Annotated in this window: 58 protein-coding genes and 1 pseudogene (2 of these 59 only partly in view); 27 read left to right on the forward strand and 32 right to left on the reverse strand. The window is 65.5% G+C overall.

The annotated features are described in order from the left end of the window. Both ACIPY3_RS15905 and ACIPY3_RS15910 read right to left on the reverse strand, forming a co-directional pair. On the reverse strand, positions 1–669 hold the 5' portion of the coding sequence (locus tag ACIPY3_RS15905) for a 3-hydroxybutyrate dehydrogenase (RefSeq protein ID WP_400335601.1). The gene continues 81 nt to the left of window position 1, outside the view; 669 of the gene's 750 nt are visible here — the first part of the coding sequence; its start codon is at positions 667–669; its stop codon lies off the left edge, out of view. A 4-nt stretch (positions 670–673) separates the two neighbouring features. Continuing rightward, on the reverse strand, positions 674–2,062 hold the full coding sequence (locus ACIPY3_RS15910) for an MFS transporter (protein ID WP_400335604.1): 1,389 nt from the start codon (positions 2,060–2,062) through the stop codon (positions 674–676). A gap of 144 nt (positions 2,063–2,206) precedes the next feature. Here ACIPY3_RS15910 and ACIPY3_RS15915 point away from each other — a divergent pair, with 144 nt between their 5' ends. Beyond that, complete coding sequence (locus ACIPY3_RS15915) at positions 2,207–3,097, forward strand: LysR family transcriptional regulator (protein WP_400335606.1); 891 nt, start codon at positions 2,207–2,209, stop codon at positions 3,095–3,097. Positions 3,098–3,124: 27 nt separating this feature from the next. Here ACIPY3_RS15915 and ACIPY3_RS15920 read toward each other — a convergent pair whose 3' ends face one another. From ACIPY3_RS15920 to ACIPY3_RS15945, 6 genes are all read right to left on the reverse strand, one after another. Then, a complete protein-coding gene (locus ACIPY3_RS15920) occupies positions 3,125–3,961 on the reverse strand; it encodes an ABC transporter ATP-binding protein (protein ID WP_400335608.1) in 837 nt (278 codons plus the stop codon). After that, a complete protein-coding gene (locus ACIPY3_RS15925) occupies positions 3,958–5,010 on the reverse strand; it encodes a FecCD family ABC transporter permease (RefSeq protein ID WP_400335610.1) in 1,053 nt (350 codons plus the stop codon). The genes ACIPY3_RS15920 and ACIPY3_RS15925 overlap by 4 nt, the downstream gene beginning before the upstream one ends. Then, positions 5,007–6,155 (reverse strand): iron chelate uptake ABC transporter family permease subunit, encoded by a 1,149-nt coding sequence (locus ACIPY3_RS15930; protein WP_400335611.1) that lies wholly within the window; start codon positions 6,153–6,155, stop codon positions 5,007–5,009. Before ACIPY3_RS15930 ends, ACIPY3_RS15925 begins: the two co-directional genes overlap by 4 nt. Further along, a complete protein-coding gene (locus ACIPY3_RS15935) occupies positions 6,155–7,036 on the reverse strand; it encodes a siderophore-interacting protein (RefSeq protein WP_400335612.1) in 882 nt (293 codons plus the stop codon). Before ACIPY3_RS15935 ends, ACIPY3_RS15930 begins: the two co-directional genes overlap by 1 nt. Beyond that, complete coding sequence (locus tag ACIPY3_RS15940; protein ID WP_400335614.1) at positions 7,033–7,971, reverse strand: ABC transporter substrate-binding protein; 939 nt, start codon at positions 7,969–7,971, stop codon at positions 7,033–7,035. Before ACIPY3_RS15940 ends, ACIPY3_RS15935 begins: the two co-directional genes overlap by 4 nt. A gap of 157 nt (positions 7,972–8,128) precedes the next feature. Further along, positions 8,129–8,929, reverse strand: coding sequence for an AraC family transcriptional regulator (locus ACIPY3_RS15945; RefSeq protein ID WP_400335615.1), 801 nt, complete (start codon positions 8,927–8,929; stop codon positions 8,129–8,131). A gap of 31 nt (positions 8,930–8,960) precedes the next feature. Here ACIPY3_RS15945 and ACIPY3_RS15950 point away from each other — a divergent pair, with 31 nt between their 5' ends. Together ACIPY3_RS15950 and ACIPY3_RS15955 are read left to right on the forward strand one after the other, a co-directional pair. Further along, a complete protein-coding gene (locus tag ACIPY3_RS15950; RefSeq protein WP_400335616.1) occupies positions 8,961–10,745 on the forward strand; it encodes an ABC transporter transmembrane domain-containing protein in 1,785 nt (594 codons plus the stop codon). Positions 10,746–10,759: 14 nt separating this feature from the next. Beyond that, a complete protein-coding gene (locus ACIPY3_RS15955) occupies positions 10,760–12,532 on the forward strand; it encodes an ABC transporter ATP-binding protein (RefSeq protein ID WP_400335751.1) in 1,773 nt (590 codons plus the stop codon). Positions 12,533–12,583: 51 nt separating this feature from the next. Here the strand turns inward: ACIPY3_RS15955 and ACIPY3_RS15960 are convergent, their stop codons facing one another. From ACIPY3_RS15960 to ACIPY3_RS15975, 4 genes are all read right to left on the reverse strand, one after another. Continuing rightward, the gene (locus tag ACIPY3_RS15960; RefSeq protein WP_400335753.1) at positions 12,584–13,498 is read right to left on the reverse strand and encodes a fused MFS/spermidine synthase; all 915 of its coding nucleotides are present in this window, start codon (positions 13,496–13,498) and stop codon (positions 12,584–12,586) included. A 136-nt stretch (positions 13,499–13,634) separates the two neighbouring features. After that, entirely contained in the window at positions 13,635–14,126 is a 492-nt protein-coding gene (locus tag ACIPY3_RS15965) for a GNAT family N-acetyltransferase (protein WP_400335618.1), read from the reverse strand. Next, complete coding sequence (locus tag ACIPY3_RS15970; RefSeq protein ID WP_400335620.1) at positions 14,126–14,797, reverse strand: O-methyltransferase; 672 nt, start codon at positions 14,795–14,797, stop codon at positions 14,126–14,128. Before ACIPY3_RS15970 ends, ACIPY3_RS15965 begins: the two co-directional genes overlap by 1 nt. 40 nt (positions 14,798–14,837) lie before the next feature. Further along, positions 14,838–15,170, reverse strand: coding sequence for an MTH1187 family thiamine-binding protein (locus ACIPY3_RS15975; RefSeq protein ID WP_397324961.1), 333 nt, complete (start codon positions 15,168–15,170; stop codon positions 14,838–14,840). Positions 15,171–15,262: 92 nt separating this feature from the next. Between ACIPY3_RS15975 and ACIPY3_RS15980 the strand changes: the two genes are divergently transcribed. Next, entirely contained in the window at positions 15,263–15,889 is a 627-nt protein-coding gene (locus ACIPY3_RS15980; RefSeq protein WP_400335623.1) for a TetR/AcrR family transcriptional regulator, read from the forward strand. Positions 15,890–15,901: 12 nt separating this feature from the next. Here ACIPY3_RS15980 and ACIPY3_RS15985 read toward each other — a convergent pair whose 3' ends face one another. The 4 genes from ACIPY3_RS15985 to ACIPY3_RS16000 are packed head-to-tail and all read right to left on the reverse strand — an operon-like array spanning position 15,902 to position 18,341. Further along, complete coding sequence (locus ACIPY3_RS15985; protein WP_397324958.1) at positions 15,902–16,213, reverse strand: AzlD domain-containing protein; 312 nt, start codon at positions 16,211–16,213, stop codon at positions 15,902–15,904. Then, on the reverse strand, positions 16,210–16,974 hold the full coding sequence (locus ACIPY3_RS15990; protein WP_400335755.1) for an AzlC family ABC transporter permease: 765 nt from the start codon (positions 16,972–16,974) through the stop codon (positions 16,210–16,212). Before ACIPY3_RS15990 ends, ACIPY3_RS15985 begins: the two co-directional genes overlap by 4 nt. Continuing rightward, the gene (locus ACIPY3_RS15995; RefSeq protein ID WP_400335625.1) at positions 16,971–17,405 is read right to left on the reverse strand and encodes a hypothetical protein; all 435 of its coding nucleotides are present in this window, start codon (positions 17,403–17,405) and stop codon (positions 16,971–16,973) included. Before ACIPY3_RS15995 ends, ACIPY3_RS15990 begins: the two co-directional genes overlap by 4 nt. A 45-nt stretch (positions 17,406–17,450) precedes the next feature. Continuing rightward, the gene (locus ACIPY3_RS16000) at positions 17,451–18,341 is read right to left on the reverse strand and encodes a glycerophosphodiester phosphodiesterase (protein ID WP_400335627.1); all 891 of its coding nucleotides are present in this window, start codon (positions 18,339–18,341) and stop codon (positions 17,451–17,453) included. A gap of 49 nt (positions 18,342–18,390) precedes the next feature. On the opposite strand from ACIPY3_RS16000, the gene ACIPY3_RS16005 reads away from it, so the two are divergent. Further along, a complete protein-coding gene (locus tag ACIPY3_RS16005) occupies positions 18,391–19,746 on the forward strand; it encodes a DUF445 domain-containing protein (protein ID WP_400335629.1) in 1,356 nt (451 codons plus the stop codon). Positions 19,747–19,767: 21 nt separating this feature from the next. On the opposite strand, the gene ACIPY3_RS16010 is transcribed toward ACIPY3_RS16005, so the two are convergent. From ACIPY3_RS16010 to ACIPY3_RS16025, 4 genes are all read right to left on the reverse strand, one after another. Next, positions 19,768–20,943: a Fic family protein gene (locus ACIPY3_RS16010; RefSeq protein WP_400335630.1), complete on the reverse strand. Its 1,176-nt coding sequence runs from the start codon at positions 20,941–20,943 to the stop codon at positions 19,768–19,770. Between the two features lie 117 nt (positions 20,944–21,060). Beyond that, positions 21,061–21,837 (reverse strand): biotin-dependent carboxyltransferase family protein, encoded by a 777-nt coding sequence (locus tag ACIPY3_RS16015; protein WP_400335632.1) that lies wholly within the window; start codon positions 21,835–21,837, stop codon positions 21,061–21,063. A 33-nt stretch (positions 21,838–21,870) separates the two neighbouring features. Further along, complete coding sequence (locus tag ACIPY3_RS16020) at positions 21,871–22,620, reverse strand: LamB/YcsF family protein (protein WP_400335634.1); 750 nt, start codon at positions 22,618–22,620, stop codon at positions 21,871–21,873. After that, positions 22,604–23,410, reverse strand: a complete 807-nt coding sequence (locus ACIPY3_RS16025) for a hypothetical protein (protein ID WP_400335636.1) — start codon at positions 23,408–23,410, stop codon at positions 22,604–22,606. Before ACIPY3_RS16025 ends, ACIPY3_RS16020 begins: the two co-directional genes overlap by 17 nt. Before the next feature lie 89 nt (positions 23,411–23,499). Between ACIPY3_RS16025 and ACIPY3_RS16030 the strand changes: the two genes are divergently transcribed. Both ACIPY3_RS16030 and ACIPY3_RS16035 read left to right on the forward strand, forming a co-directional pair. Continuing rightward, positions 23,500–23,667: a hypothetical protein gene (locus ACIPY3_RS16030; RefSeq protein ID WP_397324939.1), complete on the forward strand. Its 168-nt coding sequence runs from the start codon at positions 23,500–23,502 to the stop codon at positions 23,665–23,667. Positions 23,668–23,735: 68 nt separating this feature from the next. Beyond that, positions 23,736–25,040: an MFS transporter gene (locus tag ACIPY3_RS16035; protein WP_400335637.1), complete on the forward strand. Its 1,305-nt coding sequence runs from the start codon at positions 23,736–23,738 to the stop codon at positions 25,038–25,040. 423 nt (positions 25,041–25,463) lie between these two features. Here ACIPY3_RS16035 and ACIPY3_RS16040 read toward each other — a convergent pair whose 3' ends face one another. Together ACIPY3_RS16040 and ACIPY3_RS16045 are read right to left on the reverse strand one after the other, a co-directional pair. Continuing rightward, positions 25,464–26,450 carry a LacI family DNA-binding transcriptional regulator gene (locus ACIPY3_RS16040; RefSeq protein WP_400335638.1) on the reverse strand — a complete coding sequence of 329 codons (987 nt, stop codon included), beginning with the start codon at positions 26,448–26,450 and terminating at the stop codon, positions 25,464–25,466. A 306-nt stretch (positions 26,451–26,756) separates the two neighbouring features. Further along, positions 26,757–27,812: an NAD(P)-dependent alcohol dehydrogenase gene (locus ACIPY3_RS16045; protein WP_400335639.1), complete on the reverse strand. Its 1,056-nt coding sequence runs from the start codon at positions 27,810–27,812 to the stop codon at positions 26,757–26,759. A gap of 117 nt (positions 27,813–27,929) precedes the next feature. Here ACIPY3_RS16045 and ACIPY3_RS16050 point away from each other — a divergent pair, with 117 nt between their 5' ends. The 4 genes from ACIPY3_RS16050 (at position 27,930) to ACIPY3_RS16065 (ending at position 31,435) form a co-directional block, all read left to right on the forward strand. Further along, positions 27,930–28,838 carry an AraC family transcriptional regulator gene (locus tag ACIPY3_RS16050; protein ID WP_400335641.1) on the forward strand — a complete coding sequence of 303 codons (909 nt, stop codon included), beginning with the start codon at positions 27,930–27,932 and terminating at the stop codon, positions 28,836–28,838. Beyond that, a complete protein-coding gene (locus tag ACIPY3_RS16055; RefSeq protein ID WP_400335757.1) occupies positions 28,814–29,155 on the forward strand; it encodes a LysR substrate-binding domain-containing protein in 342 nt (113 codons plus the stop codon). Before ACIPY3_RS16050 ends, ACIPY3_RS16055 begins: the two co-directional genes overlap by 25 nt. A 328-nt stretch (positions 29,156–29,483) precedes the next feature. After that, entirely contained in the window at positions 29,484–30,644 is a 1,161-nt protein-coding gene (locus tag ACIPY3_RS16060) for a Gfo/Idh/MocA family oxidoreductase (protein WP_400335643.1), read from the forward strand. Then, positions 30,641–31,435 carry a TIM barrel protein gene (locus ACIPY3_RS16065; RefSeq protein WP_400335644.1) on the forward strand — a complete coding sequence of 265 codons (795 nt, stop codon included), beginning with the start codon at positions 30,641–30,643 and terminating at the stop codon, positions 31,433–31,435. The genes ACIPY3_RS16060 and ACIPY3_RS16065 overlap by 4 nt, the downstream gene beginning before the upstream one ends. A 58-nt stretch (positions 31,436–31,493) precedes the next feature. Here the strand turns inward: ACIPY3_RS16065 and ACIPY3_RS16070 are convergent, their stop codons facing one another. The 3 genes and pseudogenes from ACIPY3_RS16070 to ACIPY3_RS16080 all read right to left on the reverse strand — a co-directional run bounded on the left by ACIPY3_RS16070 (position 31,494) and on the right by ACIPY3_RS16080 (position 33,674). Next, positions 31,494–31,655 carry a Gfo/Idh/MocA family oxidoreductase gene (locus ACIPY3_RS16070; RefSeq protein ID WP_400335645.1) on the reverse strand — a complete coding sequence of 54 codons (162 nt, stop codon included), beginning with the start codon at positions 31,653–31,655 and terminating at the stop codon, positions 31,494–31,496. Between the two features lie 86 nt (positions 31,656–31,741). Next, positions 31,742–32,488: pseudogene (locus ACIPY3_RS16075) on the reverse strand (Gfo/Idh/MocA family oxidoreductase); the annotation flags it as partial. Position 32,489: 1 nt separating this feature from the next. Then, a complete protein-coding gene (locus tag ACIPY3_RS16080; RefSeq protein ID WP_400335647.1) occupies positions 32,490–33,674 on the reverse strand; it encodes a Gfo/Idh/MocA family protein in 1,185 nt (394 codons plus the stop codon). A gap of 117 nt (positions 33,675–33,791) precedes the next feature. Between ACIPY3_RS16080 and ACIPY3_RS16085 the strand changes: the two genes are divergently transcribed. After that, the gene (locus ACIPY3_RS16085; RefSeq protein WP_400335648.1) at positions 33,792–34,796 is read left to right on the forward strand and encodes a LacI family DNA-binding transcriptional regulator; all 1,005 of its coding nucleotides are present in this window, start codon (positions 33,792–33,794) and stop codon (positions 34,794–34,796) included. A gap of 1 nt (position 34,797) precedes the next feature. On the opposite strand, the gene ACIPY3_RS16090 is transcribed toward ACIPY3_RS16085, so the two are convergent. Beyond that, positions 34,798–35,667, reverse strand: coding sequence for an EamA family transporter (locus ACIPY3_RS16090; protein WP_400335649.1), 870 nt, complete (start codon positions 35,665–35,667; stop codon positions 34,798–34,800). 86 nt (positions 35,668–35,753) lie between these two features. Here ACIPY3_RS16090 and ACIPY3_RS16095 point away from each other — a divergent pair, with 86 nt between their 5' ends. After that, positions 35,754–36,605: a LysR family transcriptional regulator gene (locus ACIPY3_RS16095; RefSeq protein WP_400335651.1), complete on the forward strand. Its 852-nt coding sequence runs from the start codon at positions 35,754–35,756 to the stop codon at positions 36,603–36,605. 51 nt (positions 36,606–36,656) lie between these two features. Here ACIPY3_RS16095 and ACIPY3_RS16100 read toward each other — a convergent pair whose 3' ends face one another. From ACIPY3_RS16100 to ACIPY3_RS16110, 3 genes are all read right to left on the reverse strand, one after another. Further along, positions 36,657–36,878, reverse strand: a complete 222-nt coding sequence (locus ACIPY3_RS16100) for a hypothetical protein (RefSeq protein WP_400335653.1) — start codon at positions 36,876–36,878, stop codon at positions 36,657–36,659. Between the two features lie 169 nt (positions 36,879–37,047). Beyond that, positions 37,048–38,304, reverse strand: coding sequence for an FAD-dependent oxidoreductase (locus ACIPY3_RS16105; protein WP_400335655.1), 1,257 nt, complete (start codon positions 38,302–38,304; stop codon positions 37,048–37,050). Then, a complete protein-coding gene (locus ACIPY3_RS16110) occupies positions 38,297–39,562 on the reverse strand; it encodes an MFS transporter (RefSeq protein ID WP_400335657.1) in 1,266 nt (421 codons plus the stop codon). Before ACIPY3_RS16110 ends, ACIPY3_RS16105 begins: the two co-directional genes overlap by 8 nt. 49 nt (positions 39,563–39,611) lie before the next feature. Between ACIPY3_RS16110 and ACIPY3_RS16115 the strand changes: the two genes are divergently transcribed. The 6 genes from ACIPY3_RS16115 to ACIPY3_RS16140 all read left to right on the forward strand — a co-directional run bounded on the left by ACIPY3_RS16115 (position 39,612) and on the right by ACIPY3_RS16140 (position 45,461). Then, positions 39,612–40,433, forward strand: a complete 822-nt coding sequence (locus ACIPY3_RS16115) for an IclR family transcriptional regulator (RefSeq protein ID WP_400335658.1) — start codon at positions 39,612–39,614, stop codon at positions 40,431–40,433. Between the two features lie 109 nt (positions 40,434–40,542). Next, complete coding sequence (locus tag ACIPY3_RS16120) at positions 40,543–41,694, forward strand: cupin domain-containing protein (protein ID WP_400335659.1); 1,152 nt, start codon at positions 40,543–40,545, stop codon at positions 41,692–41,694. After that, entirely contained in the window at positions 41,694–42,518 is an 825-nt protein-coding gene (locus tag ACIPY3_RS16125; protein ID WP_400335661.1) for a fumarylacetoacetate hydrolase family protein, read from the forward strand. Before ACIPY3_RS16120 ends, ACIPY3_RS16125 begins: the two co-directional genes overlap by 1 nt. Then, entirely contained in the window at positions 42,518–43,267 is a 750-nt protein-coding gene (locus ACIPY3_RS16130; protein ID WP_400335662.1) for a maleylpyruvate isomerase family mycothiol-dependent enzyme, read from the forward strand. Before ACIPY3_RS16125 ends, ACIPY3_RS16130 begins: the two co-directional genes overlap by 1 nt. A gap of 38 nt (positions 43,268–43,305) precedes the next feature. Then, on the forward strand, positions 43,306–44,109 hold the full coding sequence (locus ACIPY3_RS16135; protein WP_400335759.1) for a CPBP family intramembrane glutamic endopeptidase: 804 nt from the start codon (positions 43,306–43,308) through the stop codon (positions 44,107–44,109). Positions 44,110–44,210: 101 nt separating this feature from the next. Next, positions 44,211–45,461: an Nramp family divalent metal transporter gene (locus ACIPY3_RS16140; protein WP_400335665.1), complete on the forward strand. Its 1,251-nt coding sequence runs from the start codon at positions 44,211–44,213 to the stop codon at positions 45,459–45,461. 6 nt (positions 45,462–45,467) lie between these two features. Here ACIPY3_RS16140 and ACIPY3_RS16145 read toward each other — a convergent pair whose 3' ends face one another. Continuing rightward, positions 45,468–45,935, reverse strand: coding sequence for a hypothetical protein (locus ACIPY3_RS16145; protein ID WP_400335668.1), 468 nt, complete (start codon positions 45,933–45,935; stop codon positions 45,468–45,470). A gap of 482 nt (positions 45,936–46,417) precedes the next feature. After that, complete coding sequence (locus ACIPY3_RS16150) at positions 46,418–46,981, reverse strand: MarR family winged helix-turn-helix transcriptional regulator (protein WP_400335675.1); 564 nt, start codon at positions 46,979–46,981, stop codon at positions 46,418–46,420. Positions 46,982–47,064: 83 nt separating this feature from the next. Here ACIPY3_RS16150 and idi point away from each other — a divergent pair, with 83 nt between their 5' ends. Genes idi through ACIPY3_RS16180 form a run of 6 tightly spaced genes read left to right on the forward strand, consistent with a single transcriptional unit; the run spans position 47,065 to position 52,963 of the window. Continuing rightward, positions 47,065–47,613 carry an isopentenyl-diphosphate Delta-isomerase gene (gene idi / locus ACIPY3_RS16155; RefSeq protein WP_400335678.1) on the forward strand — a complete coding sequence of 183 codons (549 nt, stop codon included), beginning with the start codon at positions 47,065–47,067 and terminating at the stop codon, positions 47,611–47,613. Continuing rightward, positions 47,610–48,716, forward strand: a complete 1,107-nt coding sequence (locus ACIPY3_RS16160; protein WP_400335679.1) for a polyprenyl synthetase family protein — start codon at positions 47,610–47,612, stop codon at positions 48,714–48,716. The genes idi and ACIPY3_RS16160 overlap by 4 nt, the downstream gene beginning before the upstream one ends. Further along, the gene (locus ACIPY3_RS16165; protein ID WP_400335680.1) at positions 48,713–49,618 is read left to right on the forward strand and encodes a phytoene/squalene synthase family protein; all 906 of its coding nucleotides are present in this window, start codon (positions 48,713–48,715) and stop codon (positions 49,616–49,618) included. The genes ACIPY3_RS16160 and ACIPY3_RS16165 overlap by 4 nt, the downstream gene beginning before the upstream one ends. Continuing rightward, positions 49,615–51,282: a phytoene desaturase family protein gene (gene crtI / locus ACIPY3_RS16170; RefSeq protein WP_400335682.1), complete on the forward strand. Its 1,668-nt coding sequence runs from the start codon at positions 49,615–49,617 to the stop codon at positions 51,280–51,282. The genes ACIPY3_RS16165 and crtI overlap by 4 nt, the downstream gene beginning before the upstream one ends. Further along, positions 51,282–51,647, forward strand: a complete 366-nt coding sequence (locus tag ACIPY3_RS16175; RefSeq protein WP_400335684.1) for a lycopene cyclase domain-containing protein — start codon at positions 51,282–51,284, stop codon at positions 51,645–51,647. Before crtI ends, ACIPY3_RS16175 begins: the two co-directional genes overlap by 1 nt. Next, the gene (locus ACIPY3_RS16180; protein ID WP_400335685.1) at positions 51,644–52,963 is read left to right on the forward strand and encodes a prenyltransferase; all 1,320 of its coding nucleotides are present in this window, start codon (positions 51,644–51,646) and stop codon (positions 52,961–52,963) included. The genes ACIPY3_RS16175 and ACIPY3_RS16180 overlap by 4 nt, the downstream gene beginning before the upstream one ends. Here ACIPY3_RS16180 and ACIPY3_RS16185 read toward each other — a convergent pair. After that, the gene (locus ACIPY3_RS16185; protein ID WP_400335687.1) at positions 52,958–53,482 is read right to left on the reverse strand and encodes a MarR family winged helix-turn-helix transcriptional regulator; all 525 of its coding nucleotides are present in this window, start codon (positions 53,480–53,482) and stop codon (positions 52,958–52,960) included. The two genes, ACIPY3_RS16180 and ACIPY3_RS16185, sit on opposite strands and share 6 nt — an antisense overlap. An 88-nt stretch (positions 53,483–53,570) precedes the next feature. Between ACIPY3_RS16185 and ACIPY3_RS16190 the strand changes: the two genes are divergently transcribed. Further along, complete coding sequence (locus tag ACIPY3_RS16190) at positions 53,571–54,383, forward strand: tryptophan-rich sensory protein (protein ID WP_400335689.1); 813 nt, start codon at positions 53,571–53,573, stop codon at positions 54,381–54,383. A 45-nt stretch (positions 54,384–54,428) separates the two neighbouring features. Continuing rightward, positions 54,429–54,798, forward strand: partial view of an ANTAR domain-containing protein gene (locus tag ACIPY3_RS16195; RefSeq protein ID WP_400335691.1) — the start only. The gene runs 371 nt beyond the window's last position; 370 of the gene's 741 nt are visible here — the first part of the coding sequence; it begins with the start codon at positions 54,429–54,431; the stop codon falls past the right edge of the window.

Here is a 54,798-nt window from a genome sequence, read left to right on the forward strand (position 1 = left end):
CAGGGACGCCACCTCGGACGGCTCCACAAGACGCTTGACCGCAGACTCAGTCAGCATCACCTTGGCGAGCACCTCGGCCTCGGGGATACCGTGGAGCCGGGCTTGGTCGGCGATCTGGCGCTCCACCAAGGGGGTACGGACATAGCCGGGGTTGATGCAGTTGGAAGTGACGCCATGCTCGCCACCCTCCAAAGCCGTGACTTTGCTGAGTCCTTCAAGGCCGTGCTTCGCGGACACATAAGCACTCTTGTATGCCGAGGCCCGCAGCCCATGCACCGACGAGACGTTGATGATCCGGCCAAAGCCGTTGGCGTACATGTGCGGGAGTGCAGCGCGAACCAGCAGGAACGGCGCCTCAAGCATCAACGCCAGGATCCGCCGGAACTCAGCGGGTTCGAACTCCTCAATGGGCGCAACCTTCTGGATGCCGGCGTTGTTGACCAAGATGTCGCAATCCAGGCTCAAAGCAGCGAGGGAATCCACGTCCAGCAGGTCCACGGTCCAGGCAGTACCACCCAGTTCGTCGGCGAGGGCCGCGGCTCCGGAGGCGTCGACGTCGGCCACTACTACTTTCGCGCCACGGGCCGCGAGCGCCCGCGCACAGGCCGCCCCGATTCCGCTGGCACCTCCGGTCACCAGGGCTTTGCGCCCATTCAAGGAGTTGTCCATCAAATCAGCCCTTCGAAGTAACGGAAGCGGTAGTCAGTCCGTGCCGCTCGGCGTCGGCGGCGTCGACGTCTTGCAGCGCGATGCCCTTGGTCTCCTTCAGGGAAACGACGGCGACGGCGGTAATGGCGCACGCGACGACGAGGTAGATCGCCGTCGGCACCCACGAACCGGTGTCCTTCAGCCACTGAGTGGCCAGCAGGGGTGCCAGGGAGCCGGCGAAAATCGAGGTGACCTGCGAGCCGAGCGAAACACCGGAGTACCGCATGCGGGTGGGGAAGAGTTCGGACATGATGGCCGGCTGTCCTGCGTACATGAACGCGTGCAGGCAGAGGCCGATGGTCACGGCGAGCACAATGATCACGGCGTTCTTGGTGTCGAACATGGGGAAGGCGAAGAACGGCCATACCGCGCCGGTGACAGCGCCCACCAGGTACACGGGCTTTCGTCCCCAGGAATCCACCAAGCGGCCCACCTGCGGAATGACCAGGAAGTGGATCACGTGGGCGATCAGGAGTGCCAGGAGGAGCGAGGACGTGTCGTACTTGTGGACGCTCTTGAGGTAGACGATCGCAAAGCTGACCACCAGGTAGTACATGATGTTCTCGGCGAAGCGGAGGCCCATGGCCTGCAGGATGCCCTTGGGGTACTTGCGGATGACCTCGCCGACGCCGTAGCTGATGGCTTTGGACTCCTCCACCTGGGCTTTGGCTTCGAGGAAGATCGGGGCTTCGCTGACGTGGGTGCGGATGTAGTAGCCGACGAAGACGATCACGGCGGACAGCCAGAATGCGACCCGCCAACCCCAGCCGAGGAAGGCTTCGCTGCTCAGGGTGGTGGACATGACGAACAGGACCAAGGTGGCCAGGAGGTTGCCCACGGGAACAGCAGCCTGCGGCCAGGATGACCAGAACGCACGCGACTTGTTGGGGCTGTGCTCGGCGACCAGCAGCACTGCGCCACCCCATTCACCACCGAGCGCGAAGCCCTGGATGAAGCGGAGGGCAACCAACATTGCGGGCGCCCAGTAGCCAATGTCCATGAAGCCGGGGAGGCAGCCCATAAGGAACGTGGAGACACCGACGATCACGATGGTCAGCTGCAGCGTAGGCTTGCGGCCGAGCTTGTCGCCGATCTGGCCGAACACTATACCGCCCAGGGGCCGGGCGATGAAGCCGACGGCATAGGTGATGAAGGCCTGGATGATTCCGTCGAGTTCATTACCGGTGCTCGGGAAGAAGTACTTGCCGAATACCAATGTGGCGGCCGTTGCGTACAGGAAGAACTCGTACCACTCCACCACGGTTCCCACCATGGACGCGGCGACGATCTTCTTCAGGCCTGATCCCTTGCCGGTGTTTCCGGCAGCGGGTGTGGAGCGTTGCTCTACGCTCATATCCATCTCCTCAGTGTCTTCTTTGACAATGCCCTTTTTCATGCGCGTTGTGATCCACAACACGAATAGCTTCACTGAGTATTGCTGCAGATTCGGCGTGCCTCAATAACCAAAGAGGCACCCCCTATGTGCAGAATTGCAGATATGAACCCAAACCCAGACGACCTCCTCATCCTCCTCGCCGTCTCACGGTCGGGTAAATTCACGACGGCGGCACAAGCCTTGGGACTGAACCACACCACCGTTTCGCGCAGGATCGCCGCGCTGGAAAAGGCGCTTGGTGGCCGCGCCCTTGCGCGTGCGGCAGGCGGCTGGGAACTGACCGAACTGGGGGCGGCCGCCGTCCAGGTAGCCGAGCGGGTGGAAGCGGCGGTGGGTTCGCTGGGACCCAGCGACCGCGCACCCGACCCCATTACCGGCGTCGTACGCATGACGGCTACCGACGGCTTCAGTGCCTATATCGCGGCACCGGCCGCCGCGCGCATCAGGAGGGACCACCCGGGCCTCAGCCTGGAGATCGTTACCGTGACCCGCCGGGCACTGCAGCAACGCTCGGGCCTGGACATCGAAGTGGTGGTGGGGACGCCACAGGTGCACCGGGCCGAAGCCATCAAACTGGGCGAGTACCGGCTGGGGATGTACGCCTCACGCAGCTACCTCGAGGACAACGGAACTCCCGCCAACGCAGAAGAACTGACCCAGCACCAGTTGGTGTACTTCGTGGATTCCATGCTGCAGGTGGACGACCTGGACGCGCCCCGCAGGCTGGTTCCGAGCATGCGGGACGGCCTCACCTCTACCAACGTGTTCGTCCATGTGGAAGCGACGCGGGCCGGCGCAGGGGTGGGATTCCTGCCGTGCTTCATGGCGGATCGCCACCCGGACCTGGTTCGGCTGCTGCCCGAAGACTTCGCCGAACTGCTCCCCTATTGGCTGGTCCTCCGCCCCGACTCGATGCGCCGCCCCGCGGTAGCCGCCGTCGTGCATGCCTTACGGGAGGAGACGGAGAACCGTCGGGCTGAGCTGCTGGGCTGAGGCGGTCGCCGGGGAGTTCCCGGGAGCCTAGAGCGGAATGACCAAAGGCGTGTGGCTCACGGGATCGTCGATCACCATGCAGGGCAGGCCGAACACGTGCTCCACCAACTCCGCGGTGATGACGTCCGCAGGCCGCCCCTCGGCCACCACCGCACCATCCTTCATGGCGATCAGGTGCGAGGCGTAGCGGCAAGCATGGTTGAGGTCATGAAGCACGGCCACCAAAGTGTTGCCCTCGCCGTTCAGGCGCTTGAACAGCTCCAGCAATTCGATCTGGTGGGCGATGTCCAGGAACGTCGTGGGCTCGTCCAGCAGCAACAACGGCGTCTGCTGCGCGAGGACCATGGCCACCCAGACGCGCTGCCGCTGGCCTCCGGAGAGTTCGTCCACCAGCCGTCCGGACAGCCCGGTCACGTTGGTCGCCTCCAAGGCGCTGACGACGGCGGCCTCGTCCTCCTCCGACCATTGGCGCAGCAACTTCTGGTGCGGGTAGCGGCCACGGGCCACGAGGTCCGCAACAGTGATGCCGTCGGGGGCAAGGGAGGTCTGCGGCAACAGGCCCAGCCTCCGGGCCACGTCCTTGGCGCCGTAGGAGGAGATGTCCTTCCCGTCCAGGAAGACCGTGCCGGACGTCGGCTGCAGCAGGCGCGACAAGGCCCGGAGCAACGTGGACTTTCCGCAGGCATTCGGACCCACGATCACCGTGAATTCGCCATCGGGAATCCGGACGTCCAAGGCGGAAGACACCGTCCGGCCCGCATAGCCCAGGCTCACGCCGTCAGCTCGCAACCGGGCATCCGTGGACACGAGCGGCACCGCCGGGGCAGCCAGCACGTCAGTCAAAGCAGTCTCCTTCACAGTCATTGCCGCCGCACCTCGCGCGCCAGCAGCCAGACGAGGTAGCAGCCACCGATGCTCACGGTCACCACTCCCACCGGCAATTGAATCGGCGCGAAGAGGTTCTGCGCCACGATGTCGCTGGCCACGAGCAAAAGAGCACCCATGGCAGCGGAGGGGACCAAGCCCACTGACGCCGAGCGGGTCAGCCTGCGGGCGAGTTGCGGAGCAGCGAGCGAAACAAACGCGATGGGTCCCGCAGCCGCAGTGACCATCGCCGTCAACGCCACGCCAACGGCTGCGAGGACCACCCGCGAACCCTCCAGCCGAACGCCCAAGGCGCGGGCGGCGTCGTCGCCCATCTCCAAAAGCCCCAACCGGCGACCAAAAAAGGCCAGCACCCCCAGCAGCCCGGCGAAGATCAGCACCACTGGCAGCACCTGCTCCCAAGACACCTTGTTCAGCGATCCGGCACCCCATACAGCGGCGGACATGGCCTGCTCGAGGGACGCCTTGAGGATCATGTAGGTGTTCACTGACGCCAGCATGGCGCTCACCGCGATGCCCGCGATAATGAGCCGGAAGCCTTGGATGCCCTTCTTGTAGGCAAACAGGTACACCAGGACCGCGGTCACCAAACCACCCACCAGCGCCCCCGCGGACACGGCGTAGTATCCGCCACCCATCAACAGGATCACCACCAAGGCACCCGAGTAGGCGCCGGTGTTGAAACCGATCACGTCGGGGCTGCCCAGCGCGTTGCGGGTCAGCGATTGGAAGATGGCCCCGCTGCCCCCCATGGCCGCCCCCAACAACAGGGCCAGGAGGACGCGGGGCAACCTCCACTCCACTACCACCATGTGGATGGCGCCGGTGGAGCGACCGAACAGCGCCGAGACCACGTCCGGCACCGGAATACTGAACTCGCCCAGGCCAAGGGCGACGACGGCGAGCGCAAGGGCGGCGCCGACGAGGACGGCGGTGACAATCATCGAGCGAACGTCGAGGCGGGCCGAAACCCGGCCGCCCAGCGGACGGACCGCGAGTGTTCGCCGGCCAAAATCAAGGGTGCTCACAGGGTGCTCACTTTCCGGCGGCGGATCAGCCAGATCAGTACTGGTGCCCCGACGAACGCGGTGATGATGCCTACCTGCATTTCGCCGGGCCTGAGCACCAGCCTGCCGAGGACATCTGACACCAGCAGCAAGACCGGTGACAGCACCAGCGTGTAGGCCAGGATCCATCGCTGGTCCGGCCCGACGATCCAGCGGGCCACGTGCGGAATCATGAGGCCCACGAAGCCGATGGGACCTGCCGCTGCAGTAGCGGCGCCACACAGCAGGGTGACGGCGATGATGGTCCACGTGCGGGTGCGGAAGATGTTGGCGCCGAGTGACGTGGCGGTGTCGTCACCCATGGCCACAGCGTTGAGTGGCCGCGCCAGGGCCAGGGCGATGATGGTGCCCACCACGATGAACGGTGCGACGGTGGCCACGATGTCCCACGAACGGTTGCTGAGCGTACCGGCGGTCCAGTTGCGCATGCTGTCGAACACGGCGGGCCGGAGGAGCGTGATCCCGGAAGAGACCCCGCCGAGGACCGCCCCCAGGGCAACCCCTGCCAAGGTCAGACGCAGCGGGGTTGCCCCTCCCCTGCCCATGGAACCGATCAGGTAAACGATCACGGTGGCGATCACGGCCCCGGCAAAGGAGAACCAGATGTATTCCTGGATGCTGGTTACCCCGAACAGCGCGACGCCGAGGACCACGAAGAAGCCAGCACCCGCGTTGACGCCCAGGATGCCTGGGTCCGCCAAGGGGTTGCGGGTCATGGCTTGGATGAGGGCTCCGGAGAGTCCCAGTGCAACGCCCACGAGCACGCCGACGACGGTCCGCGGAAAGCGCAGGTCATGGATGATCACATGTTCCGGCGAGCCGTCGTAGGCCGTGATCGCGGGCCAAAGTGAGGCCGGGTCCACGTCCTTGGAGCCGATGACCATGCTGAGCAGAAGGGCCAAAGCCAAGGCCGCGATGGACGCGATCAGTCCGAGCAGGCGGTAGCGGTTGACGGTGGCAAGGCCGGCGCTGCCCTGGCGTGCGGTTGCGGAGGGCGCTGCGGGGGCGGAGGGCGCCGCGGATGCGGGGGCCGGGGCAGTTGTGGAGGCCGGCGCAGTCGCCTGCCCAGCCCCGGCCTCCGTCCCCGCCATGGTTCCGCTGGCCATTACAGTCCCAGCAGTTCGAACTTGGCGTCCTGCAGGTCCTCGAGTTCTTCGCGGTCGCGCTTCCCGTCGGACCACAGTTCGTCGAACCAGCGGCGGGTTTCGGCGTCGAGGTTCTCCCAACGCTCCGTCCACGCCTCGCTCTTGTCCGTCCAGTAGCCGATCAGCTTGTAGGACTCAGGGGTGAGCTTCTTCTCGTGGCGCAGGTACTTGCGGATCCCGCGCAGTACCTTTGCTTCCCCGGCCACCCAGATGTAGCCCGTTCCGCCGGGGAGTTCCATGCTTTTCAAAGCCTCGTCCAACCGCGATTGGCTGTGCCCGTTGCCGCCGTGGATCCAAGCGACTTCAGTGCCCGCGCCGATGACCAGGTCCTGCTGGTGCGAGGGGTCTTCCACCTCGATCAGGACGCGGGTCCGGACACCCGGCGGAGTCTTTTCCAGCAAGCGGGCGACGGCGGGAAGTCCCGTCGCGTCGGCCAGCAGGATCTGCCATTGCAGCTCTGCCGGCGGTTCGTACAGCCCGGTGGGCGAGTTGAGTCCGACGACGTCACCCACCTCGGCGCGCTGCGCCCAGGCTGCTGCCACACCGCCGTCGTGAACGACGAAGTCGATGTCCACGGTGCCCGCGGCCGGGTCCACGGAGCGGACCGTGTAGGTCCGCATGGCGGAAGGCTTGACGCCGGGTTCCCAGTCCCAGGAGTCGCCCGTGGAAATGGGCAGCCGGGCCTCGTGTTCACCGAAGTCCGGCAGGAAAACGCGGAGATACTCGTCGCCTACGCCGGTGGATTCGAATCCGGCCAGGCCGGGTCCGCCGAAGGTGATGCGGACCATCCCAGGCGTCAAAGCCCGGGTAGCCAGCACCTCCGCGCGGTAGATGCTCATCATGGCAGGAGCGCCTTCTCGATCTTCTCCAGCAGTGCGTACTGGCCGCTCGGGGAGCCGTAGATCATCTCAAGGTCGTAGGTGAAGATCTGCTTGTTGGCTACGAACGGCAGCGAGGTCCAGAGCTTGTTGTTGGCCAGCGGAGCGAACGCGTCCGGGTTGGCACCGTCCTTTTCGGGGACTTCGGTGGTGATGACGGCGTCAATGCCCTTCAACTGCTCAAGCTGCTCGGCGCTGAGCTTGGCACCTTCGCCGTCTGCCAGAGGTGAAATCTTCAAGCCCAGGTCCTTGATCACCAGGCAGGGGGTTCCGTAGCAGCTGACAGAGACCTGGTCCTCGTAGTAGTCAACCGGGCCGATCACCAGATCGCTCTTACCGGCCTCGGCCAGGCGCTTCTTCACGTCGTCCACTTTGGCCTGGTACTTGTCCATCCAGGCCTGGTACTGCCCGGTCTTGCCGAAGGCCTCGGCGACGGTCTTGAACTTGGTGCGCCAGTCGCTGCCGTCAAAACCGTTGAAGGTGTAGGTGGGGGCGATGTCGGAGAGCTTGCCGTCCAGCTCCTTCTCGTAGCCGAGGCCGTTCAGGATGACGTCCGGCTGGGCCTTGAGGATGGCCTCGAAGTTGAACTCCGGGTAGTTGGTGAAGGGGGTGATCCCCTCCAGTGCCTTCTGGTCGAAGAAGTACGGGAAGCCCTTGTAGCCACTGTCACGGATGGGCTGCTGGCTGGCCAACGGGATGCCGAGCGTGATGAGCATGTCCAGGTCCGTGGTGTACATGCCCAGGGCCTTCTTCGGCTCCGCCGGAATGGTCAGCTCCTTGACCTCGCTGGTAACCGTGCGGGTTTGCGCAGCAGCTGAGTCATTGGCGTTCGCCACCGGGCTCGCGCAGCTGCTCAGCAGAAGGGCCGCCGAGGCAAGCGCCGCGAGGGCAGCGGACATGGTTCTAGGGCGTGAAATCACTGTGGTCCTCTTGATGCTCAGGGGAGGTTGGAGGTCTCCCGTTGGCAGTCGAGACGCAATGAGGGTGCTGTCATCGGACTGTCGAAGTTAGGTATACCTACCCTAACAACGGCTTTCCGCATTGGACCCGCGATTTCTATTCGGAACCGGCCAAGGACTGATGGTTTCCGGCCTTAAGCGAGGCCACGTACCACCCTGGAGTGTGCCCCATCACTTTCCGGAACACCTGCACGAAGGCGCTCGGGTTGTTGTAGCCCACGCGCCGGCTGACCGAGGAAACGGGGTACCCGGCAGCCAACAGACCCAAAGCCACGCGGACGCGCGCGTGGATCCGCCACTGGGCAAACGTCATGCCGGTCTCCTTGTGGAACAGCCGGGACAGGTTGCGGACACTGATGGCCACTTCGGCGCCCCACTCCTCAAGGGAACGGTCCAGCGCGGGATCATCCAGGAGGGCCCGCGCAATCCGTTCCAACCGGGGGTCCGAGGGCATGGGCAGCAGCATGGGCCGGGCGTCCACCACAGCCAACAGCGCTATGGCCAACTGCTCCGAACGTTCGCGCAACTCCGGCTCCATATCGAAAGTCCGCATGTGGCGCAAAAGTTCCTGGGCCGCCGTCGGGACCGTAACTGCCACAGTCCGGCTGTCCAGCGGCGCCGCGACGTCCGCGTCTACATGCGAACAGAAGAAGCCCGTACCTTCGGTCGATTTCACCGCGTGCGGGACTCCCGCCGGAATCCACAGGCCCAGCGTGGCAGGGACCGCAAAGAACGCCGCGTCAGCTTCGACCGTGAGTACGCCACGGGCACCCCACAACAGTTCATGGGTGGGGTGCACGTGTTCCGTCCACGTGGCCGGTGTGGCGCATTCAAAGTACGCGGTGTACACACCACGGACCGTGGGCTGTCCGGAATGCGATAGAGCTTGGCGGGTCATGGGGCCTTCTTGAAGTTAGGTGAGCCTTACCATGGTAAGCATGCCTTCCAGTACCGCCATGCCGTCCTGCCCACCCGGGCGTAACAAGCAAACTCCATGGAAGGCCTCACGCCTCTTCAGCTACTCCCTCTTCGGAAACCGCCGCTGGAAGTATGTGGTGGTTGGTTGCGCAGGCCTGACTCTGCACCAAATCAGCGAGGCTCTGGTGCCAACCACCATCGGCGCCGTGGTGGACAACGCGATTACACCGCACGACGGCGGCGCCCTCCTGTGGTGGCTCGGTGCACTGGCCGCGGTGTTCATCGTGCTGGCCCTGTCCTGGCGCATCGGAACGCTCGCCACCATGCGCTCCTTCTCCTACGGCTCGCACGACCTCCGCCAACTCGTGGTGGAACGGACGCTGCATCCGCGGGGAATGGCGGCTCGTCGTGCGCCGGGTGAAATCGTGGCCATTGCCTCTTCGGATGCGGACAGGGTTGCTGGATTGGCCTGGCTCATCGGCGGCGGCCTCGCGTCCACCGCGGGCGTGATCACCTCGGCAGTGACCCTCTTGCTCATTTCCGTGCCCCTGGGATTGGCCGTGCTGCTGGCCACGCCCCTGATGCTGTTGGTCATGCACCGGCTCACCAAGCCTCTGGAAGACCGCAGCGACGTGGAACAGTCGACGGCGGCCCGCGCCGGAGCCTTGGCGACAGACTTCATCACGGGGTCGCGTCCGCTGAAGGGACTGGGGGCCGAAGATGCTGCCATTGCCAGGTACCGAGCGGCGAGCCAGAGCTCGTTGGTATCGGCGTTGAAGGCCATCCGCGCGAAGAGTGCGTTCACTGGGGCGAGCACGGCCATGTCGGCGGCCTTCCTGGCGGGCATCGCGTTCTTTGCCGCATGGTTCGCCGTGCAGGGCAGCATTACGGTGGGGCAACTGGTGGCCGTGGTGGGCGTGGCCCAGTTCGTCCAGGGTCCCATGGCGGCCCTCGGGTTCCTGAGCGTGGAACTGGCCCGGAAGCGGGCGTCGGCGGCGCGTATTGCTGTGCTGCTTGGCGAGGCTGAGGCGGTGCCGGAAGTGGGCGCTGCGTTGGGTGTGGCGGTGGCGCCGGATGTCGCGGCTGCGCCGGTTGCTGGCGCAACCGGGCGCGGAGCTACTCCCCTGCTCGAGGTTCGTCCTTCGCCCGGGTCACACTTTCCCGCGTTCTCCGCGTCCGCGGGGGATGTTGTGGGTGTTGTCCTTCCCGATGGCGTGCAGGCCAGGCTGCTGGTGGACACCCTCGGCTTCCGGGTTCCCGCGCCCACGGGCCTGGTGACGATAGACGGCTCTGACGCTGCGGACCTTGACCCTTCGCACGCGCGGTCGCGGGTGTTTGCCGACAGCCATGAGGGTGTCCTGTTCCGCGGCACAGTGCGGCAGAACGTCGCGGTTGCCGACGCTGAACTGGACGATCGCGCCTTCGCGGCTGCCGCCGTCGTCGATTTCGTCTCCCAACTGCCGGAAGGAACCGAAACCATGCTGACCGGACACGGGCAAAGCCTCTCCGGCGGGCAACGGCAGCGCTTGGTGCTGGGCCGTTCGCTGCATCAGCCGCAACCGGTGCTGGTGCTCCATGACCCCACCACCGCCGTCGATACCGCTACCGAAGCCGTCATTGCGGATGGCCTGCGGAACTTTCCGGATAAGGCGCTGGTCCTCGTGACCACGAGTCCTACGCTGCTTGCCGCATGCCACCGGGTGGTGCTGGGCACCGCGGACGGGCCGCCCGAGACGGGGTCCCACCGTGAACTGCTGGCGACGTCGGCAAGCTACCGTGCGGTGGTGGGTTCATGAGCACGGACGCATCCATGAATGCAGGCATCCTGCCCATCGCGACACCGCGTGAAACCCGCCGGGCCATGTGGAAGTTGCTGGCCCAGCGGCCCGGCCGGCTGGCGCTTACCGTGCTGGTATTGTTGGCCGCTTCCTGCTGTGGGCTGGCCGCACCGGCGATCCTTGGCATCATGGTCAACATCGCCGCCAGCGGCGGCGAGGTGGTGTCCCTGTTGTGGCTCGCCATCGGACTCCTGGCGGCCGGTGGCGCGGGTGCGCTGCTCGGCATCCTGGGCCAGAACCTGTTGGCCAGGATCTGCGAGGAAGCCTTGGCCGGACTACGGGAGGAGGTGTTCGCCGCAGCCGTGCGCAAGCCGCTCGCGCAACTGGAGAAGGCAGGAATCGGGGATGTCGTGGCCCGTGTATCCGGTGACGTTGAGGCCGTCAGTGAAGCAATTTCCGGCGTGCTTCCGGCTTTCACCAGCGCCGCGTTCACCATCGTGGTCACGCTGCTGGGCCTGGGCGTGATCGATTGGCGCTTCGCCGTGGCCGTCCTGATCGCCGCCCCGCTGCAGATCTTCACGCTCCGTTGGTTCCTGAAGCGGACTGCGCCCATTTACCGGACCGTCCGGATCACTGAAGCCAACCGGACCGAACAGATCATTGAGACTGTCCACGGCTCGCAGTCTGTCCTGGCACTCGGCCTGGGTGGCAAACATGCGGACTTGGTGGCGTCGGCTTCGCGGGAAACCATCGGCCACTCCCTGCGCGGTATCGGGTACCTTACCCGGTTCTACAACCGCCTCAACCTCGCCGAACTCCTTGGCCTGTCCGCCGTGCTGGTGGTCGGCTTCTGGCTCCATGCCGAAGGTGTGGTGACCATCGGGGCGGCCACGGCGGCAGCCCTCTACTTCTACCGCCTGTTCGATCCGATCGGACTGGTGCTGGGACAGTTCGATGAACTGCAAAAGGCCGCTGCCGGACTCGGGCGGATGTTCGGGCTGACGCGGGGCACCGCCTCCGGGGAAGCCGAGCGGACCGCCGTCGAACGTCCGGCGCGCGGACCGGCGTCGGACGCCGTGGTCCTGGACAAGCTGACGTTCAGCTACCCCGGACAGCGGCCGGCGCTGAACGCCGTGTCCCTGCGGGTCGCGGCGGGTGAAAGGGTGGCGATCGTAGGGACATCCGGTGCCGGCAAGACCACGCTCGCCAAGGTCGTCATGGGACTCGAAAAGCCCGACGACGGGCGGGTGCTGGTGGGCGGACTCGATGCGGCCGCTGCTTCCGCGGCGGAACTGCACCAGCGGATCGCCATGGTCAGCCAGGAAGTCCACGTGTTCTCCGGAACGCTCGCGGAGGACCTTCGGCTTGCCAAGCCCGGCGCCACTTCTGACGAGTTGCGGCGCGTCCTGCGGGACGTCGGCGCCGCCTGGCATGAAATGCTCGACGACGGGTTGGAGACTTTCGTAGGTGCCGGCGGCCACCAACTCACGCCGGAACAGGCCCAGCAACTGGCCCTGGCGCGGCTGATGCTCAAGGATCCGCCCATCGCGGTCCTCGATGAAGCCACGGCGGAAGCGGGCACCGGCTCGGCAACCATGTTGGACCAGGCCGCCGACGCCGCACTGGCCGGGCGCACGTCGGTGGTGATCGCACACAGGCTCTCCCAGGCGGCAACGGCCCACACGGTGGTGGTCATGGACCAGGGGCGGATCGTCGAATCGGGCTCGCACCAGGAACTGCTGGCCAACGGCGGCAGGTACGCCCGGCTTTGGGAAGCCTGGAACACGTCATTGAGCCGGGCCTAGGGCTCGGGGGCAGTACAGGTCAGCGCAGCGCTGGGAAGCCCAGCGCTGCGTTTACGTTTCGGGCGCCGCGGCGGGATCGTGCGTGGGGGCGGGATCCGGCGTCGCGGCAGGATCCGGCGTCGCGGCGGGATCCGGCATCGGGGCGGGATCGTGCCGCACGGGCGTTCCCGCCGCGAACGCGCGGACCTGGGCATCGTTCCACATATGCGCGGGAACCGCGCCGCCAAGGAGCCTGCGGGCCAGGCTGGGATCATCACCGAAAGGAACGTGGCTGCCCGCCATGATCATGTTGCCGTAGCGCCTGCCCTTGAGCATGGGCGGATCGGCAATGATCAGCGTGTGTTCGAACGTGTCAGCGATGGTGGCGGCGTCGGCCCGGGCATTCTTAAGGTCCGGAGCGTCGCCGGAGTTCACTACATACAGTCCGTCCGGCGCCAGGACGGCGTCGGCGTGGGCATTGAACTCGCGGGTTGTCAGGGCGCGCGGAGTGAAGGCTCCGGCGAAGACGTCACGGATGATGAGGTCGCGGGTGTCCGGAGTGAGGTGCTCTGTCACCTGGCGGGCCTCCCCCACCCGGATCCGCAACAGTGGGGCCTTGGGTAGGTCGAACCAGCCGCGGACGTACTCGGCGAGCTTTCCGTCGAGTTCCACTACTACTTGGCGGGCATCGGGGTACGCGGCGTTGAAATACCTGGCCATGGAGCACGCTCCCCCGCCCAAGTGGAGGGCCCGGAGCTTGGGCTTGGTTTCCCGTGGCCACCGGGACTCCACGAGGGCAGCGATCCAGCGCATGTACTCGAAGTCGAGGAACAACGGATCAGCGAGGTCGATGTGCGAGCTCAGCACGCCATTGATCTTCAGGAGCCAGCCATTGCCGTTGTCCGGATCTGGCAGGAGCTCGCAGTCGCCGGTGTCGATGTAATACACGCCAGCGGCCGGACCATCGGGGCGGGTACCCTCGGGCACCTCGATGACTGCCGCCGTCGACCTTTGAGCGCCGAAACTGCCGGACCTGCCGGACTTGCCTTTCCTGGATTTGGTCACTGGATCCGTCCTGCGTCAGTCATGGTTCCAGCCTAGTGGAGCGCATGGCGGCAGGCGGCTAGCCGCGGACCATCCTGTGTTCAGGCAAGGAGTACCAGGACGGATCGCACAGTTGCCGCATACCGTCGGGGACGAAGCCGTTGCGCCGGTAGAAGGCCTGGGCCCGCGGATTGTCGTCAAGGACCCACAGGTACGCGGGCCCGTTGCCGAGCAGGGCATCCACCAGCGCCTGGCCCACACCCCGGCCGTGGACGTACTGCAGGGTGTACAGCATGAAGAGTTCCACCTCGCAGGGACTGTCCTCGTCCCTGCCTGGCCCCGACGCCGCGATGCCAACGAGTTCCCCGTCCGGCCCGTGGGCCAGCATCCTCCGGTGCCCCGTGGCAATATATTCCCGGTACCGCATGATCCTGTCCGGCAGGGCAGCTTCCTGCTTGGCGAAAAACTCCGGCGGCAGCAAGTGGCCGTAACTCTCCCGCCAGGCCTGGACGTGCATGACCGCCATGTCTTCGGCGTCATCAACCACTGCAGCGCGGAGGCTGAAATCCATCAGCGCACCCGCGCGATCGCGAAGCCGTCCCAACCCTTGCTGCCCACCGTCTGGATGGCGGTGGAGTCCAACCGTGGATCCTGGCCCAGCATGTCCAGCGCACGGATGATGCCCGGCGCGTTCACTTCGTCGCGTTCCGGCTCCAGGATGGACCCGCCCCAAATGACGTTGTCGATCACGATCACCGTGCCGGGATGTCCCAGCCGGATGGCCCAATCGAGGTAGTTCGAATCGTTTTCCTTGTCCGCGTCGATGAAGACGAAGTCGAACGGTTCTTCGGCTTCCAACGTGGGCAGCGTATCCAGGGCAGCCCCCACCTTGATTTCCACCTTGTCCCCAACCCCGGCTGCGTCGAGGTTGGCGCGTGCCACGTCGGCGTGCTTCTGGAGGTATTCGCACGTGACCAGGCGGCCGCCGTCGGGCAGCCCCTGGGCCATCCACATACTGCTGAAGCCCGCCAGCGTACCGATCTCAAGGACCCGGCGGGCGCCGGACACCTGGACCAGCATCTTCAGCAGCTTCCCCGCATTGGGAGCAACTTCGATGGCCGGCATGCCCGCCTCGACGGCGGACGTCAAAGCCCGTTCGTGGGCGGGATCGGGACGCACCACGACGTCAGTCAAGTAACGCTCCACCTCAACCCAACCGGGCTCGGTCACGTGTTCAATCATGCGCCCCAGTCTTGCACCCGGCGCAGCCGTGCGGAAGGAACTACTCCTGGTTCTTGAGCGCGCCCTCGAGCCGTTCCACCTTGCCGGTCAGTTCACCCGAGTAGCCGGGGCGGATATCTGCCTTGATGACCAGGGAAACACGGCTGCCATAGCGCCCCACCGCCTCCGTGGCGCGTTTGACGACGTCGAAAACTTCGTCCCATTCACCCTCGATGGTGGTGAACATGGAGTCGGTCTGGTTGGGAAGTCCGGACTCCCTGACGATCTTCACCGCGGCAGCTACGGCGTCGTGGACGGAGGCGTCTGCGTTGGGTGAATCGTTGGGAGCGGAAGCGGGCTGGCCCGAAGGGGCTACTGAGAATGCAAGCAACATGAAAACCAGTGTTTCACGTACCGGTTTGTCATATAACAGCCTACTCCCGCGTAACCACTGGTGATCAGCGCTCCATTGCTAGTCTGGGCAGCATGGAACTGCCCTCCGAACGCAAGCCCCTCAGGGCCGACGCTGCACGCAATGTGGACAAAATCATCACCGCGGCACGTCAGTGTTTCCGTGAACACGGCCCCGAAGTGCCCTTGCAGACCATTGCCGCGACGGCCGGGGTAGGTCCCGCAACCCTTTTCCGTAACTTCTCCGACAAAGAACAACTGGTGCTTTCCGCCCTGTCCCGCGAGCTCCGCCAGCACGCGGATCCGGTGGCCCAGGAGGCCCTGGACGGCATGGACGCCGCCGAGGGGCTCATGAAACTCATCGACGCCGTGATGCGCGTGGCAAGCGATGACGCCAACCTGCTCAGCGCCGTCGCCGGCCGCCGCGGACTCCTGGTGGGCATCACCCGAGGGCTCATCGACACCATGGCCACGCTGCTGGAACGCGGACAGGGACAGGGTTCCCTGCGCCGTGACATCACCATCGAAGACATGGTGCGGCTCGTGGCCATGCTCATCGGTTCAGTGGACACCATGGAACCTGGCTCCGAAGCGTGGAAGCGTCCGCTGGCGCTGGTGGAAGACGCCATCCGCACCGAGCGCCCTTCACGTCCGCTGCCGGAGCAGTCGGACATTCCGGGCGTTTCCTTCGAAGCTGTTTAGGACCCGGAGCGCCTAGCCCCAGCCGATCAGCCTCAGCAAGGCAGCCGCGGCCGCGCCGGAGATCACCACCACCAGGAACGGCGCCCGGAGCAAAAGCGCGACGGCGGCAGCCACCAAGGCGCCCATGCGGGCGTCGAGCACCAAGCCCTGACCGGAAGCGACGGCATTAACCACCGTCAGCGACGCCAGCAGGCCAATGGTCATGGTTCCCGCGATGTGCATGATCCGCGGGCTCTTCAACAGCTTTGCGGGGACAAAGTAGCCCACCAGCTTGGTCAGGTAGGCCAGCGCACAGGCGATGGCGATCCACAGCCAAAGATTCATTCCATGCCGCCTTCCCGCTGTGCCCGGCCATCTGCTCTTTTGTGGTCCTGCCTGTTTTCCGGGTACGGATCGATGTCCGGTTCCAGGCCCTCATCCATGCGGGCGTGGCTGAACCAGCCGATGACCCCGGCCACCAGCGCGGCCACCAGGATAGGAACGCCGGAGGGGACGAACGGGACGGCCAGGATGGTGGCCAGTGCGCAGGCAGCCGCAATCGCCCATGGTTCACGGCCCTTCAGCCGGGGCCAAAGGAGGGCGAGGAAAGCGGCAACCGCCGCTCCATCGAGGCCCCACTGCTTTGGATCGCCCATGGCATCGCCTGCAAGCGCTCCGATCGCGGTGAAGATATTCCACAAGACGAATATTCCAATGCCAGCGGTCCAAAACCCCCTGCGCTGCTCGTCCAAGTGCGATTGGCCGGACGCCGTGGCCGTGGACTCGTCGATGGTGATGTGCGCTGAGACGTAGCGCTTCCATCCGCCGGGACGCAGCATCGCGTTGATCTGCATGCCGTAGATGCCGTTCCTGAGACCGAGCAGGGCGCTGGCCGTCATCGCTGCCACCCCGGAACCGCCGCCGGCCACCACACCGATGAACGCGAACTGCGAACCGCCGCTGAACAGCAGCAGGCTCAGCACCATGGTCTGCCAGAAATCGAAGCCCGAAGCCACGGACAAGGCTCCGAAAGAAACTCCGTACAGGCCCGTCGCAATGCTTAGTGAAAGAGCGATCTTGAAGGCCGGTGAATCCCTGAGCTTCACTTCCGCAGGCTCCACGACCACAGGATCAGCGGAATCTGCAACGGCAGGCGCAGGGTGTGGATCCGTCGTTCCTTCTGTGAGCCGTACGGACCATAGGCGCGTCGCAGCGCGTCAATATGCCCGGCCAGGAATGCTGCGAACATCGCAGTGGTGCCGTCCGCGGCAGCCTTGCGGGTAGCCGGAATCAACAGGCCGACGGCGGCAGCCGCCTCCAGCAACCCGGAGGAGGCGATCCATTCCTCGCGGGACATAACTGCCAAGGGGCCATTCGGTGCACCGCCCGGCTCGTCATTCCGGCACAAGTATTCCGGCACAACGGGGTTGTAGAAGGAGGGTGTCCGGAAGTGCTTCATGGCGCTGGCCATCAGGAGCGCGCTCAAACCTATGGCTGAGAGGGTATGTGTTGCCTTGGGTGACCAGCGAAGTGACATGAGACCACTCAATCACAACGGCCGCGAGGCCCGCTAAAGTTTCGTCTATCTGCTGGGCACGCTTAACTGTGCCAGGACCTGTGCTGGCCGGTTGGTGGTGATCTCGTGGATGCCCAGGCCCTGGCACAGTGCAACGTCCTTCTCGGAGTCCACTGTCCACACCCGGAAAATACGCCCGGCATCCAACCACTGCTGCACGTTCCGGGCATGTTCCCGCACATAGTCGATGCCAGGACCAGCGATGCCCGCCTCGCCTTCGTCCAAAACGCGTTCGGCTTCCTGCTGCGCTGCCTTCATGACGTTGGCTAAGGCGCCGGCCGTGATGGGGCCCAGTCCCAACTCGTCGCGCAGTTCCCGGACCGTGAAGTTGTCCACCAACTGGCAGACATGCCCGGCAGGTACGTCTTCCAGCAGGCGCTGCACGGAATCCGTGTCGAAACTCATGAAGGAGACCTGGATGTTGTCCACGCGTGAATCCGTGGGGGTCCAGCCCTCAGCCGCCAACAGATCCAGCACCCGCTCCTCAAGCTTCAGCTGGTAAGGACTGGGGTGCTTGAGCTCGATGGCCAAGCCAATCTCACGGTCGGCTCCGCGGAGGATGTCCAGGAGCTCCGGCAACGTCAGGAACTGGTCCGCGATCCCACCGTAGGCCTCGGGAATCCTGGCACCCTTCCATGACGAGAAGTCCAGTGCACGGAGTTCCTCCAAGGTCTTGTCCGCCACGGTGCCTGTGCCGTTCGAGGTGCGGTCCAGAGTGGCGTCGTGCAGCAACACCACGTGCTGGTCACGGGTGAGGTGGACATCGCACTCCACTCCGTCGGCGCCGTCGGCGATGGCCTTCAAATATGCCGCACGGGTGTGCTCGGCGAAGGCAGCACTGGCACCGCGGTGCGCGTAGACCCTGGGGCGCGGGGAGTCGAAGGATTCACTGGTCATGCAGCCACGGTAGCCCACGCGCCTGCACGCACAGCGCTAGGCTGGGCTAATGCAGGTGAACTCTGAACAAATCCCAGCCGAAGACGTCACCAACCCGCCCCAACCAGCCCCCACCACAGGTGGGGCTACCCCCAAAGCGCGTTCCGCCGTCGTCGGTCTTTCCGATGGTGACTTGGAGAAGGCGGCCGCGCTGCGCCGCATGAAACGGCTGGCGTTGTCCCTGCTGCTGGTCATGGCCATGATCTTCCTGTTCGCGTTTGCGCTGCAGAAGCACTATCCGTGGCTCGAGTACGTCCGGGCCGCGGCCGAGGGCGGCATGGTGGGTGCGTTGGCCGACTGGTTCGCGGTCACGGCGCTGTTCAAATACCCCATGGGACTCAAGATCCCCCACACCGCCATCATTCCCCGCCGCAAGGACCAGATCGGTGAATCCCTCAGCGATTTCGTGGAGAGCAATTTCCTCTCGCAGGAAGTGGTCCAGGACAAGCTCGCCAGCATCGACATCGCACGAAAGGCCGGCACCTGGTTGTCCCGCCCCGGCGGCCCGGAGCGCGTGGCCAAGGAAGGCGGCGCCCTCATCCGCGGTGCGTTCACCGTCCTTAATGACGACGACGTCCAGGCAGTGATCGAGGGGCTGGTCCGCAAGCACCTGCTCACCCCGCCGTGGGGTCCGCCCGTCGGACGCATGGCTGAGCGGATCTTCGCCGACGGGCACCACCACAAGCTCGTGGACCTGCTGGTGGACCGGGCCGCGGACTGGGTGGATGCCAACCACAACACCGTCAACCGGCTCGTCTCGGACCGCTCGCCGGTCTGGGTGCCCACGTTCGTGGACGGGCTGGTGGGCGACAAGGTGTACGTGGAGCTTCTGAAGTTCGTCCGCGCAGTGCAGAACGACCCCAACCACCAGGTCCGCCAATCCATTGACACGTACCTGACCGACCTCGCCCAGGACCTGCAGCACGACCCCGCCATGATCGAGCGGGCCGAGGCCATCAAGGCCCAGATCCTTGGAGACCCCGAGGTCCGCGAACTGGCGTCCCGCACGTGGGGAACCGTCAAGAACGCCTTGCTGACCGCCGTCGACGATCCCAACAGCGAACTCAGCCAACGGTTCAAGGGCGCCGTGCGCGACTTCGGCGCCCGGCTGGTCAACGACGCCGAACTGGCCGGGAAGGTCAACGCGTGGATCGGGGATGCTGCCGGTTATCTGGTGAACACCTACCGCTCAGACATTGCCGGGGTCATCTCGGACACGGTTGCCCGCTGGGACGCCGAGGAAACCTCACAGAAGATCGAACTGCAAGTGGGCAAGGACCTCCAATACATCCGGATCAACGGCACCGTGGTGGGTGCCCTGGCCGGACTGCTGATCTTCACGGTGGCACATCTGATTTTCGGGTAGGACCAGCGGCGGGTCCTGCGACTAGTGACGGGTCCGGCGGCCCGCACGCGCAGCGAAGTCATCCAGTGCGGCGATGATGTCTCCGGCGATCCACACCCGAACGCCGCCGACTTTTCCGGCGGCGTTCAGGATGCCCAGCGATTCCAGGCGCTGGACAGCCCGATAGGCCGTGGCCGACGAAACGCCCGTCAGTTCAGCGGCCATCTCCGCTGTTACTGCCGGCTCCCTGGGCAGAAGCTCAACGATTTTCAGCACGGAATCCTGCACCGTTCCCAGCCGATCCCGGTAGTCCTGCATAGCGGCCTGAATGTCTTCAGCCAGGAGACGCCCGTGTTCCACTGCCAGGATGGCAGACTCGGCGAACCGTTCCACGATCGGCAGGACGTCACCTTCGCGATAGGAGCCAAGCGCGTCAAAGTACAGCTTCGTGTTGGTCAGGAGTCCCGAGGACACCGGGATAGTCACCCGCTCGGTGACGCCCTTGGCCCGGAGCAGGGCGCTGACGATCGCCCGCCCGGTCCTGCCGTTGCCGTCGGCGAAGGGGTGGATGGTCTCGAACTGCGCATGGGCCAGCGCCGCCTGTGTGAGTGCTGGAATATCATCACGGCGCATGAAAGCAACAAGGTCATCCATAGCCTCCATCACGCGCTCGTGGTGCGGGGGTACGAACTCGGCCGAATGGGGTGAATTGCCACGGATCCACACCTGCCTCTGGCGGTATTCACCGGCGATGGTGTGGTCCGAGGAACGAAGCAGCGTGTGGTGCATAGTGCCGATATTGTGCACGCTCAGGTCCTCGGACAATGCGATGGCCGCTTGCATGGCACTGACGTTGGAGGCAATCAAGGAAGCGTTGACGCTGGACCGATCACCCAACTGGGCCAACAGGATCCTTCGCGCGCCGGCTGTGAGGTTCTCGATCTCGGAACTTGAAGCGGACTCACTGCGCAGCAGCAGCGCTGCGAACGGAGCCGAGTCCTTCCCCAGTTCAGCGTCAAAACGCACCATCTCAACGGTTGCCGCCTCCACCAGCGACTGGGTCCTTGAATCAACGTCCGGATCGATGTCCGCGATCATCGCAGGAACAGCAGCTTGATACGGTCCGCGGGCCAGGAGACGTTGCCTCCGGGAAACGCCAACGGCGGGCTCGGCTGACCAGGGCCGCTGTTCATAGGCGATGCGTGGCCAGTCAGCCATGGCGCTCCTTGTGAGAATAAGAGAACCCAATTTTCTCACAAATTAACGTTCATGAGAAAATCAGACGTTGATTTTCTCACCCAGGCCCATTTTTGAGAAAATCCCGCACCGCCATTCTCACCCCAGCAGATGCACCATCTGCCCGGGCCGGGCCTGCCCCAGGGAATCCAGGTCCTCGTCCCGCACCACGGCGATCACCGGCGATTCGCTTGTGTCCGGATGGTCTGCGAGGGCGATGACGGGAAGGCCCGACGGCGGCAGCAGGACTGAGCCGGCCACCAGCGGTTGGGTGCCGGGTGCCGGAGATTCGCCGACGGACAGCGGCCGTCCCGCCAGCCGGGCGCCCACGCGGTCCGACTCCGGGGAGAGAGTCCACGGTTCCGTGGTCAACCGAAGCCAGGTGCCGGCGTCGTACTTCTCTGCATCAGGGCCCGGCGCCACTCTGGCCACAACAGGCCGTTCAGCGTCAAGGGCCCGCCTGGTTGGATGATCCACGGAGGGGAAGCCGTGTCCGTGAAAACGGCCGAACGTCAGGGTCCGGCCGGTGTGAAGGGGATCGGTTTGGGGCTCGATCCCGCCCTGGACGGCAAGGTAATAACGGATCCCGAACAGTGCGCGCCCGAACTCCAGCACGGCACCTGGAGCCACCCGCACGGCTTTGTTCATGGCCAGCTCGGAACCGTTGAGCCTGACCAGGCCTTCAGCACCCGTCACGGCAATGGCTGTTCCCGTCACGAAACGCAGCCGGAGCCCGCCCACCAGCGCTTCAAGGCCGGGAGCCGAATCGGGATTCCCCAGCAAGGCGTTGGCCAAGGCAAGGGACGCACGGTCCAAGGCCTTGTCAGGAGGCACAACCAGGGTCATCGCGCCGGGATCCATCACTATGGCACTCATCGGGCCTCCTTTGGCTGCAGTCCGAACACCAGACTAGGCGAACGCCTGGATCTCCACACCCGCCTTTTCGAGGCCGTTGCGGACGGCTGCGGCCATCTCGACGGCGCCGGGCGTATCTCCGTGGATGCAGAGGGAATCGGCCTTCACGGAGACCACCGTTCCGTCCTGGGCCACCACTTCGCCGCGGGTGGCGATCCGCACGGCTTGGGCCACTACGTCGGCGGGGTTGTGCAGTACGGCACCCTCCTGTGAGCGCGGCACGAGCGTCCCGTCAGCAAGGTAGGCCCGGTCCACAAAGGCCTCCCGGAAAACAGGGTGCCCCGACTCCTCGGCGAGATTCAGCCAAACGGAGTCCGGCAGGCCGAGCACGGGGAGCCCGGGATCATAAGCGTGGACAGCGGCAACCACTGCTTCCGCCTGCTCCGGATCGTGGACGATCCGGTTGTAAAGGGCACCGTGCGGCTTCACGTAATCCACGGAGGCGCCGACGGCGTGGGCCACCCCATCCAGCGCACCGAGTTGGTAGAGGACATCGCCAAAGAGTTCATCGAAGCTCATATCCAGCGAGCGCCTACCGAAGCCCGCAAGGTCACGGTAACCGACATGCGCGCCCACCCGGACGTCCAGGTCGAACGCGGCCCGGCAACTGTCCAGCATGGTCAGCGGGTCTCCGGCGTGGAATCCGCAGGCTACGTTGGCGCTGCTGACGATGCGGAACATCGATGCGTCGTCGCCCATGGTCCAGGAGCCGAACGACTCTCCGAGGTCAGCGTTGAGGTCCACTGGTACCGCCTTCCAGGATTTGGTTTTTCGCATTGGTCGGCAGCAACTCGCCGGGAACGGTTGCGGGCAGGGCGCCGAAAGCTTCCTTGGCCGTGGCGACGACTGCCCGTCCCATCATGAGGTTGCCGGCACCGCCCACCACGGCGCCAACCCCGAAGGGCAGCGCACGGCCCAGGAACGCCGAGCCCTGCTTCTTCACAAGGTTCTTCAGGAATGCCCGTTGGATCGCGTCCCGGATGACACCAAATCCGCTGCCCGGAATCTTCTTGGTCAGCGTCCGTCCCCACGCGTGGGTCACGCCTTTGCCGCGGCCCAGCGATTGCCCGCTCAGCGCGCCCAGCAGCGACGTCCCTTCCTCGCCGAGCATGATGGCCATGACCATGGTGCGCGCGCGTTCGGGATCGGTCAGCCGGATGCCGTGCAGTTCGGCCAGAGACGACGCGTACAGTGCAGTGGTTTCCAGGAATCCCACGGTGGCCAGGGCGGAAAGACCCAGCGACGCCGCGGTTCCCAGTCCGGGAACGACGGCGATGGCACCTACCCCGGCTCCCCCACCTGCCACTGCGGTCAGGTAGTCGCGTTCCAGCTTGGCGGCCAGTTGGTCGGGCGTCGCATGGGGGTGCCTTCGCTGCATTCTTTTGAGGTTCGCGAGGACCAGCGGGCGCTGTACTTCCACGGCTTTCAGCAGCACGTTGTGGACGCCTGGCTTGGTGTTGCCTTGGGCGTCGAACACTGCGTTGTGGGCTGTTTCCTGGGCGATTCGTACCGCCGGGTTGGGTCGCTTCGGCATGTTCACAGCCTATGCCACAAGACAGGGCCCCGGCGTAGACTGAGGGCATTCACGGAAGCAGGTCCACCCACGGACAGGGAGTATCCGTCATGAGCGCAACCGACAAGCCAGAGCACGTCATCAGGCACCATACAGACGCCCCGGCCGAAGGCGAGACGGACGGGTGGGTGGCGCACGACGTCGGCCTCCACAGCCAGGATCCTGCCGAAGGTCCGGATATTGACGACGGCGACGCCCCGCCGTCGGGCGCTTCATAACTGACACCCCTCCCGCGCCTGCGCGGGCGCCCCTCCCCCGCCGGCTTTCCCAGGTCTAGGCTGGAGTGATGGTGGCTCTGAGGGCGCTGCGTCCTTTCGCACACCGGGAATTCCGTGTGCTGATTTCCGCGTTGTCCATCTCGATTTTCGGCTCCGGCATGTGGGCCGTCGCCATGGTCTACGAGGTGATCCACCTTGGTGGGGGTCCGCTGGAACTGTCCTTGGTGGCCACGGCAGCGAGCATCGGCCTGGTGGCCTTTGTGCTGGTGGGCGGGATCGCGGCCGACCGTTTTCCGCAGCGCCTGCTGATCATCGCGGTGGAGGGTGCCAACCTCGCCGTCATCGCCACAGTCTCCCTGTTGGCCATGCTCAATGTCCTGCAGTTGTGGCACCTGGCTTTGGGAGCCTTCGTGCTGGGCGTTGGCCAGGCGTTCTTCTTTCCTGCCTACTCGGCCATCCTGCCCCGAATACTGCCCGCCGAGGACCTGTTGGCGGCGAACGGGATGGAAGGGACCGTCCGGCCCATCCTCCAGCAGGCAGCTGGCCCAGCCCTGGCCGGCATCATTGTGGCATCTTTGTCGCCCGCGTTTGCCGTGGCCGGGGTTGCCGTGTGCCACTTCCTGGCGTTCGGCATCCTTAATTTCCTGAGCCGGCAAACCTTGGACGCCCGCGGGATGGCCCCTGCTGAGGGCCCCACCGAGTCATCCTTCTTCTTCGACCTCAAGGAAGGGTTCACCTACACCCTGCGAACCCCGTGGCTGTTGTGGACACTCATTTGGGCGTGCCTGTCCGTGCTGTTCCTGATCGGTCCCATCGAGGTGCTGTTGCCGTTCGTGGTCCGGGACCAGTTGGGTGGCGACTCGAGGATGTTCGGGTTCCTGCTGGCCATCATGGGCGTTGGCAGCGCTGTCGCTTCGCTGACCACGGCTTCGTTCCCCCTGCCACGGCGCTATTTGACGGTGATGGTAGTGACGTGGGGACTGGGAAGCCTTCCCGTTGCTGCGATTGGCTTTATCACCGAGTTCTGGTGGTTGGGCGCGGCGATGGTGGTGTTCGGCGTGACCGAGGGGATCGGCGTGGTCATCTGGGGGACGCTGTTGCAGCGACGCGTACCACCGCATCTGCTGGGCCGGATTTCCAGCCTGGATTTCTTCGTCTCGCTGGCGTTGATGCCCGTGTCCATGGCCTTGGCCGGTCCGGTTGCCGAGGTGGTGCCGATCTGGCTGATCTTCTTCGTGGGCGGTTTGGTTTGCCCGCTCATGGCTTTCCTGGCGCTCTTCGCAGCCCGCATGACCAGCGACGAGATCGCCCATCCGCTGACCTCGGACACGGTCTCGGCCGAATCGCCGGACAGCCAGCCGGACGCGGTGTAGGGGCGCGTGCTGCGCACCCGCACCCGCCCTGCGCACCCCACGGCACACTCCCCGCGACCGTTCCGGCCCTATGCACCCGCACCCGCCATGCGCACCCCCAGGGAACGTCCATCGCACCCATAGCCGCTCCACGCACCCGCAAGAACGGGCGCGAACGGCGTGAACGGGTGCGCCCCCGGATTGGTGAGCGGGACCACGGCGCGATCGGCGGAAATGGGCGCGCCCCCACGCACCCGCACTCGCACCCGCCTTGCGCAACGACACCCGCCATGCGCACCCACACGGAACACTCATCGCACCCATAGCCGCTCCACGCACCCGCAAGAATGGGCGCGATCGGCGGGAACGGGTGCGCCCCCGGATTGGCGGGCGGGACCACGGCGCGATCGGCGGGAACGGGTGCCCCCGGACTCCGCGGCGCGCCTACGCCCGAGCTGGGCCGGTGGTGCTGCGAACCACCAGGTGCGGGGTCCGCACCTGGTGCGCCGCCGGCGTCGGGCTTTCCAGGCGGTCAATGGCGCGTTCGACGGCGGCACGCGCCAAAAGCGGTGCGTCCTGGCTGATCGACGACAACTGGACGTAACTGAGCCGCGCGAACTGACTGTCGTCATAGCCGAGGACCGAGACGTCCTCCGGAACGCGGAGTCCGGCGGCCCTGAGGCTTTCGAGTACGCCGAGTGCGCAGCGGTCGTTGAAGGCGATGATGGCCGTGGGCGGGTCCGCACGGAGCTCATGCCCTGCGCGCAGCCCGTCCTCTTCCGTGGGTCCGCCGGCCACGATCCGGGGCTCCAGACCCCGCCTGAGCATTTCTGCGCGGAAAGCCTCGCGGCGCTGCGGACCGGATACGGTACTGCCGCCGTCGACGTGGACAATCCGTTGGTGTCCCAGCGAGGTGAGGTGTTCGATCGCGATACGGATTCCCTCGAAATCGTCGCTGCTGACGGAATCCAAGGCCTCGCCAACATCGTCCCGGAGCAGGCTGACCACGGGCACCCGCGCGGCATAGCCCGCCAGTTCGGCCTCTCCAAGCAGCGGCGAAATCAGGATCAGTGCCTCGCAGCCGAGGTCAAGGAGTGATTCGACGGCCCGTTGTTCCGGGCGGCCGTTGGCCACAGCGCTGAGGGCAATGTCATAGCCGCGCTCGGTGGCGCCGGCGTAGGCGGCGTCCACGATTTCGGCATGGAAGGCGTGCGCCGTGGAGAAGCTGATGCCCAGGAGCCTGGTCCGGCTGCTGCGAAGGAGCCTGGCACGGCTGTCCGGGCGGTATCCGAGGTGCCGGGCGGCTTCCTGGACTTTGAGCCGGGTGGCCTCTGACGCACCGGGAGCATCGCGCATCACGATGGACACGAGCGCGCGGGAAACCCCGGCCGCTTCAGCGACGTCCATCAGTGTGGGGCGTTTGCCTGCCATGTACCTCCTCCGCCGGAGCCAGTCTATAGAACGATCCAAGACAGCCCCTTGCGGACTTTGAACGTGCGGCCGGTCGCGACTCAGACGACCGACCGCACTTAGCCCGGTTATCCGCAGTGACGGCGCCCCGGGCGGGCCCCAGAACCCGCCACATCCATCACTGCTAACGCAACGTTGCCCGCGGAACTGCGTCGAAAAGGGCGACAACACAGATTGCGATGCAACGACATAGGCACTGGATATGTGCAGACCCCTCCTGAAACGTGACGGGTGGTTTCGAAAAAAGTTTTCGGCACCGGATTACGGTCAGCGGCCCGGGTAGACCATGGCCTTGAGCTGCCCCGTTTCCTTGCCTGCGCGCAGTGCCGCCTCGGCTTCATCGAGCCCGAATTTCCCGGTAACAAGGATGTCCAGGTCCACCTTGCCGTCAGCAAGGAGCTGGATCGCCAGGGGCCACGTATTGGTGTACCGGAACACGCCGGACAGCCAGATCTCCCGGTTCTGGATATGCGACACGGGAAGTTCCACGTCGTCGGCGCCAAGACCCACCAGGATGACACGGCCCGCGGGTCCCACTGCCTTGATCCCGGCACGGACGGCGGCAGGTGCGCCGGAAGCGTCAATGAAGGCATCGACGTCGAGCCCTTCCACGCTGTCCGTTTTTACGTTCAGGGCATGGGTGGCACCATGCTCCAAGGCGAAGGCCAGGCGATCCTCCGCGATGTCCGTGATGTGGATTTCGGTGGCCCCGAATGCCCGCGCCGCCTGCGCTGCGATGATGCCGATAGGCCCGGCACCGGCAATGAGTACCCTGCTTCCCGGCTTGACCTCCGCGCGCTGGCAGGCCCACAAACCCACGGACAGCGGCTCGATCAAGGCCCCGGCGTCGTCGCTCACCGAGTCCGGGATGGCGTACGCGAAGTCGCTTTGGATGGCGACGTACTCGGCGAATGCACCGTCCACCGGCGGGGTGGCGTAGAACTCCATATCGGGGCACAGATTGTACCTGCCGGCCTTGCACTGTGTGCAGCTCCGGCAGGGCCGTTGGGGCTCGACGGCGACCCTCTCACCGATGCGGACGGGATCCACAGCGGTTCCGACGGCGGCAATCCGCCCAGACAGTTCGTGGCCCAGGATCAACGGATGCACCACCACGAAATCACCGATCCGGCCGTGCTCGAAATAGTGGACGTCGCTGCCGCAGACGCCCACAGCGGCCACCTGGACCAGGACCTGGTCCGGCTGCAGCTGCGGTACGGGGAGTGTCGCCTGGCTCATCACTCCCTGGCGCTGCAGGACCGCGGCACGCATGGTGGCAGGCATGTGGGGGTGTTCCAGCAAGGGCGTCAGTGCACTTGTCATTTCGGGAGTTCCTTTGGCGCGTTGATTTTCCTCAAGGCTAGGCAGCCGGGGCGGGAACAACTAGCGCCGGAAGTACGCCATACTGATACTTATTTGCCACGTACCGGAAGGATTGCCATGTCCGCTCGGATGCCCGCGCTGCTCGCCGGCAGTCTGGTGGGACGGCAAGCGGTGCGCGAAGTGGTGCCCGCAGACCCGCACCACTCCGTGCGCTGGCACCAGCATGATTACCCGAGCCCATTGGCGCGTTGGAACTACCACCCCGAGTACGAGATACACCTGACCAGGGCGGGTCCCGGCAAGTTCATCGTGGGCGACTATGTGGGCACGTTCGAGCCCGGCAATGTGGTGCTGGTCGGACCGGGCCTCCCCCACGACTGGGTGAGCGACCTGGAAGCAGGCCAGGTCCTGATGAACCGCGACGCCGTGATCCAGTTCGAGGGCGCGTGGGTTGCCCAGGCGTCACTCGTGGTGCCTGAATTGGCGCAGATCAAGCCCTTGCTGGAGGAGTCCGCCCGCGGGATCGAGTTCCTGGGCGCTGCGGCCGGTGATGCGGCCCGGGCCATCGAGGCAATGGGAGCATCCACCGGCCTGCAACGCCTGCAGCACCTGGTGGACCTGTTCGGCATCCTCAGTGCGGCTCCTGCGGGTGAACGGCGCTATCTCGCGTCGGAGTGGTTTCACCCGCAACTCGACGGGAAGGCCGCCGCCGTGGTGGAAATCGTCCTCGAGTACGTTTTCGCGCATCATGCCGGCCCCCTCTCCATGGGCGAAGCCGCAGCCTTGGTGGGCATGGGTGAGCCCGCCTTCTCCAAGTACTTCAAGCGGGCAACCGGGCAGAACTTCAGCGACCTGGTCAGGAAGCTGCGGCTCGCCCACGCCCGCCGGCTCCTGGAGCGGACTGACAAAGCAGTATCGGATATCTGCTACGAGGTTGGCTTCACCAACCTCTCCAACTTCAACCGGCACTTCCTGCGCGACACGGGCCAAACGCCCAGGGAATTCCGACGGCGGCTGCGCGCCTAGGTGCGCGCGTTTGCCTTTGCCGCAGCACGCCAAGGGCGGCACACAATGCGGGATTCGAGCCTTCCATCGGCTTTCTGGCCAACGACTACCAAGAGGCCCAGGCCATGGTCAGTGTGGGCATGGGTGTGGCACTTGCGCCTAAAACAGCGGTTGCCCTGCTGCATCCCGAGGTGAAAGTCATCAGCATCGGCGATGCTGCACCCCTCCGCCGCATTCTGCTGGCCCAGCGCCAGGACAAGGTCTACGCACCGGCCGAAGTCGCCTTTCAATCCACCCTCCTTGAACTCGCCCGCGAGCGCGCCGGAGATTACCTCTAAGCAGTAGCTGAATCGCCGACACGTTCGACGCTCCCGGCGCACTCATCCCTCAGTGGAAACCAGGGATTCAGGAGTGCTTTGTGGAGTTCTTTGAAGGTGTGGACGTCCGATTTCTCTTGATGGCAGGGTCGGTGGTTCTGACCGGCGTGGGGGCTGGAGTGTGCATGCTGCTCCTCCTGCTCCTTGCCCCCGTGCTGCACGTTGCCTTGGGGCAAGCATCGAGCGACGATCCAGGAAACCTACTAGAACGATCTAGACAACCCTTCCGGCGCCGTGTCACCATAGTGAAAACTAGAACGATCTAGTCACCATCGACGAGGAGCCATCAATGACGTACCTCCAGCACCCGGTCGCGGAAGACCGGCCCGTTCGCATCGCCCTGATCGGCGCCGGATGGATCGGAAAATTCCACGGAGAATCCATTGCACGGCGCATCCCGAATGCCCGGCTGGAGGCCATTGCCGACCCCGCCCTTCCGGCCGTCCAGGAACTCGCCACGACGTTGGGCGTCGCAAAGATCAGCACAGACACAGCCGATGTCCTGGCTGATCCGGACGTGGACGCCGTCCTCATCGCCTCGCCCATGCGCTTCCATTCGGACCTCATCGCTGCCGCCGCCCGCGCGGGGAAGGACATCTTCTGCGAAAAGCCCGGCGGACGGACCATTGAGGAACTTGACGCCGCCATCGACGCAGCGGCGAGTGCCGGCGTCGTACTTCGCTTCGGGTTCAACCGGCGCTACTCAAGCGATTTCGCGGCAGCCCGGAAGCTCATCGACGACGGCGCGGTGGGCGTTCCGCAACTGCTCCGCTCCCTCACCCGCGATCCAGGCACGGAAGCAGGCCTCAGCAACCCCGAACGGATCGCGCCCGGCACCATCTTCCTGGAAACCCTCATCCACGACTTCGACACACTGAACTGGTTGAACCCGGGCGCAGTTCCGGTCAGGGTCCACGCCGTCGCCGATGCCCTGGTGGCACCCGAGGCGAAGGCCGGCGGCCTGCTGGACACCGCCGTCGTGACCGTCACGTACAGCAACGGCGCCATCGCGGTGGCGGAAGCGAACTTCAACGCGCTCTACGGCTACGACGTCCGCGGCGAGGTCTTTGGCTCCGCGGGCATGGTCACTGCCGGCACGCCGCAAGCCACGAATGCCACCAGCTACACCGCCGCCGGCATCGCCTCGGACACCTCGCGCCTCAACATCCACCTCTTCCACGATGCCTACACCGACGAGCTGGCGCACTTCGCGGACGACGTCGCCGCACGCCGCGGTTACGCGGGAGGACGTACGACGGCGGGCGCCTCCCCTGCCGCCGGGGCGGCCTCCTCTGTCGCCGCGCCGGGTGGGGTGGATGCGCGCAATGCGTTGGCCATTGCCCTGGCTGCGTTCAAGTCGGCGCAGACCGGGCTGCCGGTTGAGGTCTCGGACATCGCGGAGCTCCAGGCTGCTGAGGCAGCCCGCGTCCTGCAGGGAGCCAGGGCATGAGCTTCCGCCTGGCTGTCTGCGCCGAGATGGTCTACGGTGAGCTGCCGCTCATTGATCGCGTCCGCCGGATCCATGACCAAGGCTTCGAGGTGGAACTGTGGGACACCCGGGGCCAGGACATCACGGCCCTCGCTGGCACGGGAGCCCGGTTCTCTTCGATGAGCGGCTACTTTGGCGGGAGCGTCATCGACCCCACCTACGCCCACGAGGTTTTGGCCTCCGCGGAGAAGCTCATTCCAACGGCACTGGAACTGGGTGTGGAACGGATGGTGGTTCACCCCGCGGAATTGGGTGAGGGCGGCCGCGCTGTCCGGCCAACGCACCGCTCCACGGGAGAGATGTGGCTGACAGGACTGCGCACGCTGGAGAAGCTCGGTGAGCTGGGCGAACAGCACGGCATCACGTTCGCCCTGGAGAACCTCAACACCATCCTCGACCATCCCGGCATCCCGCTCGCCCGGGCCAAGGACACCTTGGCGCTGGTCCAGGCCGTGGACCACCCCAAGGTGAAGATGATGCTGGATCTGTACCATGCCCAAATCGGCGAGGGGAACCTGATCGAGCTGGTCCGGGCATCCCAGCCGTTCACCGGCGAAATCCAAGTGGCAGATGTTCCCGGACGCTTCGAGCCCGGCACGGGCGAGATCAACTACCCGGCCATAGCCAGGGCACTCCGCGAGGCCGGGTACACGGGTGTGATCGGGATGGAAGCGGGCGCCATCGGCGGCCAGGGCATCGAAGCGGGCGACGCAGCCCTGGCCGCCTTCCGGGCCGCCTTCTCCCCCAACTGAGTCGCAGTTGTGCGCGTTTTGAACCGTCAAAACGCGCACTAATGCGACTTAGTTGGGTTCAGTACTTGATGGGTTCCATGCGGCCGGAGCGAAGGGAGAGGACGGCGGCCTCGGCGATGGCTTGGGCTTTCAGGCCGTCTTCCAAGGAAGGGGTTGGGGCCGTGCCGCCGTCGAGGGACGCAACGAAGGCCGCAAGCGCTGCCGCGTACGTCGGCTGCACCCGCTCGAACCAACCGGGTGGAGCCCGTCGTCCACCACGGATGTTCCGGAGTAGCGGGACACGGCTCCGTTGCGGTGGCGGCGGGCTTCCACCATTCCCTCGGAGCCCATGATCTCGATGCGTTCGTCGTAGCCGTATCCTGTGCGCCGCACGGAATCGATCTGGACCAACGCCCCACCGGGGAGCCGCAACGTCACCGCGGAGGTGTCGACGTCGTCGTACTCCACAATCCCGGGCTCCGCCAAAGCCGAGCCGGCAGCGAAAACTTCCACGGGATCGAGGCCGGAAAGCCAGCGTGCGAGGTCGAAGAAGTGAACGGTCTGGTCCCGCATCTGGCCACCGGAAACCGCCACGTAGGACAGCGGCGGCATTGACGGCCCACGGGAGGTGAGCTGGATGAGCTCCACCGTGCCGATCCCACCCGAGTCCACCACGCGCTTGAGTTCGGCGTAGTCGCGGTCGAAGCGTCGGTTGAAGTCCACCATCACCGGGACGCCGGTTTCCTGCGCGAAGGCAGCAGTCTCGCGGGCGCGGTCCAGGTCCAGGTCGATCGGTTTCTCGCACAGGGCGGCAATTCCGACGGCGGCAGCCCGGCGAAGGTGTTCGGCGTGCGTATCGGTGGAGGACGCGATGAAGACTGCGTCGATTTCCCCGGGGTTGAACACGTCCTCGATCGAGGTCGCGGCGGCAGCGCCGTGGGCGGCGGCGAGGGACTGCGCACGCTGCTGGTCCACGTCATAGACCAAGCGGAAGTCGATGCCGGGATGCGCGGCGAGGTTTGCTGCGTGGACGGAACCGATGAAGCCGGCTCCCAGGAGGGCGAAACGGGGCATGTCAGACTGCTGCTTTCTGTAGGGCGGAGGCGGGGACTTTCCATGCGGAATCGTCGTGGTGCGAGGCCGCGACGGCCTCGACGAACTGGACGCCGATCAGGCCGTCGATCCCCGTAGGGAAGGACAGGTCCCGCTCCGGGAGCGGCGAAGAGTCGCGGCGGGCGCGGAGGACCTCGGCGAGGTCCGAGTAGAAGTTGGCGAAGGCTTCAAGGAAGCCCTCCGGGTGGCCCAGGCCGACGCGCGTGAGCCGGGACGCGTCGTCGTGCAGGGTGCCGAGCCCATGCGTGAGGATGGTGGTGGCGCCGGCCAGGTCCTGGACTGTGAGGTGGTGCGGGTCCTCATGCTGCCATTCGAGGCTGCCCTTTTCGCCGAAGATGCGGATGCGGAGTCCGTGGTTGTGGCCGGTGGCGGCCATGCTCGCCCAAAGGCGCGCCGGGACGTTGCCGGTCAGCTCCAGTTCAACGGTGGCGTTGTCGAAAACCCGCCTCCCCGGGACGAACGCCTGGAGCCGGGCGGACAGGCGCTGCGCCTCGAGCCCCGTGATGTAGCGGAGCAGGTGGAAAGCGTGGGTGCCGAGGTCGCCCACGACGCTCGGGAAACCGGCGATGTCCGGGTTGGTGCGCCACTTCGCCTGCTTGTGGCCTGTGTCCTCCAGAGGCGTCGCGGCCCAGCCGGAGGCATGTTCGACGTCGACAAACCGGATGGCGCCCAGCTCGCCGTTGCGTACCATGCGGGCGGCCTGGCGCACCATCGCGTAGGCGGAATAGCAGTGCGGGACGGCGAGGATTGCGTCGTTGTCTTCGGCGATGCGGACCAGTTCCGCCGCGGTGGCGGAATCCTGGGTCAGCGGCTTCTCGCACACCACGGAGATGCCCTTTTCCAGGAAGGCCCGGGCGATCTCGAAGTGGCTGTCATTGGGAGTTGCGACCACCACGAGGTCCACCCCATCTTCGCGTTGCGCCTCGGCGGCGGCCATTTGTTCGACACTGCGGTAATTGCGTTCTCCGGGCACGCCGAGGTGGGCCGCAATGTCGCTCGACTGACGTGGATCCCGACCGAAGATTCCGGCTTGGAGATCGTAGTGACCGTCCAGCCGCATGGCGTAGCGGTGGGTCTTGCCGATGTCGGCGCCCGGCCCACCGCCAATCATCCCTGCGACCAGTTGCCGCGAATTCGGTGCACTCATGAAAGATCCTCATTGACTCTTTGGAATTTACTTGGACCGGTCCATAATGGCTGTGGAAGGTCACAGCCGTCAAGCCCCTAAGCTTGAACCCGGACGACACACGACAGGAGGCACTGCATGGCCGCCAAGCCCACCATCCGCGACGTAGCGAGTACCGCCGGAGTCTCAAAATCCTTGGTCTCCCTGGTCCTCCAGGGCTCTGCCAACGTCAGTGAGCCCCGCCGTCGTGCCGTCCTGGACGCCATGGAGCAACTGGGCTACCGGCCCAACAGACTGGCGCAACGCTTGTCCGGACCGCGCAGCGGGACCATCGGCGTGATGCTCAACGACATCCGGAACCCGTGGTTCGTCGAACTGCTTGAAGGGCTCACTGCGTCCCTTCACTCGGCGGGTGTTTCGCCGGTCCTCGCCGATTCCTACACGGACAACCGCGTGGGGCGCAGCTCGGTGGAGACCCTCTTGGAGCAGCGGATCGACGGACTGGTGGTGGTCGGAACCACGGTGGAATCGGCTGCCATTGAAAGGGCTGCGCAGAGCATCCCGGTGGTCCTGGCCGGCACCCGCGAACCGCACCTTCCCGGCGTCGACATTGTGGTCAACGACGACGACGCCGGCGCACGGCAGGCCACCGAACACCTCATCTCCCTGGGCCATGAGCGCATCGCACACTTGCAGGGCCCGGGCGAAGTGGGCAAGCTGCGGCGACTGTCCTTTGAGCGAACCATGCGCGGTTCCGGGCTGGAGCCCGTAGTGGTCGCCGGTGGCGTGAGCGAGGAGAGCGCCTATGCGGCGGCGGGCCGGCTGCTCTCTTCCGCGAAGAGGCCCACCGCGATCTTCGCGTACAACGACATCGCCTGCATCGGCGCCCTGTCCGCCGCCGACGATCTTGGCTTGTCCGTACCCCAGGACCTGTCTTTGGTGGGTTACGACAACACCTACCTGGCCAAGATCCGCCACCTCTCGCTGACCTCCGTGGACAACGGAAACCTTGCCGTGGGCGTGGAGGCCGGGAAGTTCATCCTGGAACGGCTCACCGCCCCAGACCTCCCGGCAAGGTTGCACCAAGTGCCGTCGCAGTTGCAGGTCCGGGGCTCGTCGGGTGACGTGCCCGCCCGGGGCTGACTCAGCGCCGGCCCAGGAGCAGCACGCCCGCATTGGCGGCAACGATCAGGCCTATCCCGGCCCACTGCAGCGCGGCCAGGTCCTGGTGCAGCACGAGCGCGCCGATGATGGCGGCGAACACCGGGTTGATGCTCATCAGGATGCCGAACAGACTGGCAGGGACCCGCCGCAAGGCAATCAGGTCCGCCACGTATGGCAGCACCGAAGCAAGGATCCCAGCGCCCACGGCACACAGGACGGCAAAACCATCCACAGGCTGGCTCAGGAAAACCACGACGGCGACCGGCAGGAAGAGCGTGGCGGACACCCCCGTGGCCGCCGCAGTCCCTTGGACTCCCTGGATTCTTTGGCCGACCACGCGGTTCAGGAGAATGTAGGCGGCCCAACTGCACGCTGCCATGAGGCCCAGGCCAATCCCTGCGAAATCAGTGGAGGCTTCGGGCCGGGTGATGGCCACTACCCCGCCGGCCGCAGCCACGGCGCACAGGACGTTGCCCTTCCGATGGGAGCCGGCCTGGCGTCCAGAGCTGATCAATGCCACGGCCAACGGCCCAAGGAACTCCAAGGTCACTGCGAGGCCCAGGCCGATCCGCTGGATAGCGGCATACAGGCCAAGGTTCATGGTTCCGAAGGACACGGCCAGCAACAGAACAGGCCACCACTGATGCCACCGCAGGTCCCGCAGCCGCGGCCGCACGACGGGAAGGAGGACGGCCGCGGCAACGAGCTGTCGCACAGCCACCACACCTACCGGCCCCAGGGCAGGGAAGGCCAGCGAACCACTCGCTGCTCCGAGCTGGTTGGAGAGTGCGCTGGCCACGAGGGTAGCGGCGCCACCGGCTTTTCCTGAAGCCGCAGGGGTCTGGTTCATGAGGAGATTCTGCGCTTGCGGCGTCCATCCACTAAATGCATGAATGACGCTATTTATACGCTGAACGCATGAATAGAATAGGCCGCATGGACGTGGACTTGCGGCAACTGCGCTGCCTGCTCGCGGTGGTGGACGAGGGCACGTTCACGGATGCCGCCATCGAGCTGCGGATATCCCAGGCCGCGGTCTCGCGGAACATCGCAGCGCTGGAGGGCGCTTTGGGCGTGAAGCTCGTGCAACGGACCACGCGCAGCGCTGCGCTCACACCTGCGGGCGAGCGGGCCGTCGCCAAGGCACGGCGGATCGTCGCCCTGATGGCTGACCTTGAACGCGATGCCCGCGCCGGAACCGGACAGGCACGCATCGGCTACGCCTGGTCGGCACTCGGCGAGCACACCACGGAGTTCCAACGGCAATGGAAGAGCCGCTTCCCGCACACGGAACTGCACCTGGTCCGGTCCAACACACCCAGCGGAGGCCTGCTGGACGGAACCACAGACTTCGCGATCCTTCGCCGCCTCCCCCAAGGCGCCGCCGTCGAGCATGTCCTGATCGGTGAGGAGAAGCGCTACTGTGCCATGTCCGCCGACGATCCCTTGGCCGCGCGGCGTTCCGTGACGTTGGCGCAGATTGCCGCCATGCCGGTGGCGATGGACCTGCGGACCGGCAGCACCACGCTGGACCTTTGGCCGGAGCAGGGGCGGCCCCAGGGCGTGATCCCCATCAACGACATTGACGATTGGCTGACCGAGATAGGCAGCGGAGCCGCGCGGGGCATCACGGCTGCATCAACCGCGCACCAATACCGCCGCCGGGGCGTCACGTACCGCCCCGTGCGCGATGCACCCATGGTTCCGGTGTACGTGGCATGGCTGCGGAGCGACCCGCCACCGGAACGCGAAGCCGTCATTGCTCTATTGGCCGCCTTATATACCTAAAAAGCGGACGACGCCGGGAATCACCCAACGCCGTCCGCCCGCTTTAGTGGATCAATCGGCTTTTCCGGCCAGTGCAACCAAGACGCCGGCAGTGGCAAAATACTTGTTGCTTCCCAGATCGCGCACCGTCTTGATGCCCAGACCGGCAAGCAATTCATCATGCTTGTCCGTCAATCCGGCCAACGCTGACGGCGGAGCGGCCAGGACCTCGTCCAGGCTGGCATTTTCGTAGGCTTTATCGAGTGCTTTGCCCAATTCAACAGAAACAGCCAAGGCATTTCCTTTCATCGATACGGAACAAGTGCAAACGTGCTGCAGAACATTAACCACGCAACCGGTGAATCCGGATCCCCCAAGGAATTACGGTTCGGGCCGCATACCTGTCAAGATAGCCCACCTCGGCGCGAAGGTGGGTAGGTTTGACCAAGGAAATTGCCGGAGCTCAGACAGAAGCCCGGCTGGCAAACCGGGTCCTCGGTGCCTCAGCCGCTGGCCGGCCCTCGCCCGTCTGGCCGTAGAGCCAATCGTTGTACTGGAAGTCGTTGTCCTTCCGGCTCTTGAAGAGGAGGTTCCGGAGCGTCCGTGCCACACCGGAGACATGCCAGGACTCACCCCAGACACGGGCCGTGCGCTGGACGCGGGACGTGCGTTCTGTCCGGGCGGCATTGAAAGCCCGGATGGCCTCGTCCCAGCCGGTCGGGTTGATGCCGTCCTCGCTGAAGACCGTGTTGGCGCTGACGTCCTGCAGCACCGCCGCGTCTTCGAGCGCCTGGCAGGCACCCTGCGCGAGGTACTGGAGCATGGGGTGGGCGGCGTCGCCCATCAGGACCATCCGCCCGGCAACCCAGTTTTCGATCGGGTCTCGGTCATACATCGGCCAACGGATGCTGGTACCGAGGTTGGCCAGCGCGGCCTGTACCGCCGGAACACAGTCCTTGTAGGCCGCCTGCAGTTCGTCCACTCCGCCGTATTGCTCTTCGCCGCGCTCGAAGGACGGTGACTTGAACACTGCCACCGTGTTGAGCAATTCGCCCTTGCGGAGCGGGTACTGGACCAGGTGGCAGTCCGGGCCGAGGTAGACCACAACGTCCTCAAGGTCGGCAGCGGGAGTCTCCGCCGTGATGGGAACGGTGCCGCGGTAGGCGACGTAGGCGGAAGACACAGGCTGGTCCTGTGCCACCTGCGGGCGAAGCGTGGATTTGAGCCCATCGGCACCGATCACCACGTCAGCTTCATAGTCCTGACCGGAGGCTGTACGGGCGATTGCCCTGCCGCCCACGGTGTCGACGCGTTCCACCAGGACGTCGTTGACCAGTTTCACGCCGGCAGCTTCGCATCCTTCAAGCAGCACACGGTGCAGGTCGCTGCGGTGGATCACTACATACGGTGCGCCGTAGCGCTCCTCGAACTCACCCTTGAGGCTCTGCCGGGTCAATTCTTCCCCGGTCACGGCATCCCGGAACACCAAGTGCTTTGGCTGTACCCCGATTTCCAGGGCCTTCTCAAGGAGTCCCCAGCGCTGGAGAACCCGGGAGGCGTTCGGAGCCATCTGGAGGCCCGCGCCCACTTCCCCGAATTCCGGCGCACGTTCCACGAGGGTCACGTTGGCTCCGTTTTCGCGCAGGGCCAGTGCCCCCGCAAGCCCTGCCATGCCGCCTCCGACTACCAGGACATCGGTGGAATTGGCGTGCTCAGTCATGTGTTGCTCCTTGCTTTGCTTTGATGGTGAATCCGACGGCGGCCAGCAGGATTGCGGCTGCGGCTGCGGCGCCGGCGAACGTGAGGAAGTTGGAGCCGACGCCCAGCCCGGCTGCCAGGAGGAGGCCGCCCACCTGCGGGGCAACCACTGCACCTATCCGGCCGGTGCCGAGCGCCCAACCCAGGGCGGTACCACGCAGATGGTCCGGGTAGTGGCTTGCCACGGCGGCGATGATCAGGCACTGCGTCCCATGGGTCCCGACGCCGGCCAGCACCAGGGCGAGGTAGACCACCGTCACCGGCGGTCCCGCCAACAGGACCAACAGCCCGACGGCAGCGACGGCGGCCGCTGCGACCGCCGTCGGAATCGGTCCAAAGCGTGTTCCCGCCCATGCCGTGATGACCGAACCGGCAACCGCGCCGAGGTTCAACGCAAGGGCGAAGGTGAGTGCAGAACCGAGGTTGTAGCCGGCGATCTGCATGAGGTTCGGCAGCCAGGTGCCCAGGCCGTACCAGGCGAAGAGTGTCGCAATGGTGGCGACGGCAAACAGTACGCTGACGCCCAAGTAGGGGGCGCGCAGGAGCGACGAGAAACCGATCGCTTCTTTGCCGGCGGCCTTGGAGTTCGTCGGCGCGAGGGTTTCGGGAATGTACTTGATACCCAGCGGAACGACGATCACCAAAGCAAGCACAGCCACGAGGAACATGGATGGCCAGCCGAAGGCCGGAATCATCGGAATGCCCACCAGGGCTGCGATAGAGCCGCCAATGGGAACTCCGGACATCATGAGGGTGGCCGCGGTGGAGCGCCACTTCGCGGGAACCAACTCGGCTACCAGCGCGTTGGCAGACGGCACCAGACCGCCCAGGCCGATGCCCGCGAGCAGGCGGAGACCACCGAAAACCGCGGCGTTCGGGGCGAAGGCGCACAGGATGGTGAAGACCGAGAAAACCGTGGCGCATCCGAGAATGGTCTTCCGCCGTCCCCACGAATCGGCCATCCTACCGGCGAAGATGGCGCCGATCATCATGCCCAGGAAGGCCATGGAACCGATGGTTCCTGCCGTGGCCTTGGTGAGTCCCCAGGTAGTGTCGGCGATCAGCGAGGACTGCACGGTGCCGTAGACAATGAGGTCGTAACCGTCGAAAACCACAAGGAGCCAGCAGACCAGGACGGCCAGGGCCGAACCGGTGGAAAACTTCGGGGAGGTTCCGGTGGCCGGCCGTTGCGACGCTGCAGCGGGAAGTGTGTGATTCATGCCACCAACTGTCAGGTGAACCCTCAGTGAAGCACCATACAATTCTGATGTGCAGAATAAAACACCAGGCGCGGGCAGTCGGAAACCGGTCCAAAAACGGCCCACTTACTCCATCGAAGCAGTGGACAACGCGCTGCAACTCCTGCAGCTCCTCCGCGACGTGGGCACTCTGCGGCTCAAGGATGCTGCGGCAGAACTCGGAGTAGCACCCTCGACGGCCCACCGCCTGCTGGCGATGCTTGTGTACCGGGGCTTCGCCGTCCAGGACGAGAACCGGCGGTATGTTCCGGGGCCGGCCATGGGCGTTGGCCCGGCGGGGCTCAGTTGGACCAGGCAGCTGAGGGACCTGGCGCTGCCCCACATGGAACTCCTGTCATCGCGGCTTGACGAGACGGTCAATTTGATGGTCCGGGTGGGCACCAGGGTCCGCTTCCTGGCGACAGTGGAGGGCAGCAACGTGCTCCGGATCGGCGACCGGCAAGGGACCGTCATGCCTGCTGACAAGACCTCCGGGGGCAAGGCCATGCTGGCCGAGCTCGAACCGGCCATGATGGAGCAATTGTTCCGCAGCCAGAACGCGGGAATCAGTGGTGACACCATTCCGGACGCCGAATATGGCGCCTTCCTGCGGGAGTTGGAGAGCATCCGCAGCAACGGCTTCGCGGCCAACTTCGAAGGGACGGAAGAAGGCGTCAGCGCCCTGGGCATGGCATTGCACAACAGGGCCGGGGCGGTGGTGGGGGCCCTGACAGTCGCCACCCCCTCCACCCGGTTTCGCAAGGTGTTCGACGCCGGTTTGGTCGCCAACCTGCGGGAAACCTGCCGTCAGGTGGAGATCGACATCGCGGCCAACCCGGCCGAGCCTGCCTGACTAACCCCTCAGGGGATTCTGCTCTACAGAATTTTATGGGATCACTAGGCGGCCCTCCCTAGTGTCGAACTACGCCACATTCCGTTCGGACCCTATCGAGGAGGCCTTCGTGTCCATCAGCGCCGAGAACACGACCCATGAATCAATCGCCGCCGCGCACGAGGCCGCCGGCCATCAATTGCCCGCGCCCACTCCGGAGGAGCAGGCCCAGCTGGATCAGCTCTACAAGGACTTCGATGCAGAGAATTTGATCCCCTTGTGGACCGAGATCGGCGACCTGATGCCGATGGTTCCCACCCCGAAGGCCGTCCCGCATGTGTGGCGCTGGAATGATCTGTATCCACTGGCCGCCCGTGCCGGAGACTTGGTTCCGGTGGGTCGGGGTGGGGAACGCCGCGCCATCGCCCTGGCCAACCCGGGCCTGGGCGGAACTCCGTATGCCACGCCTACGTTGTGGGCTGCGATCCAGTACTTGGGCGCCCACGAAACCGCGCCGGAGCACCGCCATTCGCAGAACGCCTTCCGGTTTGTGGTGGAAGGCGAGGGCGTCTGGACAGTGGTGAACGGTGACCCTGTGGCCATGCGCCGCGGTGACTTCCTGCTCACCCCCGGCTGGAACTTCCACGGGCACCACAACGACACTGACCAGCCGATGGCCTGGATCGATGGGCTGGATATCCCGTTCGTGCACTACGCGGACGCCGGGTTCTTCGAGTTCGGTACCGAACGCGTCACAGACGAAGCCACCCCGGACATCTCCCGTTCCGAGCGGCTCTGGGCCCACCCCGGGCTGCGGCCGCTCTCCGGGTTGCAGGACACCGTCAATTCCCCCATCGCCGCGTACCGCTGGGACCATACCGACGCCGCCCTCCGCGAGCAGTTGCTCCTGGAAGACGAGGGCCACCCGGCCACCGTGTCCCAGGGCCACGCCGCGATCCGCTACACCAACCCGACTACGGGCGGGGACGTGATGCCCACCATCCGGGCCGAGTTCCACCGGCTGCGGGCCGGGGCGTCCACCGAGCCTCTCCACGAAGTCGGCTCCAGCGTGTGGCAGGTCTTCGAGGGCACCGGCACCGTGATCCTGAACGGTGAAACCAAACAATTGGCCAAGGGCGATCTGTTCGTTGTGCCGTCCTGGCAGGAATGGTCCCTCCAGGCGGATGCCGATCAGCCCGGGTTTGATCTTTTCCGCTTCAGCGACGCCCCCATTTTCGAACGCCTGAACTTCAACCGCAGCTACACCGAAGGACGCAAGTAATGAGACTCCTCACCCTCCGCACTTCTGAAGGCACCCGAGCCGTCCGCCAGGACGGCGACACCCTCACCGAGATCCCCGGCTTCGCCGACGTCGGCGCCCTGCTCGCCGACCCCGCCTGGGAAACCACGGCGAAGGCGGCCAACGGCGCAACGCACGCGCTCGACGGCGCCGACCTCGCCGCCGTCGTGCCTTACCCGGGCAAGATCATCTGCGTTGGCCACAACTACCGCAACCACATCAAGGAAATGGGCCGCGAGATCCCCGAGCACCCCACCCTGTTCGCGAAGTACCAGGAATCCCTGATCGGTCCGAACGACGACCTGCCGCTGCCGCAGGAATCGGACACCGTGGACTGGGAAGCCGAACTCGCGGTGATCATCGGCAAGAAGGGACGCCGGATCGCCGAGGCAGACGCCAAAGAACACATCGCCGGGTACGCGGTCTTGAATGACGTCTCCATGCGCGACTACCAGTTCCGCACCATCCAGTGGCTGCAGGGCAAGACGTGGGAGAACTCCACGCCGTTCGGCCCGGCCGTGGTCACCAAGGACGAATTCACCGCCGGCCCGCTCATGACCTCGGCCGTGGACGGCCAAATCCAGCAGTCCACCCCCACGGGCGATCTCGTGTTCACCCCGGAGTTCCTGGTCTCCTACATCTCCACCATCATCACCCTCAACCCCGGCGACGTGATCGCCACCGGCACGCCCGGCGGTGTTGGCCACGCACAGGACCCCAAGCGGTACCTGCAGGAAGGCCAGCTTCTGGTCACCACGATCGAGGGCCTGGGCCAGCTGAACAATCGTGTGGTCAAGGAAGCCTGATGGTCGCCCGCCACGACCTCACCACCGATCCGTGCCTGCAGGAGGACCTCCTGCAGGCGCGGCGGGGTACCGCATTCTTCGCCCGGAAACTGAACGAACTCAGCGACGCAGAGCTCGACGGCGGCACGCGCCTTCCCGGTTGGACCCGCCGCCACGTCGTGGCACACGTCGGGTACAACGCCCGGGCCTTGGCGCGGCTCATCGAGTGGGCAGCTACGGGCGTGGAGACCCCCATGTATTCCTCACCAGAGGCCCGGAACCAGGAAATCGACTTCGGCGCCACGCTGTCCCCGATCGCCCTGCGGAACCTCTTCGACCACTCGGCCGTGCACCTGTCTGTGGAATGGCGCGACCTCCCGGACGCATCATGGGCCCGTGAAGTCCGCACCGCCCAAGGCCGCACCGTCCCGGCGTCGGAAACCGCGTGGCTGCGCACCCGGGAAGTCTGGATCCACGCCGTGGACCTGGACAACGGTGCCACCTTCAACGACATTCCAACGCCCGTCCTGGAACGGCTCCTCACGGACATCACCGGCGCCTGGCGCACCCGTGGCACCGATACCGGGCTGCTCGTCAGGGTGGACGGAAACAACGTACCGTTCGGCGACTCCAGCGCCGCGGACCCCACGATCATCACCGGGCCCCTGCCCGCCGTTGTCGAATGGGCCGCAGGGCGAGGCAGCAACGGAGTAACCGCTGCCGGACCAGCCGCTAACGAAAGAGTTCCGGCGGCTCCTCAGTGGATCTAGCAAACTCTTGAGATGCTGGAGGGGTGACCACACTTTCGATGGACGCGCCGCGGACCGCCCTGAGCTGGAAACTCTTGCCCGCGGCGCTTCTTTCGGTGTCCGGAATCCCGTTGTTCGCCCTTGGCAACGACCTGGTGGGGTACTCGCTGATTGCTTTGGGTTTGGTCACTGCGGCTTTCATTGACCGGAGTTTGTTGCGGCACCTCGCCTTGATCGCCGCGGGGATGGTGATCATCAGCCTGGTGCCGCTCAATGCGGACCTAAGCCTGGAGCACATGGCCCTCATGGGCGGCGCGTTGGCCCTGGCAGTGCTGGTTCCTTGGCTGGTTTCGCGCTTCGCCTACCGGGAACACATCATCAGGTTCCCGGTCAACACCGGCCGGAAGTGGCCCCTCGCGGCGAAGCTCTACCTGGTGGGAGTGGTGGCACTGGGCTACTTCATCCTGCCGGCCTACCTGATCACCACTGGCGTCTACCGAAACTGGCCCGACGCCTCGGACCCCACCATCTTCTGGCGGCTCTTCCTCGGCGTTAACACCGTGGGCATCTGGGACGAGCTGTTCTTCATCTGCACCACGTTCACCCTGCTGCGGCACCATTTCCCGGATTGGTTGGCCAACCTGCTCCAGGCCGTGGTGTTCAGCTCGTTTCTGTGGGAGATCGGCTACCAGTCATGGGGTCCCTTGCTGACGTTCCCGTTCGCGCTCCTGCAGGGCTATACCTTCAAGCTGACCAAGTCCTTCACGTATGTGGTTTCCGTCCACCTGATCTTCGACTTCGTGCTGTTCCTGGCGCTGGTGCACGCCCACAACCGGGAATGGCTCCCGGTCTTCCTTTACTAGGAATCCGCCCATAAGACGGTATACCTAACTGCTACTTTTCGGTGCACCTAACTTTCCGCTATCCTCCTAGTATCACTACGCCCCAATGATGAGGATTGACCATGGCAGCACCCACCCTGGAAAAACGAGCAGCCCCCGGCCGCGTCTGGTCGCGACTGCTCCTGCTTGGCCCTGCCTTTGTGGCAGCCATTGCTTACGTCGATCCGGGAAACGTGGCCGCGAACCTCACTGCGGGCGCCAATTACGGCTACCTGCTGGTTTGGGTCCTGGTGGTAGCCAACGCCATGGCCGTACTGGTGCAATACCAGTCCGCCAAGCTGGGCTTGGCCACAGGTATGAGCCTCCCCGAAATCCTCGGCAAGCGCCTTGGCACCAAGCGGAGGCGTGCCTACTGGCTGCAGGCGGAAATCGTTGCCGGTGCCACTGATATGGCCGAAGTGATCGGCGGCGCCGTGGCACTCAACCTGCTGTTCGGCCTCCCCCTGCTCACCGGCGGCGTCATCATCGGCATCGCATCCATGCTTCTCCTCGCCCTGCAATCGCGGAGGGGGCAGCGCTCCTTCGAGTACGCCATCCTGGTGCTGCTCGGGGTCATTGCCGTTGGATTCATGGCCGGTCTTTTTGTCAGCCCTCCTGACGCGAGTGAAGCACTGGGCGGACTGCTCCCCCGCTTCGAAGGCACTGACACGGTACTGCTCGCGGCCAGCATGCTTGGCGCAACGGTCATGCCCCACGCCATCTACCTGCATTCGGCCCTCGCCCGTGACCGGCACGGGTTCTCCCCGGATCCGGTGGTGCGTACCCGCTTCATCAAAGCCACCCGGTTCGACGTCGTCGGCGCCCTGCTGCTGGCCGGCGTCGTCAACATCTCCATGCTGCTGCTTGCGGCCACCAGCCTGCGCGGGATCGAGGGAACGGACACCATTGACGGAGCACATGCAGCCGTCACAGCAGCGCTGGGTCCGGCAATCGGCGTCGTCTTTGCCATCGGTCTGCTGGCCTCCGGGCTGGCCTCGACCTCTGTGGGTTGCTACGCGGGCGCCACCATCATGGGCGGCCTGCTCAAGGTCCGCGTACCGCTGCTGGCGCGCCGCGTGATTACGCTCATCCCGGCACTGATCATCCTTGGCGCCGGAATCGAACCGACCCTGGCACTGGTCCTGAGCCAGGTACTGCTGAGCTTCGGCATCCCCTTCGCACTGATCCCCTTGATCCGGCTCACGGGCAAGAAGGACGTCATGGGCATCCATGTGGATTCCCTGCCGCTGAAGATCGCGGGATGGACCAGCGCAACGCTGATCGTCGGCCTGAACTGCGTGCTGATTACCCTGACGTTGTCAGGTCAGGGCTAGGTCCGGCTAGGCGACACCAGCGGCCAGGCCTACGGGCTGCTTCCCGGCACAGTCCTCGGCGGGCACGTAGTCTGCGTGTCCGCCGACCAGGCTCGCCTGGCACTCAGCCACGCGGTGTTCAACGTCGCCGTGCACGGCCGAGGTGATGGCTTCCACTACGGCGATCTGGCCGGTGGTGTCCGGGACGCCGGGGAACTGGACCTGCGGAACTTCCTCCACCACGGCCAAGGGGGCTTCAGTCGTGGCGCGCATCCGGACCAATGCTATCGCGGAAATCAGGAACCAGGCCACGTTGGTGACCACCGACGGCCATGCCCCGTGGACAGCGCCGTTGATCATGAAGGCGACCGCCCCGATCAGGTTGGCCGTCTGGAAACGCCGGCCCGCTTTCAACCAGCCCATGGAGACGCTCAAGTAGGCACTCAGGATGAGTACGGCGCCCGTCCAACCGGCAATTTCCCACAGCAATTCCATGGTGGCCTTTCAAAAATGTGTGCCCGTCGTGCTTAGGTGCTGTGCGGGAAAAAATGGGGAGTGGCATGACTTGCCGCTACCAAATTTATCAACCGGACAGGCCACCGTTCAACAGGTGATCAGCCACCTCACTGTGTGATTCTGCACACGGCGTCCGTAAGGCCCAATCGGCCCCGCCGTCCCTCTCTCACCAAACACCCCCTCACCCGCCGACCCTCTCTCACCAAACACCCCCCTTCCCGGAACGCTCTATCAGCTGCACTCCGGCAGCCAACGGCACCCGCGTTTCGCGAGTCCGGCGTACCGCCACGACCCCCTTTGAATGGGGAGAGTGCCGACGCGCCGGGCCAGTGGGCTTCCGACCACCTTCCGGTCGTCGAAGTCGGTGGTAGCGGCACAGCACTGCGTAGCGGATTACGACGGCGGTCGGCTCGCCGGGTAGCGGACGGCCACCAGGTACCGCCCCCCGTCGAGCAATCCCCCTACTCCCAGGAATCCTTATCCACTGAGATCTCCTCGGCCATGTCATCCAGGAAATGCATCACCACGTCCCTTTCGGCCGGCGTCAGGCGCGCGGCGGCCAGGAAGCGCCGGGCGTGCTGCCTGCCCACGGTTTGCATGGCAGCCTCATGGGTTTCCGGCGTGATGGCAATGGCCAGCGCCCGCCGGTCGGAGGGATGTGGCTGCCGGGTGACATGGCCCGCGCGTTCCAGGCGGTCCAGCAACTTGGTGGTGGACGCCGTCGATATCTGCAACTGGGCGGCGATGGCGCCCGGGGTGGCGATGATGCCGCTGTTCGCAGAGACGATCAGGTAGTGGAGCGCCCGCATGTCCGAGGGGTTGAGCTTCATGTACTTCAGCGAGGCCTCCGACAAACGCTCTTCCGCGTCGCGCAGCCGGCCCATGGCGGCCATCAGTTGGTTGATCTGCCGCAGGTCGGCGTCACTGAGCCCACTCCTGTCCACAAGTTGCTGCAACGGATCGTTGGCTTCCATGTCGTAGAGACGGGAGGAGGACGCTGCGTCAACTTCTCCCTTTTTGAGCATGAAAGTATGTTACACCTAACTGCCTACATGGTAGTCTTTTTTCTAGCTTGTCTAGCAATACTCGCGTTGGAGGAAGGCTCACCATGAACACCGCAGAGATGGTTGTCCTCCTGGACGATGCCGGCACGCCCATCGGGGAAGCCCTCAAATCCCGGGTGCACACAGAGGACACGCCCTTGCACCTCGCCTTCTCCTGCTACCTCATGAACCGCGCCGGCGAGCTGCTCCTGACCCGCCGCTCCCCGGAAAAGAAGACCTGGCCCGGCGTGTGGACCAACAGCTTCTGCGGGCACCCCGGCCCGGGTGAAGACCCGGAGGAAGCTGTCATGCGGCGGGCACGCTTCGAACTGGGGACAGACATCACCCGTCTGGAACTGGCCCTTCCGGACTTCCGCTACAGGGCGGTTGACCCTACGGGCGTAGTGGAAAACGAACTCTGCCCCGTCTACGTTGCACAGATCCATGGTGAACTCCAGCCCAACCCCACGGAGGTGGCGGACTGGGTGTGGGTCTCGCCGGATCTCTTGTCTGGAGCACTCGAACACACAGCCAGCGCGTTCAGCCCATGGCTCGCCCTGCAGTTCCCCCAACTCCTTGAGGCGAAGGGCCTCACCCTGGGAGTCTCGGCATGACCACCATGCCGAACATGGTCCGGGCCAGGCCACATCTCTGCTCGGCCATCGAGGGCGAACTCTCTACGCTCATTGGCGAGCGGACCAAGACCGCTGTCCGGTACGGCCCCGAATTCCACCGGCTGTGGCAGATCGCCGGGGAGAACGTGCTCGGCGGAAAGTTCGTGCGCCCCCTGCTGCTCGTGGAGACCTACGACTCGCTGACGGAAGCAAACGCCCGGGACCGCGGCACTGCCATCTCCATCGCCGCCGCCATCGAACTCCTGCACTACGCCTTCCTGCTGCACGACGATGTCATCGACGGCGACCTCGTGCGCCGGGGACGCCCCAACCTGATCGGGTCCCTCCTCGCAGAGGCCGGCCAACTGCCGCCGTCCGGGGAAAGGCCCGACGCCGGCCGTCCGGACAGCGCCCTGCATTGGGCACAGACGGGCGGCATCCTGATGGGCGATATGCTGCTCGCCGCGACCCACCAGGCGTTCGCCCGCGCAGAACTGCCGCAGGAAATCCGGATCAGGCTCCTGGACCTGCTGGAACACACCATCAATGAGACAGTGGCCGGAGAACAGCTCGATGTGGGCCTTGGAGACGGCATCATCGCCCCCGAACTCGAAACCATCCTGACCATGTGCGGCTACAAAACTGCGACGTACACGTTCGAACTGCCCCTGCGCGCCGCGGCGACGCTTGCCGGCGTCGAGCCTTCCACCGAGACCACGCTGGCGGCGGCGGGCCGCCACCTGGGCCTGGCGTTCCAACTCCAGGACGATCTCCTGTCCACCTTCGGGGATCCGCGCCAGCACGGCAAGGATCCTTTTTCCGACCTCCGCGAAGGCAAGCAAACGGCGATCATCGCCTACGCGCGGAAGACAAGCGCGTGGGCGGGCATCGAACCCTGGTTTGGCCGCGCGGACCTGGGCGGCCGCGACGCCGAACGAGTCCGGGAGCAACTGTCCGGGTGCGGGGCGGAAACCTTCGTCCAAGGCCACATCGACCAGCAAACGAATGAATTCCGCAAGGCCATCTCCAGCGCAGGCATCCCCGGCGGAGCCCGCGATGTGCTGCTGGAGCTCGCCGGACAACTCGAAGGACGCCAATCATGAGCCTTGACGTGGACACCTCCTTCAGCCAGTTCACCCGCACCGCCGAACGCGCCGCCAACCAGGTGATTGCGGCGTACTCAACGTCCTTCGGCCTGGCCACGCGCCTCCTGGGTCCGCGGCATCGCCAGCACGTCCGCAACATCTACGCCCTGGTCCGCGTGGCCGACGAGCTGGTAGACGGCGTCACCGCCGAGGCCGGACTGAGCCGTGAGCAGCAATGCGAGGCCCTGGACCACTTTGTGGACGAGACCCACCGGGCGCTGAAGATCGGGTACAGCAGCGACCTCATCATCCACGCCTTCGCACAGACTGCCCGCGTGGCGGGAATCGACGAGACCCTGGTGGACCCGTTCTTCGCTTCCATGCGCACCGACCTTGGCGCCCAGGGCTCGGCTCCGGCCGCACCGCTCCGCTTCGACGCCGCCGCCCACCAGGGTTACGTCTACGGTTCGGCCGAGGTGGTGGGACTGATGTGCCTCAAGGTCTTCGTGCGGGGCCAGGCCATGGACGACGCCGACGCTGCGGCCCTGGAGTACGGCGCCGGACGGCTGGGGGCTGCTTTCCAGAACATCAACTTCCTGCGCGACCTCTCCGACGACACCACACGCCTGGGCCGCAGCTACCTCGGCACCGCGGACCACCTCGAAGACGCGGACCGTGCCGAATGGGTGAAAACCATCCACACCCAGCTGGCCGATGCCAACGCCGTCATCCCGCTCCTCCCCCACGATGCCAGGGCCGCCGTCCGGAGCGCCCTGGCACTCTTCGCAGCCTTGACCCGGCGGATCGAGCGGACATCCGTTGCCGAACTCTACGAGTCACGGGTCCGCGTGCCCGATGTCTTCAAAGCCGGACTGGCCGCCCGGGCGGTCGCCGCAACCTGGTTGGAACCCCGCGGATGACCAGGACAGTAGTGATCGGCGGTGGCATTGCTGGGCTTGCCACCGCCGCACTTCTTGCCCACGAAGGCCACGAGGTCCAGCTCCTTGAACGGCTTCCGCGGGTGGGAGGCCGCGCGGGAACGCTGGAACGGGACGGCTTCCGCTTCGACACCGGCCCGTCCTGGTACCTCATGCCGCGCGTCTTCGACCACTTCTTCGAGCTGCTTGGAACCAGCACGGAAGAACAGCTGGACCTGCGCACGCTGAGTCCCGCCTACCGTGTCTTCAGCGAACCGGACGACGCCGGCACCCGGCCCGAGCCGGTAACCGTCCCCTTGGGCAGCGATCAGGTCCGGGAAGCGTTCGAACGGCTTGAACCCGGTAGCGCCAAGCAACTGAAGGCGTATCTGGACTCCGCCCGGCACACCTCAGACATGGCCGAACGGTATTTCCTCTACAACCCGTTCACCCGGCTCAAGGCACTCCTGCAGCCCGAAGTGCTCCGGGGGCTCCCCGAACTTGCCCGTTTGTTGGCCACGCCCTTGGAGAAGTTCATCGCCCAGCGCTTTCAGCATCCCGTGCTGCGCCAGGTACTGGGTTATCCGGCAGTGTTCCTGGGGACCAATCCCGCCGATGCACCCGCCATGTACCACCTCATGAGCGCCCTGGACCTGGGCGATGGGGTGCAGTATCCGGTGGGTGGCTTCTGGGAACTCGTCCAACGCCTTGAAGCCTTGGCCGTGGAGGCAGGGGTCCGGATCCACACCGATGCCCAGGTGCTGCGTATCGCCACCAGGCAGGCCCAACCCAAGGCCCAGGATCGCTTCACTCCACACGGCCATTTCCAGGGTCCGGCACCGTTCCGCAGCAAGCGCTCCCGCGAGGTCACGGGCGTCAAATGGCGGGACGCAAGCGGAGCGGAGCATTTCAGCGTGGCAGACATCGTTGTGTCCGGGGCGGACCTGCACCACACGGAAACGCAACTCCTGGACATCACGGACCGCAGCTACCCCCGTTCGTGGTGGCAGCGCCGGACGAGCGGTCCAGGAGCGGTACTGGTGATGCTGGGAGTCCGCGGCCAGCTCCCCGAATTGCCGCACCATTCACTGTTTTTCACACGTGATTGGCAAGCCAACTTCGAAGCGATCTTCGGCAAGCCTTCGCGGATTCCCGATCCGGCGTCGATCTATGTCTGCAAGCCGAGCGCAACGGACTCCGGCGTGGCCCCCGGCGGCCACGAGAACCTGTTCGTCCTGGTGCCCATCCCGGCCGATCCATCGTTGGGTTCAGGCGGGGCGGAGGCCACGGGAGACCCGCGGGTCGAGGACATCGCCGACGCCGCCATTGACCAGATCGCCGGCTGGGCGGACATTCCGGACCTCCGCGAGCGCATCGTTGTCCGTCACACGATTGGCCCGGCGGACTTTGCGCGGGACTACAACTCCTGGCGGGGAGGCATGCTGGGACCGGCGCACACCCTGGGCCAGAGCGCCATGTTCCGGGCGCAGAATGCCTCCAAGAAGGTAGATGGTTTGTACTACGCTGGGGCCACCACGGCCCCCGGGGTCGGTGTGCCGATGTGCCTGATCAGCGCCGAGCTGGTCCTGAAACGGATCCGTGGCGACCACAGCGCCGGGCCGAGCCCCGTGCGCCACCGCAGCACCACCCGCAGGACGGTGGGTTGATGGGCTTCGTATACCTGGCAGCGCTGCTCGCCGGCATCGGATGCATGCTGCTCCTTGACCACCGGTTCCGGCTCTTCTTCTGGCACGACGCCAAGGCAGCGGCGATCGTCACCGCCGTCGGGCTGGTGTTCCTCCTCGGCTGGGACCTGGCGGGAATCGGCCTGGGCATCTTCCTGCGTGGCGAAGGGGCCATAGCCACGGGGATCCTGCTGGCGCCCGAACTCCCCCTCGAAGAGCCCGTGTTCCTGCTGTTCCTGGTTCTCTGCACCATGGTCCTGTACACGGGCACCCGACGGATCCTCGAGAGGCGGGCACTGGTGCAGGCAACTCCGGGCAACTCCGCACGGGAGCGGGAGAACGCATGACCTACTTCTGGCTCGCCCTGGCGTTCGTGGGTGCCGCGGCTGTTGCCGGTGCGGCTTTTGCCAGGAGCACGACGGCGGCGCCCGCCATAGCGGCCGGCGGCACCCACCGTGGGGACGGAGAGCGGGACGGCACCGCCAAGGGGCCCTCTGCAGCGCATTGGCGGGCCGTCGGGCTGGCCTTTGCTGCCCTCGCGGTCCTCACGGCGGTATTCGATTCAGTGATGATCGGCATGGAGCTGTTCCACTACGACGAAGCCCATCTCCTCGGCGCGAAGATCGGCCTGGCGCCACTGGAGGACTTCGCCTATCCCCTGGCCGCCGTCCTGCTGCTGCCCGGGCTCTGGCTGTGGCTGACACGCCGCACGGCTGCCCAGACGGACGCGGCCACCCCGGAAGGTGCCCGCGACTCCGTGCGCCCCAACCCCCCGGACCCCTCCGGGTCCCGTCCCGCCGGACTGCTTTCCCAGGCCATCCTTGCCTCACGTCCCGTGAGCTGGATCAACACGGCCTACCCCTTTGCCGCGGCCATGCTGCTGACCACCCGGGAGATCGACTGGGTGCTCATAGTGGGCACGTTCTATTTCCTGATCCCCTACAACCTGGCCATGTACGGAATCAACGACGTGTTCGACTACGCCTCGGACCTGCAGAATCCCCGCAAGGGCGGCATCGAAGGCGCCCTCCTGCCACCCCGGCTGCATCGGCCCATGCTGTGGCTGGCCGTCATCACCAACGTGCCCTTCCTGGTGGTCCTGGCCTTCGCCGGTGGGCCGGCCGCGTGGATCAGCCTCGCGGTGAGCGCCTTCGCCGTGGTGGCTTACTCCGTGGCCGGACTGCGCTTCAAGGAACGCCCGCTGGTGGACTCCATGACGTCCAGTACCCACTTCGTCAGTCCCGCCGTCGTGGGCTTGGCGCTGGCCGGGGCGGACGTAACCGCGGGCCTTCTGATCCTGCTGGCCGCGTTCTTCGTCTGGGGCATGGCGGCGCATGCGTTCGGTGCTGTGCAGGACATCGTTCCGGACCGGCAGGCCGGCATCGGTTCCATCGCCACGGTGATCGGCGCCCGAGCCACGGTGCGGCTCGCCGTCGTGCTGTGGCTGCTGGCTGGACTCGCGATGCTGGCGACGCCGTGGCCCGGGCCGCTCGCGGCCGTGGTGGCACTGCCGTACGTGGTCAACTGTGCGCCCTGGTGGAACGTCACGGATACGACGGCGGCACGCACCAACAAGGCCTGGCGCCGCTTCATCTGGCTCAACTACGGTTCAGGATTCCTGGTGACGCTGATCCTGATCCTGCAGTGGAGCCTCAGCTCATGATGGCCCGTAGCCGTCGGCGGGTTCGTGGTCGATCGTGTCCAGGGCCTCGCTCATGTGCCGGAGGAAATCCATCACCACGTGGGCCTGCTCCTGGTCCAGTCCGCTGGCAACATCCAGCATGCGCCGGTGCATGGCGCCCAAGGTGTGCCGGACTTCCTGGTCCGACGTCGGCGTGGGCCGCAGGATCAGCGCCCGGCGGTCCGTTGGGTGCGGCTCCCGCCGGATGTGCCCGGAATCAACCAGCCGGTCGATCAGCGTGGTCATGGATGCCGAGGTTATGCCCAGCCGGTCACCGAGGTCCTTCGGCTTCATCACACGGCCATCGGCCTCGGCCTCAAACAGGTACCGAAGCGCCAACAGGTCCTTTTCGCCCATCAGCATGGAGGACCGGGTCCGTTTGCGCATGGCTTGTTCGGACACCCGGTAGTCCCGGAGGGCATTCAGGACGCCAACGGCGAGTTCCTTCTGTCCCGGGTCCTTCCCGTACCAATAGCCCTTGGCGTGGCCGTCTGCGTCCATCCAATAGTCCTTCGCAAAACATGAAGCTCGTTTACCTAGCATCTGATAGTAAGTCCGGAGAGGTCCCTCAAGGAAAGAGGCTCTGCACGTGAAAACGAAAAACTCGGATTTTGTACGCCAAATTTTGGTGACCGTGAGCCTGGTGGTCTGCATCGTCGGCTCCATGATCGGGGTAGGCGTGTTCGGCGGCACGCCCATCGCACAGGCCGCAGGTGGAGCGCTCAGCGCAGACTCCACCCTCCTGGCCCCGGCAACGCCGGCGTTCTCCATCTGGTCTGTGGTGTACACGGGATTGGTGGCCTTCACGGTGTGGCAATGGCTGCCATCGCAGCGAAGCAACCCGCGGCAGCGCTCCCTCGGCTGGGTGGTGGCGGGGTCCATGCTCCTGAACGCGGCGTGGATCCTGTCGGTGCAGGCCGGCTGGCTCCCGGTGAGCGTCGTGGTCATTGTTGCCCTGCTCGCAGTGCTGGTGATGGCCTTCCTCCGCTACAGCCGGAGCCGGGCCTCGTCCTGGGTGGAGGCCGTGGTGGTCGATGGCACGCTGGGCCTCTACCTCGGATGGACCAGCGTGGCCGTGTGCGCCAACATTGCCGCGGCGTTGAAGGCAGCGGGTTTCTCAGGATTCGGGCTGCGTCCGGATGTGTGGTCCGTAGCGGTCCTGGCGGTAGTCGCCGTCGTCGGCATTGCCCTGGCGGTCAAAGGCCATGGCCGGCTTGCGTTGGCAGCCGCCATCGCCTGGGGGCTCGCCTGGATCACGGTGGGCCGCAGTGCCGACGCACCCCAGTCGACGCCCACAGCCATCGCCGCGGCCGTGGCGGCGGTTGCGGTGCTGGGAGCCGCGGTAATCGTCCGGACGCGAACGACGGCGGCGCCGGTGCGGGTGCGCGGTGGGCGCGGTTGACCGGCGTGCTTGTTAGCGCCGCGCCATGCTTCTACATTGGAAGCCATGACTGCTGAAGATAAGGCCGAGGACTTCGAACGGTTGGTGGACCTTATCGCCGGCACCGAAGACATCAAGGAGTTCCTGGGCGGACTCACGGGCTTCTCCGCCGACATGATGAGCCAGGCCACCGGCGTTCACATCGAGTGCGCCGTGACGTTGCGGCGCCGGAAACGCACGGCAACCATCGGCGGCAGCAGTGAGCGGGCCGTTGTCCTGGACCGGATCGAACAAAGCCTTGGGGAGGGCCCTTGCGTTGACGCGTTGGACAGTGGCGTCCCCAAGATCCTGGAGGACGCCGCGACTGATCCGCGCTGGCCGGACTATTCGGAGGCTTTGCTGGCCGCGGGCATCAGCAGCGCACTGGGTGTTCCCA

Source organism: Paenarthrobacter sp. NPDC089714, assembly GCF_044748905.1.
Classification (GTDB): domain Bacteria; phylum Actinomycetota; class Actinomycetes; order Actinomycetales; family Micrococcaceae; genus Arthrobacter.

Coding starts and splice junctions, on each gene's coding strand:
- ACIPY3_RS15910 (WP_400335604.1), bottom strand. CDS start 2,062: ATGAGCGTAGAGCAACGCTCCACACCCGCTGCCGGAAACACCGGCAAG.
- ACIPY3_RS15915 (WP_400335606.1), top strand. CDS start 2,207: ATGAACCCAAACCCAGACGACCTCCTCATCCTCCTCGCCGTCTCACGG.
- ACIPY3_RS15920 (WP_400335608.1), bottom strand. CDS start 3,961: ATGACTGTGAAGGAGACTGCTTTGACTGACGTGCTGGCTGCCCCGGCG.
- ACIPY3_RS15930 (WP_400335611.1), bottom strand. CDS start 6,155: ATGGCCAGCGGAACCATGGCGGGGACGGAGGCCGGGGCTGGGCAGGCG.
- ACIPY3_RS15935 (WP_400335612.1), bottom strand. CDS start 7,036: ATGATGAGCATCTACCGCGCGGAGGTGCTGGCTACCCGGGCTTTGACG.
- ACIPY3_RS15940 (WP_400335614.1), bottom strand. CDS start 7,971: ATGTCCGCTGCCCTCGCGGCGCTTGCCTCGGCGGCCCTTCTGCTGAGC.
- ACIPY3_RS15945 (WP_400335615.1), bottom strand. CDS start 8,929: ATGACCCGCCAAGCTCTATCGCATTCCGGACAGCCCACGGTCCGTGGT.
- ACIPY3_RS15950 (WP_400335616.1), top strand. CDS start 8,961: ATGGTAAGCATGCCTTCCAGTACCGCCATGCCGTCCTGCCCACCCGGG.
- ACIPY3_RS15955 (WP_400335751.1), top strand. CDS start 10,760: ATGAATGCAGGCATCCTGCCCATCGCGACACCGCGTGAAACCCGCCGG.
- ACIPY3_RS15965 (WP_400335618.1), bottom strand. CDS start 14,126: ATGGATTTCAGCCTCCGCGCTGCAGTGGTTGATGACGCCGAAGACATG.
- ACIPY3_RS15970 (WP_400335620.1), bottom strand. CDS start 14,797: ATGATTGAACACGTGACCGAGCCCGGTTGGGTTGAGGTGGAGCGTTAC.
- ACIPY3_RS15975 (WP_397324961.1), bottom strand. CDS start 15,170: ATGTTGCTTGCATTCTCAGTAGCCCCTTCGGGCCAGCCCGCTTCCGCT.
- ACIPY3_RS15980 (WP_400335623.1), top strand. CDS start 15,263: ATGGAACTGCCCTCCGAACGCAAGCCCCTCAGGGCCGACGCTGCACGC.
- ACIPY3_RS15985 (WP_397324958.1), bottom strand. CDS start 16,213: ATGAATCTTTGGCTGTGGATCGCCATCGCCTGTGCGCTGGCCTACCTG.
- ACIPY3_RS15995 (WP_400335625.1), bottom strand. CDS start 17,405: ATGTCACTTCGCTGGTCACCCAAGGCAACACATACCCTCTCAGCCATA.
- ACIPY3_RS16000 (WP_400335627.1), bottom strand. CDS start 18,341: ATGACCAGTGAATCCTTCGACTCCCCGCGCCCCAGGGTCTACGCGCAC.
- ACIPY3_RS16005 (WP_400335629.1), top strand. CDS start 18,391: ATGCAGGTGAACTCTGAACAAATCCCAGCCGAAGACGTCACCAACCCG.
- ACIPY3_RS16010 (WP_400335630.1), bottom strand. CDS start 20,943: ATGGCTGACTGGCCACGCATCGCCTATGAACAGCGGCCCTGGTCAGCC.
- ACIPY3_RS16015 (WP_400335632.1), bottom strand. CDS start 21,837: ATGAGTGCCATAGTGATGGATCCCGGCGCGATGACCCTGGTTGTGCCT.
- ACIPY3_RS16025 (WP_400335636.1), bottom strand. CDS start 23,410: ATGCCGAAGCGACCCAACCCGGCGGTACGAATCGCCCAGGAAACAGCC.
- ACIPY3_RS16030 (WP_397324939.1), top strand. CDS start 23,500: ATGAGCGCAACCGACAAGCCAGAGCACGTCATCAGGCACCATACAGAC.
- ACIPY3_RS16035 (WP_400335637.1), top strand. CDS start 23,736: ATGGTGGCTCTGAGGGCGCTGCGTCCTTTCGCACACCGGGAATTCCGT.
- ACIPY3_RS16040 (WP_400335638.1), bottom strand. CDS start 26,450: ATGGCAGGCAAACGCCCCACACTGATGGACGTCGCTGAAGCGGCCGGG.
- ACIPY3_RS16045 (WP_400335639.1), bottom strand. CDS start 27,812: ATGACAAGTGCACTGACGCCCTTGCTGGAACACCCCCACATGCCTGCC.
- ACIPY3_RS16050 (WP_400335641.1), top strand. CDS start 27,930: ATGTCCGCTCGGATGCCCGCGCTGCTCGCCGGCAGTCTGGTGGGACGG.
- ACIPY3_RS16060 (WP_400335643.1), top strand. CDS start 29,484: ATGACGTACCTCCAGCACCCGGTCGCGGAAGACCGGCCCGTTCGCATC.
- ACIPY3_RS16065 (WP_400335644.1), top strand. CDS start 30,641: ATGAGCTTCCGCCTGGCTGTCTGCGCCGAGATGGTCTACGGTGAGCTG.
- ACIPY3_RS16080 (WP_400335647.1), bottom strand. CDS start 33,674: ATGAGTGCACCGAATTCGCGGCAACTGGTCGCAGGGATGATTGGCGGT.
- ACIPY3_RS16085 (WP_400335648.1), top strand. CDS start 33,792: ATGGCCGCCAAGCCCACCATCCGCGACGTAGCGAGTACCGCCGGAGTC.
- ACIPY3_RS16090 (WP_400335649.1), bottom strand. CDS start 35,667: ATGAACCAGACCCCTGCGGCTTCAGGAAAAGCCGGTGGCGCCGCTACC.
- ACIPY3_RS16095 (WP_400335651.1), top strand. CDS start 35,754: ATGGACGTGGACTTGCGGCAACTGCGCTGCCTGCTCGCGGTGGTGGAC.
- ACIPY3_RS16105 (WP_400335655.1), bottom strand. CDS start 38,304: ATGACTGAGCACGCCAATTCCACCGATGTCCTGGTAGTCGGAGGCGGC.
- ACIPY3_RS16110 (WP_400335657.1), bottom strand. CDS start 39,562: ATGAATCACACACTTCCCGCTGCAGCGTCGCAACGGCCGGCCACCGGA.
- ACIPY3_RS16125 (WP_400335661.1), top strand. CDS start 41,694: ATGAGACTCCTCACCCTCCGCACTTCTGAAGGCACCCGAGCCGTCCGC.
- ACIPY3_RS16130 (WP_400335662.1), top strand. CDS start 42,518: ATGGTCGCCCGCCACGACCTCACCACCGATCCGTGCCTGCAGGAGGAC.
- ACIPY3_RS16135 (WP_400335759.1), top strand. CDS start 43,306: ATGGACGCGCCGCGGACCGCCCTGAGCTGGAAACTCTTGCCCGCGGCG.
- ACIPY3_RS16140 (WP_400335665.1), top strand. CDS start 44,211: ATGGCAGCACCCACCCTGGAAAAACGAGCAGCCCCCGGCCGCGTCTGG.
- ACIPY3_RS16145 (WP_400335668.1), bottom strand. CDS start 45,935: ATGGAATTGCTGTGGGAAATTGCCGGTTGGACGGGCGCCGTACTCATC.
- ACIPY3_RS16150 (WP_400335675.1), bottom strand. CDS start 46,981: ATGCTCAAAAAGGGAGAAGTTGACGCAGCGTCCTCCTCCCGTCTCTAC.
- idi (WP_400335678.1), top strand. CDS start 47,065: ATGAACACCGCAGAGATGGTTGTCCTCCTGGACGATGCCGGCACGCCC.
- ACIPY3_RS16160 (WP_400335679.1), top strand. CDS start 47,610: ATGACCACCATGCCGAACATGGTCCGGGCCAGGCCACATCTCTGCTCG.
- ACIPY3_RS16165 (WP_400335680.1), top strand. CDS start 48,713: ATGAGCCTTGACGTGGACACCTCCTTCAGCCAGTTCACCCGCACCGCC.
- crtI (WP_400335682.1), top strand. CDS start 49,615: ATGACCAGGACAGTAGTGATCGGCGGTGGCATTGCTGGGCTTGCCACC.
- ACIPY3_RS16175 (WP_400335684.1), top strand. CDS start 51,282: ATGGGCTTCGTATACCTGGCAGCGCTGCTCGCCGGCATCGGATGCATG.
- ACIPY3_RS16180 (WP_400335685.1), top strand. CDS start 51,644: ATGACCTACTTCTGGCTCGCCCTGGCGTTCGTGGGTGCCGCGGCTGTT.
- ACIPY3_RS16185 (WP_400335687.1), bottom strand. CDS start 53,482: ATGGACGCAGACGGCCACGCCAAGGGCTATTGGTACGGGAAGGACCCG.